The 54365-nt window shown below is 64.2% G+C and carries 59 protein-coding genes and 1 pseudogene (2 of these 60 only partly in view); 26 read left to right on the forward strand and 34 right to left on the reverse strand.

From position 1 onward, the window contains the following. Positions 1–25: the end of an aminotransferase class V-fold PLP-dependent enzyme gene (locus ACVMDN_RS22720; RefSeq protein WP_456814614.1), read on the forward strand. Its footprint begins 1127 nt before the window's first position; only the last 25 of its 1152 coding nucleotides appear in the window; its start codon lies beyond the left edge, outside the window; it ends in the stop codon at positions 23–25. On the opposite strand, the gene ACVMDN_RS22725 is transcribed toward ACVMDN_RS22720, so the two are convergent. From ACVMDN_RS22725 to ACVMDN_RS22745, 5 genes are all read right to left on the reverse strand, one after another. Further along, positions 22–1263, reverse strand: coding sequence for a YbfB/YjiJ family MFS transporter (locus ACVMDN_RS22725; RefSeq protein ID WP_253623694.1), 1242 nt, complete (start codon positions 1261–1263; stop codon positions 22–24). The two genes, ACVMDN_RS22720 and ACVMDN_RS22725, sit on opposite strands and share 4 nt — an antisense overlap. A gap of 121 nt (positions 1264–1384) precedes the next feature. Then, on the reverse strand, positions 1385–1636 hold the full coding sequence (locus tag ACVMDN_RS22730) for a tautomerase family protein (RefSeq protein WP_038385470.1): 252 nt from the start codon (positions 1634–1636) through the stop codon (positions 1385–1387). A 22-nt stretch (positions 1637–1658) separates the two neighbouring features. Continuing rightward, positions 1659–2369 carry an SDR family NAD(P)-dependent oxidoreductase gene (locus tag ACVMDN_RS22735; RefSeq protein WP_168854981.1) on the reverse strand — a complete coding sequence of 237 codons (711 nt, stop codon included), beginning with the start codon at positions 2367–2369 and terminating at the stop codon, positions 1659–1661. An 87-nt stretch (positions 2370–2456) separates the two neighbouring features. Next, positions 2457–3422 (reverse strand): LysR family transcriptional regulator, encoded by a 966-nt coding sequence (locus ACVMDN_RS22740; protein ID WP_057018326.1) that lies wholly within the window; start codon positions 3420–3422, stop codon positions 2457–2459. 25 nt (positions 3423–3447) lie between these two features. Continuing rightward, positions 3448–3684 (reverse strand): hypothetical protein, encoded by a 237-nt coding sequence (locus ACVMDN_RS22745; protein ID WP_057018325.1) that lies wholly within the window; start codon positions 3682–3684, stop codon positions 3448–3450. A gap of 300 nt (positions 3685–3984) precedes the next feature. Between ACVMDN_RS22745 and ACVMDN_RS22750 the strand changes: the two genes are divergently transcribed. Then, positions 3985–4794, forward strand: coding sequence for a glyoxalase superfamily protein (locus tag ACVMDN_RS22750; protein ID WP_375166475.1), 810 nt, complete (start codon positions 3985–3987; stop codon positions 4792–4794). Positions 4795–4806: 12 nt separating this feature from the next. Here the strand turns inward: ACVMDN_RS22750 and ACVMDN_RS22755 are convergent, their stop codons facing one another. Beyond that, entirely contained in the window at positions 4807–8634 is a 3828-nt protein-coding gene (locus tag ACVMDN_RS22755; RefSeq protein ID WP_253623692.1) for a tetratricopeptide repeat protein, read from the reverse strand. 186 nt (positions 8635–8820) lie between these two features. On the opposite strand from ACVMDN_RS22755, the gene ACVMDN_RS22760 reads away from it, so the two are divergent. After that, the gene (locus ACVMDN_RS22760; RefSeq protein ID WP_253589865.1) at positions 8821–9111 is read left to right on the forward strand and encodes a type II toxin-antitoxin system RelE/ParE family toxin; all 291 of its coding nucleotides are present in this window, start codon (positions 8821–8823) and stop codon (positions 9109–9111) included. Position 9112: 1 nt separating this feature from the next. After that, a complete protein-coding gene (locus ACVMDN_RS22765) occupies positions 9113–9403 on the forward strand; it encodes an addiction module antidote protein (protein ID WP_028339801.1) in 291 nt (96 codons plus the stop codon). Positions 9404–9502: 99 nt separating this feature from the next. Here ACVMDN_RS22765 and ACVMDN_RS22770 read toward each other — a convergent pair whose 3' ends face one another. Together ACVMDN_RS22770 and ACVMDN_RS22775 are read right to left on the reverse strand one after the other, a co-directional pair. Beyond that, entirely contained in the window at positions 9503–10345 is an 843-nt protein-coding gene (locus tag ACVMDN_RS22770; protein WP_253589864.1) for a c-type cytochrome, read from the reverse strand. Positions 10346–10727: 382 nt separating this feature from the next. Next, the gene (locus ACVMDN_RS22775) at positions 10728–11945 is read right to left on the reverse strand and encodes a glycosyltransferase family 87 protein (protein ID WP_253623691.1); all 1218 of its coding nucleotides are present in this window, start codon (positions 11943–11945) and stop codon (positions 10728–10730) included. A 569-nt stretch (positions 11946–12514) separates the two neighbouring features. On the opposite strand from ACVMDN_RS22775, the gene ACVMDN_RS22780 reads away from it, so the two are divergent. Next, positions 12515–13561 (forward strand): glycosyltransferase family 87 protein, encoded by a 1047-nt coding sequence (locus ACVMDN_RS22780; RefSeq protein WP_253623690.1) that lies wholly within the window; start codon positions 12515–12517, stop codon positions 13559–13561. Between the two features lie 40 nt (positions 13562–13601). Here ACVMDN_RS22780 and ACVMDN_RS22785 read toward each other — a convergent pair whose 3' ends face one another. Genes ACVMDN_RS22785 through fliL form a run of 4 tightly spaced genes read right to left on the reverse strand, consistent with a single transcriptional unit; the run spans position 13602 to position 16580 of the window. Next, positions 13602–14414: a MotE family protein gene (locus ACVMDN_RS22785; protein ID WP_253623689.1), complete on the reverse strand. Its 813-nt coding sequence runs from the start codon at positions 14412–14414 to the stop codon at positions 13602–13604. After that, entirely contained in the window at positions 14411–14875 is a 465-nt protein-coding gene (locus ACVMDN_RS22790; protein ID WP_253623688.1) for a DUF6468 domain-containing protein, read from the reverse strand. Before ACVMDN_RS22790 ends, ACVMDN_RS22785 begins: the two co-directional genes overlap by 4 nt. Continuing rightward, positions 14872–16074 carry a flagellar motor switch protein FliM gene (gene fliM, locus ACVMDN_RS22795; RefSeq protein WP_253623687.1) on the reverse strand — a complete coding sequence of 401 codons (1203 nt, stop codon included), beginning with the start codon at positions 16072–16074 and terminating at the stop codon, positions 14872–14874. The genes ACVMDN_RS22790 and fliM overlap by 4 nt, the downstream gene beginning before the upstream one ends. Before the next feature lie 17 nt (positions 16075–16091). Further along, entirely contained in the window at positions 16092–16580 is a 489-nt protein-coding gene (fliL, locus tag ACVMDN_RS22800; RefSeq protein WP_057018626.1) for a flagellar basal body-associated protein FliL, read from the reverse strand. Positions 16581–16962: 382 nt separating this feature from the next. Here fliL and flgF point away from each other — a divergent pair, with 382 nt between their 5' ends. The 7 genes from flgF to ACVMDN_RS22835 all read left to right on the forward strand — a co-directional run bounded on the left by flgF (position 16963) and on the right by ACVMDN_RS22835 (position 22070). Next, positions 16963–17727: a flagellar basal-body rod protein FlgF gene (gene flgF, locus ACVMDN_RS22805; RefSeq protein WP_057018627.1), complete on the forward strand. Its 765-nt coding sequence runs from the start codon at positions 16963–16965 to the stop codon at positions 17725–17727. Between the two features lie 16 nt (positions 17728–17743). Continuing rightward, positions 17744–18532, forward strand: coding sequence for a flagellar basal-body rod protein FlgG (gene flgG, locus ACVMDN_RS22810; RefSeq protein ID WP_076825657.1), 789 nt, complete (start codon positions 17744–17746; stop codon positions 18530–18532). 2 nt (positions 18533–18534) lie between these two features. Next, positions 18535–19590 carry a flagellar basal body P-ring formation chaperone FlgA gene (flgA, locus tag ACVMDN_RS22815; RefSeq protein WP_253623686.1) on the forward strand — a complete coding sequence of 352 codons (1056 nt, stop codon included), beginning with the start codon at positions 18535–18537 and terminating at the stop codon, positions 19588–19590. 5 nt (positions 19591–19595) lie between these two features. Further along, positions 19596–20348, forward strand: a complete 753-nt coding sequence (flgH, locus tag ACVMDN_RS22820; protein ID WP_028337175.1) for a flagellar basal body L-ring protein FlgH — start codon at positions 19596–19598, stop codon at positions 20346–20348. Between the two features lie 427 nt (positions 20349–20775). Continuing rightward, positions 20776–21108: a hypothetical protein gene (locus ACVMDN_RS22825; protein ID WP_371852101.1), complete on the forward strand. Its 333-nt coding sequence runs from the start codon at positions 20776–20778 to the stop codon at positions 21106–21108. Between the two features lie 96 nt (positions 21109–21204). Further along, complete coding sequence (locus ACVMDN_RS22830) at positions 21205–21498, forward strand: hypothetical protein (RefSeq protein WP_028337177.1); 294 nt, start codon at positions 21205–21207, stop codon at positions 21496–21498. Positions 21499–21749: 251 nt separating this feature from the next. After that, entirely contained in the window at positions 21750–22070 is a 321-nt protein-coding gene (locus tag ACVMDN_RS22835; protein WP_456834970.1) for a hypothetical protein, read from the forward strand. A 26-nt stretch (positions 22071–22096) separates the two neighbouring features. Here ACVMDN_RS22835 and ACVMDN_RS22840 read toward each other — a convergent pair whose 3' ends face one another. The 6 genes from ACVMDN_RS22840 to ACVMDN_RS22865 all read right to left on the reverse strand — a co-directional run bounded on the left by ACVMDN_RS22840 (position 22097) and on the right by ACVMDN_RS22865 (position 25945). Then, on the reverse strand, positions 22097–22594 hold the full coding sequence (locus ACVMDN_RS22840; protein ID WP_076825662.1) for a GNAT family N-acetyltransferase: 498 nt from the start codon (positions 22592–22594) through the stop codon (positions 22097–22099). Positions 22595–22628: 34 nt separating this feature from the next. After that, the gene (locus ACVMDN_RS22845; RefSeq protein WP_076825664.1) at positions 22629–23060 is read right to left on the reverse strand and encodes a DUF1801 domain-containing protein; all 432 of its coding nucleotides are present in this window, start codon (positions 23058–23060) and stop codon (positions 22629–22631) included. A 46-nt stretch (positions 23061–23106) separates the two neighbouring features. Beyond that, positions 23107–23340 (reverse strand): hypothetical protein, encoded by a 234-nt coding sequence (locus tag ACVMDN_RS22850; protein WP_076825666.1) that lies wholly within the window; start codon positions 23338–23340, stop codon positions 23107–23109. Between the two features lie 199 nt (positions 23341–23539). Beyond that, positions 23540–23971: an SRPBCC family protein gene (locus tag ACVMDN_RS22855; protein WP_057018633.1), complete on the reverse strand. Its 432-nt coding sequence runs from the start codon at positions 23969–23971 to the stop codon at positions 23540–23542. Then, complete coding sequence (locus ACVMDN_RS22860) at positions 23968–24291, reverse strand: ArsR/SmtB family transcription factor (protein ID WP_016846748.1); 324 nt, start codon at positions 24289–24291, stop codon at positions 23968–23970. Before ACVMDN_RS22860 ends, ACVMDN_RS22855 begins: the two co-directional genes overlap by 4 nt. A 568-nt stretch (positions 24292–24859) precedes the next feature. Further along, entirely contained in the window at positions 24860–25945 is a 1086-nt protein-coding gene (locus tag ACVMDN_RS22865; RefSeq protein WP_253587271.1) for an IS4 family transposase, read from the reverse strand. A 470-nt stretch (positions 25946–26415) separates the two neighbouring features. On the opposite strand from ACVMDN_RS22865, the gene ACVMDN_RS22870 reads away from it, so the two are divergent. After that, positions 26416–27168 carry a carbonic anhydrase gene (locus ACVMDN_RS22870; RefSeq protein WP_253623684.1) on the forward strand — a complete coding sequence of 251 codons (753 nt, stop codon included), beginning with the start codon at positions 26416–26418 and terminating at the stop codon, positions 27166–27168. A gap of 304 nt (positions 27169–27472) precedes the next feature. On the opposite strand, the gene ACVMDN_RS22875 is transcribed toward ACVMDN_RS22870, so the two are convergent. Further along, positions 27473–28258, reverse strand: a complete 786-nt coding sequence (locus ACVMDN_RS22875; protein WP_168854992.1) for a 2-keto-4-pentenoate hydratase — start codon at positions 28256–28258, stop codon at positions 27473–27475. Positions 28259–28366: 108 nt separating this feature from the next. After that, on the reverse strand, positions 28367–29395 hold the full coding sequence (locus ACVMDN_RS22880; protein ID WP_057016666.1) for an SDR family oxidoreductase: 1029 nt from the start codon (positions 29393–29395) through the stop codon (positions 28367–28369). Positions 29396–29510: 115 nt separating this feature from the next. Here ACVMDN_RS22880 and ACVMDN_RS22885 point away from each other — a divergent pair, with 115 nt between their 5' ends. Continuing rightward, positions 29511–29921, forward strand: coding sequence for a winged helix-turn-helix transcriptional regulator (locus ACVMDN_RS22885; protein ID WP_057016739.1), 411 nt, complete (start codon positions 29511–29513; stop codon positions 29919–29921). Between the two features lie 30 nt (positions 29922–29951). On the opposite strand, the gene ACVMDN_RS22890 is transcribed toward ACVMDN_RS22885, so the two are convergent. The 3 genes from ACVMDN_RS22890 to ACVMDN_RS22900 all read right to left on the reverse strand — a co-directional run bounded on the left by ACVMDN_RS22890 (position 29952) and on the right by ACVMDN_RS22900 (position 32184). Next, positions 29952–30758: a phytanoyl-CoA dioxygenase family protein gene (locus tag ACVMDN_RS22890; RefSeq protein ID WP_253623683.1), complete on the reverse strand. Its 807-nt coding sequence runs from the start codon at positions 30756–30758 to the stop codon at positions 29952–29954. A gap of 238 nt (positions 30759–30996) precedes the next feature. Beyond that, entirely contained in the window at positions 30997–31362 is a 366-nt protein-coding gene (gene dksA, locus ACVMDN_RS22895; RefSeq protein ID WP_170991616.1) for an RNA polymerase-binding protein DksA, read from the reverse strand. Between the two features lie 210 nt (positions 31363–31572). Then, positions 31573–32184, reverse strand: a complete 612-nt coding sequence (locus ACVMDN_RS22900; RefSeq protein WP_076825672.1) for an NAD(P)-dependent oxidoreductase — start codon at positions 32182–32184, stop codon at positions 31573–31575. A 104-nt stretch (positions 32185–32288) separates the two neighbouring features. Here ACVMDN_RS22900 and ACVMDN_RS22905 point away from each other — a divergent pair, with 104 nt between their 5' ends. Then, positions 32289–32675, forward strand: coding sequence for a winged helix-turn-helix transcriptional regulator (locus tag ACVMDN_RS22905; RefSeq protein ID WP_028337693.1), 387 nt, complete (start codon positions 32289–32291; stop codon positions 32673–32675). A gap of 51 nt (positions 32676–32726) precedes the next feature. Here the strand turns inward: ACVMDN_RS22905 and ACVMDN_RS22910 are convergent, their stop codons facing one another. Next, on the reverse strand, positions 32727–33140 hold the full coding sequence (locus tag ACVMDN_RS22910) for a flagellar assembly protein FliX (RefSeq protein WP_057016669.1): 414 nt from the start codon (positions 33138–33140) through the stop codon (positions 32727–32729). Positions 33141–33408: 268 nt separating this feature from the next. Here ACVMDN_RS22910 and ACVMDN_RS22915 point away from each other — a divergent pair, with 268 nt between their 5' ends. The 4 genes from ACVMDN_RS22915 (at position 33409) to ACVMDN_RS22930 (ending at position 35959) form a co-directional block, all read left to right on the forward strand. Next, positions 33409–34533 (forward strand): flagellar basal body P-ring protein FlgI, encoded by a 1125-nt coding sequence (locus ACVMDN_RS22915; protein ID WP_038385504.1) that lies wholly within the window; start codon positions 33409–33411, stop codon positions 34531–34533. Further along, on the forward strand, positions 34533–34889 hold the full coding sequence (gene flgJ, locus ACVMDN_RS22920; RefSeq protein WP_028337696.1) for a flagellar assembly peptidoglycan hydrolase FlgJ: 357 nt from the start codon (positions 34533–34535) through the stop codon (positions 34887–34889). Before ACVMDN_RS22915 ends, flgJ begins: the two co-directional genes overlap by 1 nt. A 19-nt stretch (positions 34890–34908) precedes the next feature. Next, the gene (locus ACVMDN_RS22925; protein ID WP_253623682.1) at positions 34909–35412 is read left to right on the forward strand and encodes a hypothetical protein; all 504 of its coding nucleotides are present in this window, start codon (positions 34909–34911) and stop codon (positions 35410–35412) included. A 160-nt stretch (positions 35413–35572) separates the two neighbouring features. Then, the gene (locus ACVMDN_RS22930) at positions 35573–35959 is read left to right on the forward strand and encodes a hypothetical protein (RefSeq protein ID WP_076825676.1); all 387 of its coding nucleotides are present in this window, start codon (positions 35573–35575) and stop codon (positions 35957–35959) included. Between the two features lie 18 nt (positions 35960–35977). Here the strand turns inward: ACVMDN_RS22930 and ACVMDN_RS22935 are convergent, their stop codons facing one another. The 3 genes from ACVMDN_RS22935 to ACVMDN_RS22945 all read right to left on the reverse strand — a co-directional run bounded on the left by ACVMDN_RS22935 (position 35978) and on the right by ACVMDN_RS22945 (position 38114). Continuing rightward, positions 35978–36343, reverse strand: coding sequence for a hypothetical protein (locus ACVMDN_RS22935; RefSeq protein WP_016846761.1), 366 nt, complete (start codon positions 36341–36343; stop codon positions 35978–35980). Positions 36344–36371: 28 nt separating this feature from the next. Next, complete coding sequence (gene flaF / locus ACVMDN_RS22940) at positions 36372–36737, reverse strand: flagellar biosynthesis regulator FlaF (protein ID WP_016846762.1); 366 nt, start codon at positions 36735–36737, stop codon at positions 36372–36374. 207 nt (positions 36738–36944) lie between these two features. Next, entirely contained in the window at positions 36945–38114 is a 1170-nt protein-coding gene (locus tag ACVMDN_RS22945) for a flagellin N-terminal helical domain-containing protein (protein ID WP_253623681.1), read from the reverse strand. On the opposite strand from ACVMDN_RS22945, the gene ACVMDN_RS22950 reads away from it, so the two are divergent. Continuing rightward, positions 38101–38253, forward strand: a complete 153-nt coding sequence (locus ACVMDN_RS22950; RefSeq protein WP_159109478.1) for a hypothetical protein — start codon at positions 38101–38103, stop codon at positions 38251–38253. The two genes, ACVMDN_RS22945 and ACVMDN_RS22950, sit on opposite strands and share 14 nt — an antisense overlap. Before the next feature lie 227 nt (positions 38254–38480). Beyond that, positions 38481–38912, forward strand: coding sequence for a flagellar biosynthesis repressor FlbT (gene flbT, locus ACVMDN_RS22955; protein WP_028337700.1), 432 nt, complete (start codon positions 38481–38483; stop codon positions 38910–38912). Positions 38913–39111: 199 nt separating this feature from the next. Here the strand turns inward: flbT and ltrA are convergent, their stop codons facing one another. From ltrA to ACVMDN_RS22985, 6 genes are all read right to left on the reverse strand, one after another. Then, on the reverse strand, positions 39112–40494 hold the full coding sequence (gene ltrA / locus ACVMDN_RS22960; RefSeq protein WP_456835857.1) for a group II intron reverse transcriptase/maturase: 1383 nt from the start codon (positions 40492–40494) through the stop codon (positions 39112–39114). Between the two features lie 1138 nt (positions 40495–41632). Further along, entirely contained in the window at positions 41633–43516 is a 1884-nt protein-coding gene (locus tag ACVMDN_RS22965) for a flagellar protein (protein ID WP_076825681.1), read from the reverse strand. Positions 43517–43523: 7 nt separating this feature from the next. Continuing rightward, on the reverse strand, positions 43524–45401 hold the full coding sequence (gene flgK, locus ACVMDN_RS22970) for a flagellar hook-associated protein FlgK (protein WP_168855002.1): 1878 nt from the start codon (positions 45399–45401) through the stop codon (positions 43524–43526). A 46-nt stretch (positions 45402–45447) separates the two neighbouring features. Next, positions 45448–47280 (reverse strand): flagellar hook-basal body complex protein, encoded by a 1833-nt coding sequence (locus ACVMDN_RS22975; protein WP_141340721.1) that lies wholly within the window; start codon positions 47278–47280, stop codon positions 45448–45450. Positions 47281–47463: 183 nt separating this feature from the next. Beyond that, positions 47464–47964 (reverse strand): peptide-methionine (R)-S-oxide reductase MsrB, encoded by a 501-nt coding sequence (gene msrB, locus ACVMDN_RS22980; protein WP_141340720.1) that lies wholly within the window; start codon positions 47962–47964, stop codon positions 47464–47466. Positions 47965–48040: 76 nt separating this feature from the next. Then, the gene (locus tag ACVMDN_RS22985) at positions 48041–49537 is read right to left on the reverse strand and encodes an NAD(P)/FAD-dependent oxidoreductase (RefSeq protein WP_253623680.1); all 1497 of its coding nucleotides are present in this window, start codon (positions 49535–49537) and stop codon (positions 48041–48043) included. Positions 49538–49632: 95 nt separating this feature from the next. Here ACVMDN_RS22985 and ACVMDN_RS22990 point away from each other — a divergent pair, with 95 nt between their 5' ends. Both ACVMDN_RS22990 and ACVMDN_RS22995 read left to right on the forward strand, forming a co-directional pair. After that, positions 49633–50175 carry a SixA phosphatase family protein gene (locus ACVMDN_RS22990; protein ID WP_253623679.1) on the forward strand — a complete coding sequence of 181 codons (543 nt, stop codon included), beginning with the start codon at positions 49633–49635 and terminating at the stop codon, positions 50173–50175. Between the two features lie 156 nt (positions 50176–50331). Then, positions 50332–50757: a universal stress protein gene (locus tag ACVMDN_RS22995; RefSeq protein WP_076825691.1), complete on the forward strand. Its 426-nt coding sequence runs from the start codon at positions 50332–50334 to the stop codon at positions 50755–50757. 366 nt (positions 50758–51123) lie between these two features. Here the strand turns inward: ACVMDN_RS22995 and ACVMDN_RS23000 are convergent. Continuing rightward, positions 51124–51427, reverse strand: a pseudogene (locus ACVMDN_RS23000) (transposase); the annotation flags it as partial. Between the two features lie 277 nt (positions 51428–51704). Here ACVMDN_RS23000 and ACVMDN_RS23005 point away from each other — a divergent pair. The 3 genes in view from ACVMDN_RS23005 to ACVMDN_RS23015 are tightly spaced (at most 56 nt apart) and all read left to right on the forward strand, a layout consistent with a single transcriptional unit that may run on beyond the window. Then, positions 51705–52589, forward strand: a complete 885-nt coding sequence (locus ACVMDN_RS23005; RefSeq protein ID WP_076825693.1) for a peptidyl-prolyl cis-trans isomerase — start codon at positions 51705–51707, stop codon at positions 52587–52589. A 56-nt stretch (positions 52590–52645) separates the two neighbouring features. Continuing rightward, a complete protein-coding gene (locus ACVMDN_RS23010) occupies positions 52646–53656 on the forward strand; it encodes a HupE/UreJ family protein (protein WP_076825829.1) in 1011 nt (336 codons plus the stop codon). Continuing rightward, positions 53653–54365, forward strand: the beginning of a protein-coding gene (locus ACVMDN_RS23015) for a DUF3604 domain-containing protein (protein WP_456834969.1). Its footprint extends 1216 nt past the window's final position; 713 of the gene's 1929 nt are visible here — the first part of the coding sequence; its start codon is at positions 53653–53655; the stop codon falls past the right edge of the window. Before ACVMDN_RS23010 ends, ACVMDN_RS23015 begins: the two co-directional genes overlap by 4 nt.

Genomic DNA, 54365 nt, shown 5'->3' on the forward strand with positions numbered 1-54365 from the left:
CTTGACCAAAGCGCTGCGCGGTTAGCCGGACTTGTGCCGCAGTCCGACGACGCCGAACAGTTCGATCGCCAGCGCGACGACCACTCCGGCCGCGCCGATCACGAACAACAGCGCATAGTCGCCGCCGCTGTGCGCGAACAGATACGACAGGCCATAGGCGCCCGCCGCCTGGAACAGCGCGAAGGTCGTGGTGGCCTGCGCCCAGGCTGAACGCTGGCTCGCCGCGGAATGCGGGATCAGCTCGTGGATGCGGCCGATCACCAGCGGCACGATGCCGGGCGTGAAGCCGCCGACGATCAGGCTCGACACGATCAGCGCGGCAGGCGATGTCGTCACGGCGGGCAGCGCAACCGCAACGGCCTCGATCAGGAACGCCGCGCGGAGCGCCGCGGCGAAGCCGGCGCGATCGGCGAGGTGTCCCGTGAGCAACGGTCCGACCACGGCGCCAATGCCGTACAGCACCCAGTAATGCGATCCCGCCGCGATGCCCTGCCCAAGCCCGCGGGCGACGAAATCGACCAGGAACACCATGTGCGGCACCAGCGCCAGCGCGTTGAGGCCGTATTCCAGGCAGAGCGCGATCACCAGCGGCGAGCGCAGGCCATGCGACGCGACGGGCTGTTCGACCACGCCACGTGCGGCGGGAGCTTCGGCGGGCCACGCCTTCCAGCTGACCAGTGTCAGCACCGCCGACAGGACGCCAAGGCCGTACCAGGCCTGCTTGACGCCCTGTTGCAGCAACAGCGGCACCAGTGTTCCGGACGCGGCGACGCCGAGGCCAACGCCGGCAAAGATCACGCCGCCGATCAGGCCGCGCTTGCTGGGCGCGGTATGCGGCAGGATTGCCGTTGCCGCCAGCACCATGATCACGCCGCCGCTGACGCCGGCGAGAAAGCGAAAACCGAAGAACCAGATGAAGGAGATCGGCACCGCGCAGGCAAAGCAGGTGATGGCGGCCAGCACCATCATGCCGCGCAGCGCCCACACCGAGCCGATGCGCGCGCCGAGATCGCGGGCGAGCAGCGCGCCGGCGAGATAGCCGGCAAGGTTGGCGGCACCGAGATAGACCGCTTCCGCCGGAGTGAACCACTTTGCGGCGATCAATGCCGGGATCAACGGCGTGTAGGCGAAGCGCGCCAGTCCGAGCCCGACCAGCGAGGCGCACAGCCCCGCGGCCGCGGACAGCCATAGCGGCTCGCCGGCATCGAGGCGCGGCTCGGCGTGATGGCGCCGGTGGTGATCGACATTGGCTGACATGGACATCGCAGTAGGCCCTCCGGCCGTTCATGAAAAATGATTAGTTGCGATCGCAGCAATCGCTCACAGCGATCACGGCTCACCTCTCCCGATTGGGAGAAATGCACATTCGGTTTGGGGGAAGCCTTCAGCGGGAAGATTTGGACGCCGCAGCTGCAGCGAGCTTCTTGCGATAGTCCAGCGCGGGCAGCCCGCCCCAGCCCCAATTATCGGTATCGACTTCTTCGATGATGACGAAGGTCGACTCCATCGGCTTGCCAAGCACGTCGCGCAGCAGCTCGCTGGCGCCCTTGATCAATGCAGCCTTCTGCTCCGGCGTGGTGGACGACGCCCCCGGCGCCGTCCCCTCACGCGTGACCTGGATGGTGACGATAGGCATGGCACTCTCCGGATCGTGCTCGTTAATGACCGGCGCTCTGGCCGCCGTCGACATGCAGGATCTCGCCGGTGACGAAGCCCGCGCCTTCCAGGAACAGCACGGCGTCGACGATATCCTTGGCTTCACCCATGCGTCCTACCGGATGCTGCTTGGCGAGGAAGTCGTGCGTCGCCGGCGCGTGCATCGGTGTCCTGATCACACCGGGAGAGACCGCGTTCACGCGGATGCCCTTGGCGGCATATTCGATGGCGAGCGACTTGGTCGCGGCGTTCAGGCCGCCCTTGGTCAGCGAGGCCAGCACCGAGGGCACGTTGCTATTGGCGTGATCGACGAGGCTGGTCGTGATCTGCACGATATGTCCGGAGCCCTGCTTCTCCATCTCCCTGGCGGCGCGCCGGGTGATGTAGAAGAAGCCGTTGAGATTGGTCGCGAGCACCTGCGCGTAGTCCTGGTCGGTGTAGTCGGTGAACGGCTTGGCAAGGAAGATGCCGGCATTGTTAACCAGCGTGTCGATGCGGCCGAAGCGCCCGAGCGCCTGCTTGACGATGCGGTCGGCAACTTCGGGATCGCCGATGTCGCCTGTGACGGTCAGAACGTCGCTGTCGGTCGACGGCTTGATGCTGCGGGAATTGGCGACGACGCGCCAGTTGCGGTCGCGATAGCCCTTGACGATGGCCTCGCCGAGGCCCTGCGACGCACCGGTGACGATGGCAACCTTCTGCTCTGCACCCATGTTCTCTCTCCATCTGCTGCTGAAGCGACCCAGCGCCGCTTCGATGGAGAGGAAGCTAGATACATCCGCTTTCCGCGCGAATGCCCGCTATTCGGCAGACACTCTTCCGCGGCGCGAACGAATGGCGCCAGCCCTGCTGGCCTCGCGCGACAGCCGCTCGAAATAGCCTTTCAGCCGCGGCGTCGCGAAATCGACGAAGGCGCGCACCTTGGGCACGTCGAAGCGACCCTGCGGCGCCAAAAGATGCACCGGCAGCGGCGGATGCTCGTCGCCGGCGAGCAGGATCTGCAACCGCCCGTCACGGATTTCCTCGGCGATGTGATACGAGAACAGCCGGGTGACGCCGTGTCCTTCGCTGGCGGAGGCCACCGCCGCGCGCACGGTGTTGACGACCAGCCGCGGCATGAACTGGACCGCGCGCGCGATCTTCGACTTCGCGGCCGGCGGGAAGCTCCAGGAGTCGAGCCCGAAATGCGTCATGGCGATGATCTGGTGCTTCGCCAGATCAGCCGGCTCGGCGATCAGCGGATGCTGCGCGAGATAGCCGGGCGATGCCGCGACCACGCGGCGTACCTCGCCGAGCTTGATCGCGATGAAACTGGAATCGGCGAGATGGGCGATGCGCAGCGCGACGTCGATCCCCTCGTCGATCAGATTGACGGTGCGGTCGAGCATCACGAGCCGCACCGACACCGCCGGGTAGTCCGTCATGAAGGCATCGAGCACCGGCCGCAGCACGTCCTCGCCGACCACGACGGGCGCGGTGACGGTCAGCGTGCCGCGCGGCACTGACCGCTCGCCGCCCGCCGAGATATCGGCTTCCTCGAGCTCGCCGAGGATACGACGGCATGCGGCCGCATAGCGCTGGCCGGCATCGCTCAGCTTCAGCGAGCGCGTCGTGCGATGTAGCAGCTCGGCGCCGACATGATGCTCAAGGAAAGCGATCGCCCGGCTGACCGCCGCCGGCGAGCGCCGCAGTTTCCGCCCGGCACCGGCGAGGCTGCCCTCGTCGACCGCCGCAACGAAGACCTTCATGGCGTCGATGCGGTCCATCGATCCCCCCGCTTCGCGGTCGCCGTTACTCCTTCACGTCATACTGCTTGCTGAGATGGTCGCCGATCTGCACCAGCATCGCGACGCATTCGGGATAGCCGGGCCTCGCCACCGTGGCGTCATCGGCGCTGGCGCGAAACTCCCAGCTGTCGCCGTCGCGCAGCACGGAGATGTCGATGCCGTCGGGGCAGTCGGCATGGGCCTTCAGCTCTGCCCGCGCCATCGCGATCAGTTCGGCTTCGGTCTTGATCGGCTTGCTCATGTAACGACGTCCTCCCGGCGCTGCGCAACGGACGCCATGGTTGCCGATTTGACGGCAGGATGTCGAGAGCACGCGTGCGATCACAACCAGTTGCAATTGACAAAATGCTCGTCCCCGGCGAACATTTGGCAGGGTCGATACCACCCGCCGCTTGCACCCCACCCGGGGACGGTGAAGGTATCAAGCCATGTTTCAGGCTTCCTTTGCCCGCACGAACGGGTCAGCAACGCAAGCCCCTGACGCTCTCCGTTCGTCGATGCAAAGGTTGATCCCATGCGCGACTTTCGTGATGCCAAGGCCATGGCGCAGACGCTGCGCGAAGCGCTCGGCGCCAAATCGATCCCCCTCACCCACAGCGACAGCCTGGAGCTGATCGCCAAACTGTTCGGCCAGCGCGACTGGAACACGCTGGCGGCACGGATACAGGCCGCCGGCGGATCCGCCGATGTGCCGGCTTCCGCTCCGCGATCGCCGCCGGACGTCGTGCGGCAAGAGATCGCAGTCGCTGCCGCGGTGCTCGACCGCTATGCCGGCTTCTACCAGCTCAGCGAGCAGGCCGTCCTCAGTGTGATGCGCGAGGATCACCACTTGGCTGTACAGCTCACCGGGCAGCGGGCCGTACCGTTCTTTGCGGAGAGCCAGACCGGGTTTTTCGCCAGGGAGGTCGACGCGCAGATCAGCTTTGTCATCGCGGCTGACGGTCAGGCGACGTCACTGATCCTGCATCAAAATGGCGACAAGCCGATGCCGCGCATTGACGCTGCAAGCGCGAAACAGATTGCGGATCGCACCGCAGAGCGTGTGAAGAAACAGTCGCCGGCTCCAGGAACCGAGGCCGCGCTCCGCCGCCTGATCGAGGGGGTCGCATCGGGACAGTCCGACTATGCGGACATGGCCCCCGCGCTCGCCGCGGCGACCCGCGAGCAATTGCCACACCTGCAGCCTTTCCTCGCCGACCTCGGCGCGATCGAAGCCACCCGCTTCCTCGGCGTCGGCGCGCAGGGCGAGGATGTCTACAGTGTGCGGCACGCCAACGGCGCCTCGCATTGGCGGATCGCGCTCGACGCCACCGGGATCATTTCGACCGCGTGGGTGTCTGCCGGGCCGTGAGACCCAGCGCGGCTACGGCGCCGCGCTGGCGCGGCGCTCGCCCTTGATCGCCGGCAGCGCGCTCACCGGCGCGACCTTCGGCTTGTCAGTCACCGATCCGGTCGCGACCGGATCGGGCAATGGCGCGCGGGCGGTGGCGTCGGGGAAGCGGGTCTTCATCTCGCGGATGAAGCCGTCGAGCGTGTCGACGCTGGCGGCCATTCGCGCGATCTGGGCGAATTCGGCGCTGGACGTCGCCACCGGCTTGCTGGCCGAGTCGAAGGCGAGCTTGTCGGCATCGCCGGACATCAGCGGCGCGTATTTCTCGCGGAACCGGGACAGCCCGATGGCGTCCTCGGCAAGCGCGTAGCCGACCACGGCGCGGATGATATCGGCCTTCTCGCCCGGATTGAGCGGGGTGAAGTCGCGCCAGCGGTCGCCATAATAGAGCTCGATCTGCTCGGACGCCTCGCGCCAGTGCCGCGACGCCCAATAGATGTCGGAGCGCAGCCGGATTGCCTCACGGCCGGTGATGTTCGAGATGATGTCGAGCGCGAGATCGTGCCGGCCAACGTCGCTCTGCGCGCGCGCCTCGAGCAGCAGCCGCTGCTGGCGCAGCTCGCCGGAGAGATCCGCGATCCGCGTCGAGCGCAGCGCGGCAATGGCGCGGTCGGGCTTGCGGTTCATCAGATAGACCATCGCAAGGCGCGCCGCGACCTGGGCGCGGGCCGCGCCTTCAAGCCGCTTGTCGACCTGGTATTGCAGGAGGTCGGCGGCCTGGTCGAGCAGATCGACGCCGACCAGGCGGTCGGCGAGACGGCGGATCATCTCGTCGCCGCGGCGGCCGATCGGCGTCAGTTCGCGATATTCGTAGAAGGTGCCGAGCGCATCGATCGGCGACATCTCGTCGCCCCTGGGGCCGAGGTAGAGCTGCACGAACAAGGCCGAGGCGCCATCCTGCGCCTGGCGCGATTCCGGCGCATTCGGCTGCAGCCGGGTCGCCGCACGCGTCACCGCGAAGGCGTCGGCATAGCGCGTCGTCTCGGCGTAGATCTTCGACAGCACATACAGCGTCTTCAGCTCGATATTGTCGCCGCGCCACAGCATCGACAGCAACTCGAGCTCCTTCAGCACATCGTCGCGGCCGATCTCGCCGCGCTTCTGCTTGAGCAGCGTCTCCAGCAACCTGCCTTCGGCGGCAGCCTGGCGATCGGCCGAATTGGCGGCGAAGCGATAGGCGTCGAGCGCATCCTTCTCCTGGCCGAGCGCCTCGGCCAGCCGGCCGCGCAGCACCGCAACCGCGGGCTTCAGTTCGCCGGGAACGCCGACTACGTCGAGATCGCTCTTGCGCCGCGCGGCGCCGGCATAGTCCTTGACCTCGAGCGAGGCCTTCATCGAGTCCATGGTGACGATGCGCTGCAAATCGGGCGGCAGCGTCGCCACCGCGAATTCGGCGTTCTTGAACTTCTCGCGCGCCTCGGCCCATTTGCCCTCGCGGGCGAAGGCGAGCCCCTTCCACAATTGGGAATCGTAGCCGTTGCCGATCACGGGATTGGCGAGATCCTTGAGGCCCTGCGCCGGGTGGCCGATCAGGATGCTGGCGACCGCGTGCACCATCACCACCGACGCCGTCTCGCTGCCGCGCTTGCTCTCGGACAGGATCAGATTGGCGACACCATGGGCTTCCTGGTACATGCCGCGCGCCATGTAGAAGTCGGCGAGATCGAGCCGCGCCTGCGGCAGCTGCTCGGCATTGGCCGACGCGGTCGCCGCAATCAGGCCGTCGAGCTGCTTGAGGAACGTGTCTGACTGGTTCTTGCGCCACTCGTCCGGATCGAACAACGGCTTCACCGCCGCGGTCGCGCGCTCGGCGGCGACGTCGGCCGATGACAGCGTCAGGCCGCCGGGCCGGCCCAGCATCACCTTGTCGGCGCCGACCTCGGCCTTGACGTCGTCCGCGTTCGGATGAACCACGACGCCGTGGATCGATTCCAGCAGCGAGAGCTCGACGAAATCCTGCCGCTTGATGATGCCGCGGGTCGGCGGCGGCGCGGTCACCACCCAAAGCGTATCGCCGGCATCGGGATCGACCAGTCTGTGCAGCTGGCCGGGATTGGCGAGCGGTACGCTGACATTGGCGAGCGAGGGCTCCGAGATGTTGCGCACCACAGTGAGCGGCAATGGCGGTTTCTGCACGCGGTCGGCAAAGGTCAGCGTCCAGCTCACGCCGCGCGAGCGGTCGTCGCTTTCGAGCGACGGCATCTGCGGCCGGTTGAGGCGGAAGCGCACCGCCTGGCCTTTCTCCAGCGCGATCCGGCTGACATCTGATATCAGCGAGCCGGCCTTGGCGCGGACCGGATCGACGTCGATTGCCTCAGCCGTGTCGAACACCATCCAAACCGTGTCGGCGCGGCGGAACAGCGCCGCCGGCGTCGCGCCGGGGAATGAGAACGTCACGCGCAAGCCGTCGCTGTCGCGCTGGGCCTCGACCGCGGGCTTGCCGCCGGCACGGGCCTCCGCAGCGGGCGGCGATGGCGCCGCAGCCGCCTCCGGCGCTTCCATCGCCGGCGCGGCGGCGACAGCAGGCACCGGTCGTGGTGCGTCGGTCACGGGCGCCGTGTTCTGTTCCGCCGCAGAGCCGGCACCACCGTCGTGCGGCGGGGTCGGCGCAGCAGCGTTCTCGGCGTTGGCCGCAGGTGCCGCCGCGATTTTCGGCAGCTCGGGATCGGACGGTTCCGATCGGGGCTGCTCCGTTTTGGCGGGCGCGGCCGCCGGTTGCTCGCTCGTGGCTTGCTCCGGCTTGAGCGGCTCGGAGCGCGGCGGTTCGGACTTGGCAGACTCGGACTTGGCAGGCTCGGACTTCGCCGTCTCGGATTTGGACTGTTCAGGCTTGATCTCGATCTTGGCCTGCTGGGCGATGCTTTCCGACGTCACCGGCGCGATCGCCGCGGCGCCTTTTGGTTTGGCGCGCGGCGTCGGCAACAATGAGCTCAGCGAGGGCTTTGCCGCCTGCTGCTCGTTCTGCTGGAAGGCGACGTCGACGATGTAGTTCTTCTCGTCGCGGAACGAATGCACGTCGACATCGCCCATCAGCGACACGTCGACTGCCGACGTGTCCGTGTCGGCGCGCGCGCTGATCGACGCGACATTCGGTGGGGCGGCGACCTTGGCATCGGCAAGGTCGAAGGTCAGGACCGAGTTGAAGGACAGTGTCAACTTCTGCTCGTTCAGCACCGAGGAGACACTGACCCCGTCGGGCACCTCGAACACGAAACGGACGAAGGTGGGTTGCACCAGCGCGCGAACCCGCACCGGCGGCTTCTTCTTGGCGGCGTCGGCGGCACGCTGCATGCGCAGCAGGCGCTCGGCGGCGCGGGCGCGCTCGGCAAGCTCGCGGATCACCTCCTGCGGCAGCGACGGCGGCGGGCCGGTCCAGCTGTCGGGCAGGAAGTCGATGAAGATGCGCTCGCCGGCGGTCATGGTGTTGATGGAGACGCGGCGCGCCAGCGACAGACGGATCGCCGAGCCGTCGGGATCGCGGCGCGCGGCGCCGACATAATCGGGCACCGCATCCTGCAGTTTCTCGACGGGGATATCGACCGGACGTTTGAAGCGGATCACGATGATCGAGCCGGCGGTCGTGACCTCCGATTCGACATCCTCCTTCAGCTTCAGCACCAGCCGGGCATAGCCGTTCGCGGCAGAGAATGTCGCCTCACCTGGCACCGCGTCTTCGGCCCGCGCCGCAGTCGGATAGGTAAGGGTTGTAAGCGCAAGGGCGGTGGCAAGCAGGCATAGGCGCGCGGTCCGCGCCCAGGCGCGGCCTAGCGACCATGTTCCAGCGGCAGCCGTTCGCGCCATCTCGAAACGTTTTCTCGGGACCCCAGCCATACCAAGCGCGAAGCGCCCTCGCCCACGCTTCCCGATCTTGGATCGGGCGGCGTTAAGGAGCTGTTAACGTCAACGGATTGTTTCGGACCGGCCCCTGCCACGGAATGACTGTGTACTATAGTTGACAACTCGACCGCGTTGTGTATGATAATACACATGATCCAGGTCGTTCAGACCGACGCTTTTGCGCACTGGCTCAACTCGCTAGCCGACATAAAAGCGGTCGCCCGGATCGGCGCACGCATCCGGCGTCTCGAACTCGGAAATCCAGGCGATGTGAAATCGGTGGGCGAAGGCGTGAGCGAGATGCGGATCGATTACGGCCCCGGCTACCGGGTATATTTCACGCGTCGAGGCAAAACCATCGTGCTCCTGCTCTGCGGTGGCGACAAGCGAACCCAAAGCAAGGACGTCAAGGCGGCCCAGAAGATGGTGAAGGAGATTTGAGATGCCGCTCAAGACCACCAAGTTCGACATCAAGGATCATCTGAAGACGCTAGAGCAGCAGATCGCCTATCTCGAAGCGGCGCTGGAAGAGGACGATCCCTCGTTCATCGCGACAGCTATCGGCGACATCGCCAGAGCTCGCGGCGTATCGCAGTTTTCGCGCGAAACTGGCTTGAGCCGCGAAGTAATCTACAAGTCATTCCGGCCCGGCGGCAATCCGACTATTGAAACCCTGAACAAGGCGACAAAAGCGCTCGGTTTGAAGCTGAAGCTTGTTCCGAGCGCCGCCTAGCTGCGCAGATAGCGGCGCGCGCTATCCTCGCAGAATTGGAGTCAGCCAGGGGCCCGCTGCGCGGCTGTGACCGGACAGGAATTGGCCTTGCAACGAGCCTTACTCCGCGCTGCCGGGTACCGTGCGCAAATACGCCACGATGGCATCGAGGTCATCTGAACTGATCCGGGCGTAGTAGTGGTATCCCATCGGTCGACCGAGACGGCTGCCGTCGCGGCTGACACCGTCGGTGATCGCACGCTTGATCTCGTCGTCACTCCATGCGCCGATCCCATTGGTCTTGTTCTGCGTGATGTTGCGTGAAACCGAGATACCCCACGGCCCGGAGAATTTGACGCCACCCGCGCCAAGACTGCTCTTGTATTCTCGTCCCCTCGGTCCAATCGGCGTATGGCACGCCATGCAATGCGCGATCGTGACGAGATAGAATCCCTTCTGCACCTTGTCGCTCATCATCGGTTCGGCGAATGGGTTCTCGCCGCCCGGCGGAACGTTCTCGACTTGAGGCACCTTGTAGATCGGATCGGGCACCTTGTTGTGGACCGGCGTGATCGTACGCAAATATGCGACGACCGCGTCGAGATCATTTTCCGTCAGGATGTGATAGAAGCTGGTCGGCATGATCATCGCGGTATGCACGCCCTTTGGGGTTTGCCCGGTCCGCAGCAGTTTCTTGATATCGGCGTCGCTCCAGCTTCCGATGCCTGTTTCCTTGTCTTGCGTGATGTTGGCGGCATGCACTGTGAACGGCGGCTCGTCCCAGTATCCCCCGCCCGAGAACGCCTTCTCCAAAACATCGCCGTTCGGTCCCTTGGGCGTGTGGCAATTGCCGCAAGCCAGAATGCCGTTGACAAGGTAATCGCCCCGCTTGACGAGTTCGGATTGGGCCCATGCCAGATTGGTGGTGGCGATGACGACAAGCATCATGAACAGGCTACGCATATCGGTTTCCTCGAAATTTCTTGGTGATGAAAAATTCAATTTCTGATCGGGCGCAGCTTCGCGCCCGGCACAAGAGCATTCAATCAATCAACTCAAGCGGCGGTCCATGCGATCGCAATCGCGGAAGGCTCCAAAACAGCGAAGTCACGCTGGCCTTCCTCACGCCAATGCTAGACCCGCATCAAGCACTTTGGCAATGTCCGCGATGGCTCGGTTGCAATGGCCTTGGCGCCGCCAGCGTTGTTCTTCGCCCTTACTCCCGCGCCAATGGCAACGCGACTGATTTATCGCGGCGGTGGATGCTCCGCCGGATCAAAGCCCAGCAGCCCAGCGCTGGACACTCCCCGCGATGTTACGGAGGTCCGCGTGAGGTGCTCCGAACTCAGACCGTCGCGACCTCTCGTTCGCCATGCGCCGCTTGCCGCGTCTGCATGCTCTCCCGGACCAGCAACCAGCAGAACAGGATGATCACCGGAGAACCAAAAGGCAGCGGCTTCACGACCGACAGCTGATAGAGGACAGGTAGGTAGAAGACCATCGGCGCGAGAAACGTCACGCCAAGCACCATTTTCGACCAGGCCGGAAAGCCGACCTTCAACCACTCGCGGAGCATCCAGGCCAGCGGCAGCGCCATGATGAGCATGTCGTAGAACAGGCAGAACGGCGTAATCAGAAGGCAGGTGAGCACGATGATCGAGCGTTCAGTCGCAGCACTGATCTTTTGACGCAATATCCAGACCAGCACACACGTCATGCCCAGCGCCACGAGGCCGTGAATGATAAAGGCCGTGTTGACGCCGGCGCCGAGCAGGCGCGCTGTCGCGTACGCGCTCTGCAGCAATGAAAACTCGACGTCGCCGTTCTCCAGAGCCTGACGGGCCGAGTGAGAGACGTCGAGGAAGTTGAGCCATGTATCGAGGCCGAACAGCAGCGCGGACAGCACGACGAGCGAAATCGACGACAGGCCTGCCCAGATCAGCGTGCGCCAGCGACCTGTGACGATCAGGGCGATCGGCACGGCCAGCGCCAAATGCGGCTTGATCACCATCAGCCCGAGGATCGCGCCCGCGAGCTTCGGCCTCCGGTCCATGATGTTGAGACCGCACCCAAGGATCGATGCCGTCAGAAAGGCGTTCTGCCCCGCCACGGCATTAAGATAGACCGGCGCATAGGCAAGGATCGCGACCAGGCACCAAGGCGTTCGCAAGATACGCCAGATCACCGCGGCGAACGACGCCGCCGTCATACCAATGAACACGAACAGCGAGGCGAAATACGGCGCGAGCGCGAGCGGCACGCACAAAAGCAGCATCGTCGGCGGATAGAAGAACGCCTCGTAGCCCTCTCGCAGGTATGGAGCTTCCGCGAGCAGATGCAATTCGGGCACATAAACCTCGGCGGGATGCCCGGCCAACACCTGGAGCGACGCGGCCCAGAAGGTCAAAAAGTCCGAGCCGAGCAGAAAGTTATTCGCGCCATAGCCGCCATCGCGGTAAAACAGCAAAAGCGACCTCGCAAGGGTCAGCACCAGCACAATTGCGATGCCACTCACGTATAATCGGGCGCGCGGCGCGGTGAGCCATGGCATGTCTTTCAGCATTGGCAATTCCCAAAACACCACCTTGAGACATAGCGACTTCAATTCCAGAATGACAAATCGGTTGCAACTTAACGCTACCGTTTAAGGCTACCATAACCGGCGTACACTTCTCGGCGTCGATAGGCGTTTGGCTTCGCGGAGACCTCGTCGAGCCCACACCATCGGAGGCGGCGAACATCCGCGTCTGCCAGCCGGCACATGGCGCTGCAGCGCCTACCGGACGGCGCCGGCTTCGGCCTTTGCACGAGAGGATTAACCTCGATCCACCGGGCATCCGCGGAACTTCCAGCGATTAACCCAACGCCGCAGGGAGATCGGCCACTCGCTTGCGCCACCGCCAGTTGCGGTATACAACCGCTTGCATTTCAAGCAATTCTTAGTTTCTGGCAGTTTCATGAACGGATTTGGAATGGTGCGCGCCCGTGCGGAGCGCAGCGGATACGACCGTGCATTGGCCATTGCCTGCCTCATTGTGTTGGTGCTTTACGCTGTACTGCGTGTTACCGAAAGTCGTTGACGGTACCGGCGCGACCGGGCTCGACTTTTCGTGCTTTTGGAGCGCGGGGAAAATGGCCCTCGATGGCCATGCCGCCACCGCCTACGATTGGCCGCGGTTGCGGCAAGCGATCATTCAAATACATCCCAGCTTGAACGACGCTCCGTTCCCCGTTTACGAAGTACCGATACCGTTTTTCTACCCGCCGTTTTTTCTCTTTGCGGCGGCACTGCTGGCACTATTGCCGTTTCCGACCGCGTTCTGGATCTGGAGCACCGCAAAGCTGCTGTGCTGGGCGCTCGTTGTTTCCGCCATCCGGCCGCGCTTCGCCGTACTGCTGCTGGCATTCGGCGTGCCGGCCGTCCTGTACGATTTCATCGTCGGCCAAAGCTCCTTGCTGGCGGCATCGCTGCTCGGCGCGATTCTGCTGACGCTGGACCGGCGTCCGATCGTCAGCGGCTTCCTGATCGCGCTGCTGATCTTCAAGCCGCAATATGGCGTCCTGCTTCCCCTCGTTTTGATAGCTACTGGACGCTGGACCGTCTTCATCACAGCCAGTTTGGTGACACCGGTGCTCTTGCTGCTTACCGGGCTTACCTTCGGCTGGGACACTTTTGAGGGGTTCCGTGAGGCCGCCGTCTTCGCAACGACGCAGTTCCATCTCACCGGCACGCTGGCTTGGTACAAACTGCAGAGCGTCTACGGCGTGCTTCGGTTTGCCGGTTTTGGCTATGGATCGGCTATGGCACTGCACGTCGCGGTCGCTGCGGCAGCCGCGACGTGGACGCTGATCATATGGCGCCGCAATGTCAGCTTCGCCGTCAAGGCCGCGTGCCTGCTCGTCGCGACCCTGCTCGTCTCTCCCTACTTCGCGATCTACGATACGGCGCTACTGGCTCTCGCGATCATCTTTCTCATGAACGCGCCCATGGCCGAACATGGCGCGCTTCTCTCGAATCGCTCCGAACTACGGATCGGGTTCGGCGTGCTTGTCCTGGCGGGGTTTACCTACCCGGTCGCGCTCGTGCCCGTCGGTCCGTTCATGTGCGCGACCCTCGTCGCGATGATATGGATGCGATGCAGGCAACCCGGTGTTAAGTCGGATCTGGCTTACGGCTGACCAGGCCACCGCCAATTGGCGGACTTTCCGATAGCTCCCATCAATTCGTCTTCGGCGTGAGCATCTTGCCTTCGATCTTGGGAAGATCGTCGGTCGAGGCCGACTTGTCGCCGCCGGCACGGCGGGCGAGTTCGACCGTGAGCCGTTCGGCGGCTTCCGGCTGCATCAGGCCGAGGATGTCGGACATCTTGCGCGGCTGGATCTGCGAGGCGATCTGGTAGAGCACATTCATTTCCAGGCGATCGAACACCTTCGCGGCGTCCTTCGGCTTCATGTTCTCGTACATGGTGACGATGCCCTTGAAGCGCGCGGCATCGGCTTCCGCCTTTGCCGCGGCATCGGCATTCGTCTTGGCATCATTGGCCTTGGCCTCCTCGACCTTGGCCTCGATGCGCTTCTCGGCGGCCTTCAGCAGGCTTTCGCGGATCTCGACCTCGCGCGCACGCGTCTCGAGCTCCTGGCGGCGCGCCTGCAGCCGCTCCAGGATCGCGCGCTCGGATGCCGACACTTGCGGCGGCGCATCCAGGTTGACGACGACGCCATCGGGCTTGGACGGCTCCGCGGCCGGTGCGGCCGGCTTCGGCGCCTCGTCCTTCTTGGCGTCCTTGTGCTCGACCGATCCCGTGATGTCGCCGGGATCGGCCTTGATCTTGCTGTCAACCACCGCCTTGCCGGCGCCGGGGAAGTTGAAATTCTGTTGCGCCCAAGATGGGCCAGCCGGGCCGGCCGGCGGCGTATCGTCGGCGAACACGTAACCGCCATCGAGCACGAGGCCGGCGACCTTCAGCATCATCAGGCCGAAGATCGCGACCAGCACCACGGGCATCACTCTGATGTCACGAAGCAACTTCATGCAGCGAGACCGCCGGCCCTCCTGCGCTCGGTGAAGGCTTCAGCCGCCGCGGCAACCGCGTGCGCGGCCGAGACCCTGGGCGCCGGCGCCACTGGCGCGGCTGCTTGCGCCGGTGCCTGCGCGGGCTCGGACGGCCGCGCGGCCATCGCGATCTTGGACAGGCGGCGCACCACGTGGTCACCCTCCGCCAGCTGGTTCTTCAGCAGCGCCGACATCTGCGTCGCCGCATCGAGCTGATTGCCGAGGTTCTCGTTGACGTCGCGCACCGCGTGCTTCAACCCGCCGATCGCCCGCTCGGCGATCTCGGTCGCGGTGATCAGTTCGGCGATCGTCGCCTTCAGCGAATGTTCGTCGGCCTTCAGCCGCTGCAGCCGCTTGTTGAGCAGCCAGCAATAGCCGATCGTCAGCATCAGCAGCACGGCTACCAGACTCTCGATTGCTAGTCCAAGCACATGACTCATGGTGCCTCCATCATCTTGGTCCGCTCGTCCGCCTTCTCGAACATCGCGAAGGTGGTTTGGGGTTTACGCAAATTCTTGGTGACGCGGATCGCGACACGGTCGCCGACCCGGCCCATGCGCCCTTCCGTCAGGGTGACGTTGCCGCAGCGCACCGAGACCAGCGTGTCGGAGCGGATATCCAGCGGAAGGGTGTCTCCGACCTTGAGCTTCATCAGCTCCTTCAGCGGAATGTCCGCTTCATAGAGCACCGCGTCGACCGAGATCTCGGCCTGCGCCACTTCGGTGGCGAAATGGCCTTCCCAGATCGGGTCGCGACCGAATTTTTCGCCCATGAACATCTGCAACAGCACGTTGCGGATCGGTTCGATGGTGGCGTAGGGCAGCAGCAATTCGACATTGCCGCCGCGGTCTTCCATGTCGATGCGCAGACGCACCAGGATCGCGGCATTGGCCGGGCGGCTGATCGCGGCAAAGCGCGGGTTGGTCTCGAGCCGGTCGATCGTGAAGGTCACCGGCGACAGCGGCCGGAACGCCTGCTCGGCATCCGACAGCACCACCTCGACCAGGCGCTTGACGAGGTTGGTCTCGATCGTGGTGTAGGGCCGGCCCTCGATGCGCAGCTGGGTCTGGCCGCGGCGGCCGCCGAGCAGCACGTCGATCATCGAATAGATCAGGCTGGAATCGACGGTAGCGAGCCCGAAGTTCTCCCACTCCTCCGCCTTGAACACCGAGAGCACCGCCGGCAGCGGGATCGAGTTCATGTAGTCGCCGAAGCGCACCGAGGTGATGCGGTCGAGCGAGACCTCGACGTTGTCGGAGGTGAAATTGCGCAAGCTGGTCGTCATCAACCGCACCAGGCGGTCGAACACGATTTCGAGCATCGGCAGACGCTCGTAGGACACCATCGCGGAATCGATGATGGCGCGGATGCCGGAATGGTCGTCGAGGCTAACGTCGCCGACCGTGAAGCCGAGGAGATTGTCGATCTCCTCCTGCGACAGCACGCGCTCGCCATTGGTGCTCTTGCTGCCGAAGTCGCGGCTGCCGTCCTCGACCATGGCGGCCCATTGCAGCGCCATGTTCTCGGTGAGCTCGTTCTTGGCGGCTTCCGCCGCGGCCGCCGCGGGATCCTCGGAATCGAGCGAGGCTTCCCACTGCGCCGCAATGGCGTCCTGGTCCATCTGGTCGTTGCCGGCCATGGCTTACATCCACCCCGTCACTGGATCACGACTTCCTTGAACAGCACCGCGTTGACCTGGTTGGGTGCCAGCGCGAGGTTGACGCGTTTGGTCAGTTCTTCCTTGAGGCGGAACAGGCCGGCCGAGCCGTTGAGGTCGCTCGGGCGCAGCTCGCGCATGTAGGTCTGGAACAGGTCGGTAACGCGCGGCAGCGCCGGCTTGATCGCCTCGACCTGCTTCTCTTCCTTGACCTCGAGCACGAGCTTCAGCTTGAGATATTGCACGCGCTCGCCGGGCGCACCGACCAGGTTGACCAGCATGTCCGGCACGTCGACGAAGCTCGGCGGCTTCGGCGGCGGCGCTTCGGCGTGCTGCTCCTCGCCGTGGCCGCGCATGAAGAAGAACCAGCCGCCGGCGCCCGCGCCGAGCACGACGAGGAAGCCGACGACGGCAATGATCAGCTTGAGCTTGCCCTTCTTCGGTGCGGCCGCGCCCTCGCCGCTGTCCGTCTTTTCCTCGTCCGCCATCGTCCGCTCGCTTCACTCTGAAGGATGCGAACGCGATTTGCACCAGCCTTGGCCTGAAGACGCGATACAAATGCCGCCGGCGCACACGCGCCCCAATGCCGGCAACACTGGGGTCATAATGGTTAACGGAAGCTTAGGATTTACCATCCACTAGGAAAAAACTGCCGGGCAAACATGGTCAACAAGACCTTTCTGCCGCCCCTTGCGCGCCACGGCCAAACACCTAAGCCGTTCAAATAACACGCCATTCCAAGTTGGCACGGCTTTCGCTGAGAGGACGGCGTAACCTGAGGGTTTGGGAGAACCCAATGGTTACCGACGGGTCCGGCGTGAAGGTTTGGGAGAACCTGCATTCGGATCGCCTCACAGGGGAGAACCACCGATGCAGAATACGCTTCTGGTCGGCCTATCGAAGCAGATGGTGCTGGAACGGCAGATGGATGTCGTCTCCAACAACATCGCGAACATGAACACCAACGGCTACAAGGCCGACCGGTCGCTGTTCCAGGAATATCTGTCCTCGAACGCGCATGAGGACAATTTCGCCTCCTCCGACCGCCGCGTCTCCTTCGTGCAGGACCGCGCGACCTTCCACGATTTCGCGCAGGGCCCGACCGAAGAGACCAAGAACCCGCTCGACGTCGCGATTGACGGCAATGCCTTTCTGGTGGTGCAGACGCCGGGCGGCGAGCGCTACACCCGCGAAGGCAGCCTGCAGATCAACAATCGCGGCCAGTTGGTCACCGCTTCGGGCTACCAGGTGCTCGGCACCGCCGGCCCGATCACCTTCCAGCAGACCGACCACGACGTCTCGATCGCCGCCGACGGCAACATCACCGTGCTCGAGGGCACCTCCCGTCTCGACTCGATCCGCGGCAAGCTGCGCCTCGTCTCGTTCGCGCAGGCCCAGCGCCTGCTGAAGGAAGGCTCCAACCTCTACGCGCCGGGCGAAGGCACGCAGGCTCTGCCGGACACCAAGGCCCAGATCCGCCAGGGCTTCATCGAGAAGTCGAACGTCAATTCCGTCGTCGAGATGAGCCGCATGATCGAGATCACGCGGACCTACACCCAAATCGCCTCGCTGCTGCAGCAGCAGAGCGACCTGCACAAATCGGCGATCGAGAAACTCGCCGACGTGCCGAACTGATCGGGGGGATTGACCGATGCGCGCACTTTATACAGCTGCGACCGGAATGGCGGCACAGGAACTCAGCGTTCAGGTGATCTCCAACAACATCGCGAACCTGCGCACCACCGGCTACAAGAAGCAGCGCGCCGCGTTCCAGGACCTGATCTACGATCATGTGCGCCGGGTCGGCGCGCAGGCCTCCGATCAGAACACCATCATACCGATGGGCATCGACCTCGGCGGCGGCGTCAAGACCGTCGGCACGCCGCGCATGATGACCCAGGGCACGCTGTCGCCGACCGGCAACGATCTCGACATCGCGATCCGCGGTGAAGGCTTCTTCAAGATCCTGATGCCGGACGGCACCTTCACCTACACCCGCGACGGCTCGTTCCAGATGGACAATCAGGGCCGCATCGTCAACGCGCAGGGCAATTTGCTGCAGCCGACGATCACGATCCCGCAGAACGCATCCGGCCTCACCATCAATGCGCAAGGCCAGGTCTCGGTGACGCTGCCGGGCCAGACCGCATCGACCAACATCGGCCAGATCGGCCTGACCCGATTCATCAACAAGGCCGGCCTGATGCCGATCGGCGACAATCTGTTCCAGGAAACGCCGGCCTCCGGCCAGCCGCAGGACGGCACCGCCAACACCGACGGCTATGGCGACATGCAGCAGAGCAACCTCGAACAGGCCAATGTCGAGGTGGTCTCGGAAATCTCGGACCTGATCGCCGCGCAGCGCGCCTATGAGATGAACTCGAAGGTGGTCTCCGCCGCCGACCAGATGATGCAGTCGACCTCCAACCTGTTCCGCTGAGGATGATGTCGATGATCGCCCGCTCACTCCTGATCGCAGCCACGCTCCTCGCCGTCACCGTGGCGCCGTCCGCCGCGCAAAGCCGTCGCGAGACGATCGCGGTGCCGACGCTGCGCGCCAGCATCACGGTCGCCGACGACATCGTGCGGGTCGGCGACCTCATCGACAACGCCGGCAGCGCCGGCAGCGTCGCGGTCTACCGCGCGCCGGACCTCGGCACGACAGGCACGCTGCCGGTCGCGCAAGTGCTCAACGTGTTGCGCTCGCACCAGGTGATCGGCGTCGATACCCGCGAGCTGAAGGAGATCACCGTCACCCGGCTGGCGCGCACCATCGACAGCAAGGAGATCGAGCAGCAGGTGTCGCGCGCGCTGGAGGGCCGCCACGGGCTCGGCAGGGCCGGCAACATCGCGCTGACCTTCGACCGCGATCCCGGCGACATCCGCCTCGAGGCCACCAATACCGGCGCGATGCAGCCGATCGCCGTGCGCTACGACCCGCGCTCGACGCGTTTCGACCTGACCTTCGAGATCGGCAACGACGCCGGCGCCGCGCCGTCGAAGCTGCGCTTCACCGGAACCGCGATCGAAACCATCGAGGCCGCCGTGCTGACGCGCAATGTCGAGCGCGGCGACGTGTTGAAGGCCTCCGACGTGATCGTCGAGCGCCGTCCGAAGGCCGAAATCGGCAACGACGCGGCGGTGCGCGACAGCGCCGTCGGCATGCAGGTCCGCCGCCAGCTCCGCCCCGGCCAGGCGCTGCGCGTCGCCGACCTCGCGAAGCCCGATCTCGTCACCCGCGACCAGAACGTCACGCTGATCTACCGCACCGCTGGCCTCTACCTGACGATCCGCGGCAAGGCGATGGATGGCGGCGCCGAGGGCGACACCGTCAGCGTGATGAATCTGCAGTCCAAGCGTGCCGTCTCCGGCGTCGTCACCGGCCGCGGCGAGGTCTCGATCTCGGTCGCGACCCCGCGCGCGGCGCCGACCGCCGACGCCACCGAATCCAATTCCGCTTCCGTCAAGCTGAGTTCAGTCGCACCAAACGCCGAGTAAAGTTCATGTCCCAGTACCGCATCAACCGCCTCGTCCTGACCGGTGCGCTGCTCGCGCTCGGAACGATCGCCAGCGGTTGCTCGTCGATCGACCGTCTCTCCCAGATCGGCGAGCAGCCGAAGCTGTCGTCGATCGACAATCCGACCACCCAGCCCGGCTACAAGCCGGTGCAGATGCCGATGCCGAAGCCCGAGGTCGCCTCCTACAGCCCGAACTCGCTGTGGCGCAGCGGCTCCCGCGCCTTCTTCAAGGATCAGCGCGCCGCGCGCGTCGGCGACATCCTGACCATCACGGTGAACTTCACCGACAAGGCCGCGATCGCCAACGAGACCCAGCGCAGCCGCACCAACTCCGAGGATTCGGGCGTCACCAACTTCCTGGGCTCGCAGACCATCACGCAGCCGAACAAGATCCTGCCCGGCCGCATCCTGACCGCCGACTCCACCGCCTCCAGCGACGGCAAGGGCTCGGTGAACCGCCAGGAAGCGTTGCAGACCAACGTCGCCGCGGTCGTCACCCAGGTGCTGCCGAACGGCAATCTCGTGGTCGAAGGCAAGCAGGAGATCCGCGTCAACTTCGAAATCCGCGAGTTGATCGTGGCCGGCATCGTGCGCCCGGAGGACATCCAGAGCGACAACACCATCGATTCCTCGAAGATCGCCCAGGCCCGCATCGCCTATGGCGGCCGCGGCCAGATCACCGACGTGCAACAGCCGCGCTACGGACAGCAGGTTCTCGACGTGCTGCTGCCCTTCTAACGGCATGATCCAAGAGTGGAAACCGGTTTTCGGAAACGGATCATGCCTGAGTAGGACCTTTACGAGCTCCCACATCTCGTCGCGAACCTAGGCGCGGCGCGGTGTACCAACACGGCCCTCGCTAGCTCCCCTGGCGAGGGTCGTGGCTTTTTGTGACCGGTGGCGTGCGCCGGCACGATCGCCGCGCACCAGTCCGATACCGCTTCACGAAAGTCGCGCCATCGCCTTGTCGGTTCGTTAACCCTCGCAGCAGCGCGCAGTAGAAGTCCCGGCGCTTGCAACGTAGGGAGACGACAACGCAGGGTTTTCTGTTTGTATGACGGTCATGCAAAGAGACGGACGATATGCGGCGTGGTTCCGGACGCCGCGGGGCGAAGGCACCGGAATAGTCCAGCTTGCAAATGGCAGGATCTCGGGCGGCGACGCCATGTTCATTTATGGCGGCACCTATCAACTCGATCAGGACCGCTTCACGGCGACGCTGACGACGCATCGCTATGCCGACGGCCCGTTCACCACCGTGTTCGGATGCGACGAGGTCGAGGCGCAGCTGACCGGCTCGTTCAACGGCAACCGGGCGGTGTGCTCGGGCACGGCCAAGCAGGCCCCCGGCGTGCTGTTCGAAGCCACGCTGTTTCTGCAGCAACAGGAGCCGGAGCCCGCCCCCGGCCCAAGGACCACGACTACGCGCGCGGATGTGGCGAGGCTGCCGAAGCTCCCCGGCCGGCGCACGACGGTCGTGAGCAGGCGTTTCAGCTAATCCGTCCGCAATCCCGATGGCGTCGCCACCCGGTCCGGCGTACGATCGCGCATGCGCGAAGCGCAGCCCGATCGATGCAGCCGGAAGGAGGAACGCATGTATGCCGCCATCCGTCACGCCAAGGCGAAGACCGGTAGCGCCGAGGAACTCGCGCGCCGGATCAAGGAAGGCGCAATCCCGATCATCAGCGACGTTGAAGGCTTCATGGCCTATTACGTGGTCTATGCCGGCGACGATACCGTCACCGCGATCAGCGTCTTCAACAACCATGCCGGCGCCGAAGAGGCCAACCGCCGCGCGCTGGCCTGGATCGATGACAATCTCGGCCCATTGCTGGTCGGCCAGGCCACCGCGGTTGCGGGTCCAGTGATCGTGCATACCAAGGCATAACGGCCGCAACCGGGTTGCGGGTCCGGTGATCGTGCATACCAAGGCATAACGGCCGCAACCGGGTTGCGGGTCCAGTGATCGTGCACACCATAGCCTGACGGCAGCGCCCGGCAAACTTCGCCCGGCAGAAGCTGCCGGCGGCGCGTCGTGCGCGCGTGGCGGCGTCGCGATCCCGTTGAAATCACGGCTGCAACGGATGGCACGCCATTTGCTCCACGATTGCAGCATTGCAATGGGGACTGCGCGCGCAGATGACGTCGATCTCGGCCCTTGGATCGGTCACCGCCAGCATGACGACTGGCACATTGAAGAAACCGCTGACCGCCGACGCCACCGGCGGCAGCTCGCTCGGCGACACCGTCGAGCAGAAATTTCTCAAATATGCGCAGATGAGCCCGATGGACCGGATGCGCGCGAACATCCCCAAAAGCATGGGCATGTCGGAAGAAGATCTCAAGAACATGACGCCGGATCAGCGCGCCACGGTCGAGCAGAAGATCAAGGAGCTGATCGAGCAGGCGTTCCAGAAGAACGCCGGCAAGGCCGGCCAGGCGGTCGACATCTCGGCCTAGCTTGCCTGCGCGGGAGCGCGACGCATTCACGCGTCGGGCCTGTCGCTCAGGACAATGAAGACCTTGCCGCCGAAGTCGTATCGCGCGACCTCGCGCATGCCGAGCCGCAGATGCGCCTTGAGCGAACGCGGGTTGTCTTCCCTGATGAACAGGATTGCCTCGCGGCCGGGGAACGTCGCCTGAAGCTTCGCGTACAACGCATCCAGCACGCCAAGGCCGCGCGCGTCCCGCGAGACGCACACCGGACCATAAACATACGCATCTGCCCGCCCCGGCCAGGCCTTCAGCATGGCCTGCACCGGCGGCGCCTCGCCATATCCCTTCTCCGATGTCAGGAGCGCGCCGAGCAGTCTGCCCTCATCGTCGGTCGCGACGACGATCGATTGCCCGCTTGCAATGCGCGTCTCGATCACGTCGCGCGGCCATTGCCCGAGCAGCATGCCACCGTGCTCCCCGTTGTTGGCCGTCAACAGCGCGGAGATGGCGTCCGCATCGGACAATGTGGCGAGCCTGGTCTTGATCATCGCGGATGGATCGCGAGCACCATGGCGGCGCAGCTCACGCCTTCTTCTTTGCGGTCGCGCGGGTACCCGCGGCCTTCTTTGCCGGCTTCTTCGCAGATTTCCTGGATTTGGCCTGGTTGAGTTCGATCGCAGCACGAATGAGCGTCTTCAGCGCAGGGGCGTTGATCTTGTCGCCCTCGAACAGATCGATCGCGCGCCGCGCATTGCCCTCGAAGCCGGTGTTGAACAGCTTGTCGGGGTCGGGCAGCTGCGCGCCATACATGAAGGTCAGCTTGACCTTGCCCTTGTGGGCGTTGCCGACCGCAATGATGCCGTCGCGCGACCACACCGGGCTGCCCATCCACTTCCACTCCTCGATGATCTCAGGATCGGCGGCGAGGATGCTCTTGCGCAGGCTGGCGAGCGTCTTGCCGCGCCAGTCGGTGAGGTCCTCGATCATCCGGTCGATACGTTCCGATGCCGTCATTGCTGTCTCTCGCGCCTCATCCGCCCCAAGTCGTCACGTCATGCAATCACACTTGGGACGCGGACGTCGATCCCCCATGCTGACGCCGCGGCGACAGATATGGCAACGCGAACAGATAAAGGCCGCTGAGCAGCATGAAGATCAGCGGGAACAGCGCTAGCAAGCCGATCCAGACCGCCTGCTGCTGCAGGACCATGGCGACGATGTTGATGATGACGGCGACCGTGAAGGCGATCGAGAGCCAGCGGTGCGATTGCCGGATCCAGTTGTTCCAGTTCAATGTGACCTCCTGTTGGTGAGTGAATGATCCAGCGTCATTGCGAGGAGCTTCCGACAAAATTGCAGAGCAATTTTGCGCTGAAGCGACGAAGCAATCCATCTATCCGTGTATGCGGCACGATGGATTGCTTCGCCGAGCCTGTCATCGGGCGGCGCTATGCGCCGACCCGTTGGCTCGCAATGACGAGAGAGAGAGGCCGTCAACCTTGCCGCGCCATCAGCTGATCGAGATTCTCGAGGAACTGCTTCCATCCGGCATGAGCGCCGCCATAGGCCTGCTTCTGATGCGGCTGGAAGCCGGACTGCTCGACGCGCAGATGGGTGCCGGTCGCCGTCGGCGTCAGCGTGAAGACCACAACGCTCTCGAGATTGTAGGCGGCATCCGCATGCACGAAATTCCAGGTGTAGGACAGCGTCCTGTGCGGCTCCACAGCGAGCACCTTGCAGTCCAGCACGCCGCCCCACTCGCCGCGCAGGTTGAAGCTGTGCCCGACCTCGGGCTTGAAGTCGTTCTTCATCAGCCACTCCTCCATCAGATGCGGTTGGGTCAGCGCGCGCCAGAGCTTTTCCGGCGGATGAGGAAATTCACGCTCGACGATCGCGGAACGCGTTTCAGCGGTGGTCTTGTTCATTGGTCCATCCTTTTGAGGAGATCTTCGAGGTGGTCGAACCGGTTCTGCCAGAAGCCCGCCATCTGGCTGGTCCAGTCGATCAGCGGCGCCAGCGCGCCGAGTTGCGCGCTGTAATGGGTCTGCCTGCCTTCATGGCGGTCGCGCACCAGCCCGGCCTGCTTCAGCACGCCGAGATGCTTCGACACCGCCGGCTGCGAGATCCTGGCGCGGGCCGTCAGCGCGCCGACGGTCTGCTCGCCCTCGCGGCACAGGCGCTCGAAGATGGCCCGGCGGGTCGGGTCTGCGAGGGTTCGAAACAGGATGTCGTGAGCGTCTGGCATTTGCGATCAATAACCCATTGGTTATGGATTAACATATAACTATCCAGCTATGGATAAGTCAACCGCAAACTTCGGCGGCTCGACAGCGGCCGCGCCACCTGAGGCTTTCCGGCTCGATGGCACAACAAGACCGCCCGCGCCTTTCATAACCCGCAGGTTATCCGGTGGCGGCGATCGGCCCGTCGGGCAAATCCGGGCGGAACGAAGAGCAAAGCTCGGGCAAATCATGTCGCGAGAACGCGGAAGTTTGACTCACAACGCGCGCAACACATTCAATGTCGTCCTGGCGAAAGCCAAGACCCATTACCCCAAATGAGCGTTGTTGCGCGATGCTGGGGCCACGATCTCGTTCATCATCAGGTGCGGTGGTGGGTCCTGGCATTCGCCCATAGGCGCTAAGATAGTTTGATCATAGTCTGATAGTGGCGCTTATGTCTGGGTGGCTCGCGTAGATGTCGCCGGAGAGCGTGACTGGCTCTGCAGAGTAGAGCGATTGCGGGCTGTGGAATGATCGCTTGCCGTAGCGAAGCGACGAGCTGGCGCAGCAGACGCCACGTCACTGGGTGGGTCAGGCGGCGTCGGCCAAGCGGGGAGAGTCTTCGAGTTCGTCGACGAGCGGCTCGAGCAATAGAATGATCAGCAGATGAGCGAGGATATGGGGTCTGGCGGACCGCTCGTCGGTTCCGGGAGGTCCCTTCAGGCCAATCAGGCTTTTCAGCCGCTTGAAGCCGAGCTCAATGCGCCATCGCAGCCGATAGAGGGCGAGGATATCTGCAGTCGTGAAGTCCTCTGGCCTGAGTGAGGTCACCAGGATCACCCAATCTGCGGCGTCAAGTGTTTGCCTGGAGAGCTGATGACCTCCCTTTTGTGCAGTCCGGCGCGCCTTGCGTCGCGCAGCCGCAGCAGCTTGCGCCGGCTTCTTCGCGGCAACCAGACGCACTGCGAGCGGCGGCGCACCTGACTTGCGCTTTATCCAAATCGGCCGATCGATCAGGCCACGCGCCGAGGCGTTGCGCAGTTCGGCAGTGAGGTCAACAAGATTACCTTCGGCATCGAGCCAGCGCGCGCTCTTCCAGCCGGCCCGGATCACGAAGTCTGCATCGGCATCGACGAGATGCGCCATGCGCTCCGGTTGCAGATAGGCGCGATCGGCAAGACGGATCTCACCGGCAACCGCCGGTATCCGATCCAGCGTCTCGCCCGCTCGCTGATCGGTCAGTTCGAAGTGACCAAAGCGCTCCTGCGGAAGATCGAACGCGCTATGGATACGCCACACTGCGTTCTTGTTCCTGCCGCTCGTCCCAGCCTTGGGGACCGTCGTGGCGTCAACAATACGGATCAGACGACCGCGGATCGCCTTCGGCGCCGCGTCGGCAAGCGCCTGCTCGACCAAGATTGCCAGCCAATCTCCGCACTGACGTAAGCGATACAACAGAGCCACGTTGGAGATATCGACAAGCCCAACCGACGTGGCCCATGCCGCCGTCAACCGCAGCCCTTTCTCACCAAGGCAATAAGCCAAGATCAGGCGCAGCAAGTCGACCGCATTGCTGATCTCCCGCGGACGGACAAACGCCTTCGTCTTGCGCGCGCTAATGTTCAGAGCCTCGGCTCCGCCAAGTCGGGCGACAACGCGCGCCCAATCTTTGTTCACAAGCGATTCGTGTGCCATTCCATCTTGGAATCACAAACGAATCCAAGGCGCAAATCCTATTTTAGCGCCTATGGGCATTCGCCAGGACGACGATCGTGTGCGTGGAATCCGCTCTGTTATCACCCGGCTCGCCGCCTCCGCTGAAGCTTCGGCGCGCCAAGGATGCGTGGCCTCGTCGAAGCCTTGGCGAAGACGGGACCGGGCGATCCAGTACGCCGCGGCCTCTCGGATCAAGCACAGCCGTCTCTGCAATACTGGATCACCCGCTTTCGCTTTAGCGGGTCATCACACCGCGCTGTTTGACATCTTGAATTGCGACTCGTCCTCACCGTCATCCCTGCCTAGTGCGCAATTGCACATGGGAGCAGGGACCGAGCATGAAACCGTGTCGTTGCGGTGGCACTGCGCATGATCTACAACCTTTGCACGGACGCGATTGCTATTCCCGGATAATTTTACGGAGATTTTTGATGTGCCAGCTTTGCGAAATCGCAGCTCCCACCCAGACCTCCCGGCGCCGCTTCCTCGCTGCCGCGGCCTGCACCGCCGCCAGCCTCGCCCTTGCCCCGCCGGTTTCCGCCAGGGAAACCAAATCGCCGCCGAAGCCGCAGAATGTGCTGGCGCCGGACGCGGCGCTGGAGCGGCTGGTGAAGGGCAATCTGCGCTATGTCGAAGGCGTCTCGCGGCGGCATGATTTCAAGCACGAGCGCGAGGCGCTGGCCGGCGGACAGAATCCGTTCGCCGGCATCCTGAGTTGCGCGGACTCCCGCATCGCACCGGAATACGCCTTCGACACCGGCCGCGGCGATCTGTTCGTCTGCCGCATCGCGGGCAATTTTGCCAGCGACGAGACCATCGCGAGCCTGGAATATGCATCGGCCGTGCTCGACGTGCCGCTGTTCATGGTGCTCGGCCACGACAGCTGCGGGGCGGTCGACGCCGCCATCAAGTCGCTGAAGGACAACACCACCCTGCCCGGTCATCTGCCCTCGCTGGTCAATGCGATCGCACCGGCGGTGAAGGCGACCGAAGGCAAGGGAGGCGACCGGCTCGCCAACGCCATCAGGCAGAACGTCATCGACAACGTCGCGAAGCTGAAATCGGCAACGCCGATCCTCAGCGCCGCGGTCGGTCAGGGCAAGCTCAGGGTGGTCGGCGCGGTCTACCGGCTGACCGACGGCAAGGTCGAACTGGTCACGGACGCCAAGCGCCCGGCGACTTGAAAGTCAGGTGAATTCAGTAAAGTCAGGTCAAGGTCGCGCAACACACTCGGTGTCGTCCCTGCTTTCGCACTAGGGCATTTACACATCTCTTCGAGGCTAGAAAACCGACTCATCATCAAGGGGTTAGCTACTAGGCGAGAGCCGAAATCGGCGGGCGCAACCCTAGTGCAGATGAGTAAGCTCTCTGCGGTTTTCGGCCAACTCTTTGAGAAGACTCCGGAAAGACTGCGGAGGATATGTATATACGCTAGTGCTTTCGCAGGGACGACGTCCTTATGTGGAGGCAGGCTCGCACAACGTCACCTCACGTAAAGGCCGCTTCCACCTTGCCGAGGCCGTCGAGCTCCATCACGACCGTGTTGCCCGCGTTCAGCCACACCGTCTTGACCAGGCTGCCGGTCAGTACGATCTGGCCGGCATGCAAGCCACGGCCTTCAGTGGCGAGATGATTGGCGAGCCAGGCGAGCGCGTTGTGGGGATGCCCGAGCACGTCGGCGCCGGTGCCGCGGCCTTCTTCCTTGCCGTTGACGATCGCGCGTCCCGCGACCGCGCGCAAATCGGGCACGGTGATGCGCGGCACCTCCTCCCCGAGCACGCAACCGGCGGCGAAGAAGTCGTCGGCAATCAGCGTCGGCGCGCCCAATGTCTCCCATTTGACGTAGCGGTCGTCGACGATCTCGATCGCGGGATAGTAGGCATCGATCGCTTCCGCGACCCATTCGGCGGTGAACGGCGCCTCGCTGGGAGCGAGATTGCGGGCGAGCCGCACCGCGATCTCGCACTCGACGCCGACATGGACGAACTCGGCCGCCGGCAGCCGCACGCCGCTGTCATGCACGACCTTCTCGAACACGCCACCGACGCAGGGGTGCGGGATGTTGATATATTCCTGCATCACCGCGCTGGTGCAGCCGATCTTGTAGCCGACGAGGCTGCCGACGTGTGGCTGCATCAGAGCGTGCAACGCGTACTGCACCTGATAGCCTTCGGCCTCGTCGCGCGGCACCACGTCCTTCGGAAGCGCCTTGAGCGGCGCCCGGCTGCGGCGCGCGCTGGCGATCGCCTTTGCGGCCGCGAGGACCCGATCCATCTGCGCAGCCTCCCTGGTGTTCTCGGCGGCGCGGTGGCGCCTCCGTCTGCTCGCTGCAATTCAGCACTCGCCGACGCGTCTGGCAAGCACGCTGCACGGGAGCTGCCGTCAGGCCTTGACGAGGCCGAGCCGGATCAGGCTCTCGGCGGTCGCGACGATCATCTCCTCATTGCCGCGCGGGCGCCAGCCGAGCAGGTGCTGCGCCTTGGCGCTGGTCGCGCGGCGCACCTTGCCGAGCAGCGGCAGCGCGGCACGGGCCATCGGGTTGCGCCGTGCGGCGAGCCGCATCATCCAGTCCGGCGCCTGGAACCGCGGCACGCGCCGCGCCTTGCTGCCGAGTTTTGCGCGCAGCACTCGGGCGACCCCGAGGATCGACATGGTCTCGCCGGCGACCGCCAGGAAGCGCTCACCGCTGGCCTCGGGCGACATCATGGCGCGCAGATGCAGGTCGGCGACATCGCGGACGTCGACGAGGCCGAAATGGATCCGCGGCACCGCCGGCATCGCGCCGTCGAGCAGCGCCTTGATGATGCCGATCGACTCGGAGAAATCGGCACCGAGCGCCGGGCCGAACACCGCGGTGGGGTTGACCACGGCAAGCTCGAGGCCATTGCCTTGGCGCGCCACGAAATCCCAGGCGGCGCGCTCGGCCAGCGTCTTGGATTTCGGATAGGCCTGCACGCCCTCGCCATCGAGATTGGACCATACGGTCTCGTTGAACGGCGCCGCCTGCGGCGGATGGCCGTAACCGATTGCCGCGAACGACGACGTCACGACCACGCGCTTGACGCCGGCGTCGCGCGCGGCGCGCAACACCCGCAGCGTGCCTTCCCGCGCCGGGACGATCAGCTCATTCTCGTCCTCGGGCACATAGGCGCCGAGCGGTGATGCGACATGCAGCACGTAGTCGCACCCGGTGGCCGCCTCGCGCCAGCCATCGTCGCGCAGCAGGTCGGCGGTGACGAAGCCGACCTGGTCGGGCGCCAGCGCGCCACCCTCGCGCAGCATCGCGATCACGTCGTTGCTGCGACCCGGATTGCGCACCGTCGTTCGCACCGCGTGCCCGTCGGCGAGCAGCTGCAGAATCGTATGCACGCCGATGAATCCCGATCCGCCTGTGACCAAAACCGTGCTCATGTCCCTGCCCTCTTCATGGTTCGGCGGATGGGCCCAACATTGCACTGCCCGCCCTGCACAGGCCGCATCTGGTCACTATCTGATCTTGGACAATAGGATGAAATTCGAGACCGGTATGGAAAACAATACCAGCGATATGTGTGACGGCGGTGAATGCGAGAGCTGCCCCACCGACCCCAATGTGCTGATCGAATTCAAGCACGCGATCCATGCGCTCGGGGGGAAATGGAAGCTCGAGATCCTGTTCACGCTGATGAATGGCGGTGTGCGGTTCGGCGCGCTGCGCCGCGCGCTCGCGCCGATCACCCAGCACATGCTGACTGCGCAGCTGCGCGAGCTCGAGCGCGACGGCCTGGTGGCGCGCAGGGTGCTCGCCGAGAAGCCGCTGCAGGTCGAATACGAGCTGACGGATTCGGCCTGGAGCCTGACGCCGGCTTTCCGCGAATTGCTGGCATGGTCGAAGACGTTCGGCCCGCGCCGTCAGGCGGAGGCAAGCGAGGCGATACTCGGAGCCGGGTTGGCCTGAATATCGCCTCGCCTTCAGATCGGCGTCCGATCACTCCATGCCAAGCGCCTTTCGGATCGCGATCTCGACCGGCGAATACGCGCCGTCCGCACGTTCCAGCCGGTACGGTTCGCCGGCAGCGAGCGACGGCTGGGCCATGAAGCGCGGTGTCGTGCCCCGATGCTTCTGCGCGGCATGCACCAGCAACGGATGGCACAGATAGACCGTGCCGGCCTCCCCGGTCGCGAGCGCGACCTCGCAGTCGGCGCCGACATCGTCGAGCACCATGCGTGCGCGCCCGGCCTCGCCCGCCGGCGCGAGGTGGCGCGCCATCGGCCAATGCGAGCCGACCCTGATCCGGGTCGGCGCGTCGTCCTCGCCGACGTCGGAGAACAGGAACAGCATCAGCAGCGCCCGGCCGCGCGAGACGACATTGGCCCGCCAGGCGGAGAAGTCGCTGCGCTCGTTCGGGTCGCAATCCTCGCCGGGGAAGCTGACGTCGATGTGCCAGCCAGCATCGCCGGGATCGTCCGGATGCGGGAAGCGCACCGGAAAGGTTCCGATGTCGTCGCGCGGACGCCAGCGGCCGGGACCGGCGATCTGATCGAACGCCCGGTGCAGTAGCGGCGTGTTGATCGCTTCGCGAAACGGCGTACCGCCGTACCCCGGCAACCGGATCACCGGTTGGGTCCAAGTCAAAGGGTCGTGCTCGCTGCATGGCAGGTCGCGCCACATGATGGCGCGTCCCCGGTCGGCGAGTTCCCGGGGAAAGGCGCTGTCGATCCGGACAAAGCCCTGCTGGATGAATTGCTCGATCTGCGCGCCGTCAAGCGCACGCGCGTCGTTTCGATGGGTCATGATTGTCTCTCAAACTGTCGCCAGCCATCGATGCTCCGCGATGCGCGGAACCTGACCGGCTCATTCGGTTTCACTGGAATCCCAGGAGCGAAAGCTCGTGGGGCCGCTCAGCGCTTCCAGGAGGAAGCGGGATCAGCCCAGCAAAAACACCGAAGCGATGCTGAGAGTGCGTGTCATCATGGCGGCGCGAACGTACAACCGGTACGCGCCGGCAGCAATCCGTGGCGATCCGTCGCCACTATTCGTCGCGATAGACCTTCTCGCGCTTCTCGTGGCGTTCCTGCGCCTCCACCGACAGCGTTGCGATCGGGCGGGCTTCGAGCCGCTTCAGCGAGATCGGTTCACCGGTCTCTTCGCAATAGCCGTAGGTGTTGTCTTCGATGCGCTGGAGCGCCGCGTCGATCTTGGAGATCAGCTTGCGCTGACGGTCGCGGGCACGAAGTTCGATCGCGCGGTCGGTTTCCGAGGACGCTCGGTCCGCGAGGTCGGGATGATTGACGTTCTCTTCCTGCAACGTCTGCAACGTGACCTTCGATTCGCGGAGGATTTCATCCTTCCAGGCCAGCAGCTTGGCGCGGAAATAATCGCGCTGCCGCTCATTCATGAAAGGCTCTTTTTCAGTCGGCCGGTAGTTCTTCAGCTTTTCCAAAGGCAGCCATGTCCCTGTCAGGCGGAGGGAACACAACTCCTCCGCGCGGCGCCTTATATAGCCACGTCATGTGACAGACAATATCTGCCACCGCGAAAGGCGGGCCGCCCCCAAGGCCTTGCACAGGCAAACTTATCCGCCCTGCCCGGGGACGGCCCTGCCCTCTCAATAGCCGACCGTGAAACGGCGGCGGATATGGGCCGGGCGCTCGATTTCGTCGGCGAGTGCAACTGCGAAATCCTCGAAGGAGATCGAGCTTTTGCCGTCGGCGGCGGTCAGGAGCTGGTCGGTTCCGAGGCGGAACTTGCCGGTCCGCTCGCCGGCCACGAACAGCGCCGAGGGCGACAAGAAGGTCCAGTTCAGGTCCTTCTCCTGGCGCAGCAGGTCGAGGAATTCAGCCCCCTTGGAGGCCTCGGCCTTGTATTGGGGCGGAAAGTTGGGGGTGGTCACCAGGCGGACGCCCGGCGCCACCTCAAGGCTGCCGGCGCCGCCGACCACGAGATAGCGGCCGACCCCGGATGCCTTGGCCGCCCCGATCAGCTTGGCGGGGTCGCTGGCCAGGAAATGGATCGAACTGACCGCGGCATCGTGGCCGGCCCACAGCGCGGCCAAGGCGGCCTGGTCGTTCGCGTCACCCTTGCGGGCGGTGACATTGGGCAGGCTGGCGATCTTCTCCGGGTTGCGGGCGATGGCGGTGACGGCGTGGCCGCGGCGGGCGAGTTCCGCGGTGATGCGCGAGCCGGCCTGGCCGGACGCGCCGGCGATGGCGATCTTCATCTCAAGTCTCCGATTGATGGTTTCCAATGGTGACTAGATAGCGAAAAGGATGTAGGTGTGAAGAAGGCACTCTCGCCTCACCTGATCACGCCGGAGTAACCGCGATGAAAGCCACGAGCCTCAAGCCGGACGCCTATGCCGCCAATTGCCCGACGCGCCAGATCCTCGACCGGGTCGGCGACAAATGGGCGGTGCTGATCCTGCTGCTGCTGCGCAGCGAGCCGATGCGCTTCAACCAGCTCCGACGCGCGATCGAAGGCATCTCGCAGAAGATGCTGTCGCAGGTGCTGAAAAGCCTGGAGCGCGACGGGCTGCTGCGCCGCCGGGCGATCGCAACGGTGCCGGTGACGGTGGAGTATTCAATCACGCCGCTCGGATCGACGCTCGCCGAAGCCGTCGATCCGCTGCGCGACTGGGCCGAACGGAATCTGAAGGACGTGCTGGCCGCGCAGCGCCGCTACGACGCGCAGCGCAAGGCGCTGGCGGCCTGAGGCACCTGCAGGCACCAGCGGCGTCGGACAGGTGAGTTGATCGGGAGGAGCCTAGTATTGCCCGGCCTTGGCGAGCTCGACCTCGACGCGCAGTTCGATCTCGCCGAGCACGGCATCGAGGCCGGGGTCGCCGGAGGATTCCTTCAGGCTCGCCGCGGCGTCGCGCAGCCGGTTCACCGTGGAGGAATCGAAATTGCCGGACAGCAGGCCGAGCTTGAGCGCATCGAGCACGTCGAGCGCGCCCTTGCCGCGGGCCACCGAGCGCTTGCGGCGTTCGGTCGGGTCCTCGACGCCCTGCAGCGCGAGCAGCGCATCGAGGCTGGCGGCGGCCTTCGGCGCCGCGGTGGAGCGGACCTCCTCCTGCGCGGTCGTCGCATCCGGCAGCGAGAAGCCGCTCGACGAGGTGCGCCGCGTGGCGCTGGTGGACGTGCCAAGCGTGGTGCCGTTCGGTCCGTAGATGCGCATCGTCGTGATGATCCCGCAGGCCTGAATGGGCCGAGCATCGCTGTTTTATGGTTAACGGCGCGTAAACGACCCGGCAATTTCTGCCGCCGCGCGGCAGTTTCGCGCTCCCTGGCGAACCGGAGCAAAATGACGACCCGACAATTTCGATAAATATATCAACACATTGCCCAAGCGAAGCAGAGTGGCACGCAGCTCGCATGGTTAATGGCGGATCGCCGTCATGGGAGTGTCGCGCGATCCGCGAGTTCAGTTCGAGGGGAGCATCGGGATGCCCGGCATCCGCATCGCAAATCTGTTCGGAGTGGCCTGCGCCGCGCTGCTGGCGCTGGCGGCTTCCGTCATGCCGGCGGCCGCGACGTCGCGGATCAAGGATCTCGCCAATATCGAGGGCGTGCGCCAGAACCAGCTGATCGGCTACGGCCTCGTGGTCGGCCTCAACGGCACCGGCGATACGCTCAACAACATCCCCTTCACCAAGCAATCGCTGCAGGCGATGCTCGAGCGCATGGGCGTCAACATCCGCGGCGCCACCATCCGCACCGGCAACGTCGCCGCCGTGATGGTGACCGGCAATCTGCCGGCGTTCGGCACCCAGGGCACGCGCATGGACGTCACCGTCTCGGCGCTCGGCGATGCCAAGAACCTGCAGGGCGGCACCCTGCTCGTCACCCCCCTGCTCGGCGCCGACGGCAATGTCTATGCGGTGGCGCAGGGATCGGTGGCGGTCGCCGGCTTCGCGGCCGAAGGTGCCGCCGCCAGCGTCGTGCGCGGCGTGCCGACCGTCGGCCGGATCGCCAACGGCGCCATCATCGAGCGCGAAATCGAATTCGCGCTCAACCGCCTGCCCAATGTGCGCCTCGCGCTGCGCAACGCCGACTTCACCACCGCCAAGCGGATCGCCGCTGCGGTCAATGACTATCTCGGCGTCAAGACCGCCGAGCCGATCGATCCCTCCACGGTGCAGCTTGCGATCCCGACGGAGTTCAAGGGCAACGTCGTCGCCTTCCTGACCGAGATCGAGCAGCTGCAGGTCGATCCCGATCTGGTGGCCAAGATCGTGATCGACGAGCGCTCCGGCATCATCGTGATGGGCCGCGACGTTCGCGTCGCCACCGTCGCGGTCGCGCAGGGCAATCTCACCGTCTCGATCTCCGAGAGTCCGCAGGTCAGCCAGCCCAATCCGCTGTCGCGCGGCCGGACAGTCGTGACGCCGCGCACCAGCGTCGGCGTCAGCGAGGACGGCAAGAAGTTCGCAGTGGTCAAGGACGGCGTCTCGCTGCAGCAGCTGGTCGACGGCCTCAATGGCCTCGGCATCGGACCGCGCGACCTCATCAGCATCCTGCAGGCGATCAAGGCCGCCGGCGCGATCGAAGCCGACATCGAGGTGATGTGATGGCGAGCCTGATCAACAGCACCACCGGCAGCATGCCGAACAAGGCGTTGATGCCGATGTTCAACGGCCGCCCCGATCCCGTGCTGCAGGACGCGCTGAAGAAGGTGACGCCGCAGCAGGCCGCCAAGGCGAAGGCGACCGCGACCGATTTCGAATCGATGTTCCTGAATTCGATGTTCTCGCAGATGACGACCGGCCTGAAGGGCGATGGCCCGTACGGCGACACCGTCGGCACCGGCGCGTGGCGGTCGATGCTGACCGACGAATACTCGAAGAATTTCGCCAAGGCCGGCGGCGTCGGCATTTCCAACGAAGTGTTCCGCTCGCTGATCCTGCAGCAGGCGAACAAGAGCTAGGGTTTCAAGGAGCAGCGCGATGAACCAGCGTCCACAGCAGCCGCGGCCAGTAGCATCCGCCTCCGCCGCGCGGTCCGCGACGTCGACGCCGCCGGACGTCGCGCGTCTCGCCAACGAGCTGACCGAGGTGATGAGCGGCCTGCTTGCCGTGATCGAGCAGGAGACCGAGTTCGTCCGCGCCGGCAAGATCCGCGAGAGCATGCGGCTCGAGCCGCAGAAGTCCGAGCTGTCGCGGCGCTACATGCTCGCGGTGGAGCATCTGAAATCGATGCAGAAGATGCTGTCGCAGACCGATCCCGAGTTGCTCGCGACACTGCGCCGTCATCACGAGACGTTCCGCGCCATGCTGCAGGTCAATTTGACCGTGCTTGCAACGGCGCACGCCGTCTCCGAAGGCATCGTGCGCGGCGTCAATGCCGAGGTGCAGCGCCGCAACATTCCGAACACCTATACCGCAAGCGGACAGCGCGCCACGCCGGGCCCCCGCAACATGACGCCGATCGCGATCAGCCGCACACTCTGACGCCTACGCCTACAATTTAGCTCAATTCGACGCCGCCCCGGCAGCGCGGCATTCAGCGTGTTTTCTAACAGCCTGTTGAGAGGTTCCCCGTAGAGTTGCGGACCGTGAGGGGTTGGGATTTGACTCAAGCAAACTAGTGCCTGTGCACTACGAGGCTGCCATGAGTACAGATTTCAACATCAAGCCGGTGGGGGCACCGGTCGCGGCGCCGATGGTCTCTCCCACGAGCGATACGGCGCAGAAGGCGGTCAAGACTGAACTGCCGGCGAGCCAGAGCGTCACCGCTCCGGAGCCGAGCGTGCGCGTCACCATCGATCCCGACGCCGTCAACGCATCGATTTCAAATCAGGCTCCGTCGGTCAGCGACCAGGTCATCATCGACCGCGACGCGCGCGCCGTGGTCTATCAGGTGGTCGACAATCGCACGAATTTGGTGGTGAGGCAGTTTCCGGAAGAAGCCGTATTGCGCCGCCGCGCCTATTTCCACGCGCTCGATCTCAGCAAGGACGCGCCGACGCGGGTGCGCGCCACCGATCGTCGCGCCTAGGCGCGGAGCAAGGACCGCTCAGGTCTTCTGCGTGGCGTAGGCCTTGTCGAGATAGGTCGCTCCAGTAGCCGGATCGGTGACGACATTGGCGATCAACGCCGTCCCCTGCTGCACCAGCGCGAACTTGGTATCGCCGATCCGGAACCCGCCATCCTTGATCAGCACGTCCTGATACTTGCTGGTGCCGTCGCTCTGGTAGTGGACCTTGGCGCGAAAGCCGTCGACGTTCGACACCGAGATGTTGAACGACTTGTTGTTGGCGTACTTGCCGCTCCAGCTGCCCTCATAGAGGTTCGGATCGACGGCCACATAGGGCGTCTTCGACGGGACCGTCAGGCCGGCGGCCTTGTAGTTGGCCGACAGGATGCTCAACACGTCGGCCATGCCGAGGGCTCCGTCAGGAATCGATCGATCAGCCGCGACCCGAGAGGCCGGCGGCGATATTGCAGTTGATATCGATCAGCGACTTCAGTTTCGCCGGATCCGGATTCATCTGGATGTCGACGGTCTGCTTCATCACGAACACGCCGATATTGGCGATGTTCTGGCGAATCTCGAGCGGCTGCGGATTGTCGTCGCCCTGTGCGGCGCTGAGAAAGATCGACCACAGCCGGCGGTTGAACAGCAACGCGTGATCGAGCGCCTTGTCGGGACCATTCCAGTTCGTCTGGACTTCCTGCAGCTGCCGCGCGGCCTTCAACAGCGCCTGCGCTTCGATTTCACGTGGGGACGCCGTCGTCGTGGAGGTACGAGCGTAGGCCTGGGCTGCATTCGACATTCAATGACCTCGATGGGATGCGGATTTCTCGAGCCGCGAAGACGCAATTCTAGCGCCCGATATTTATGCATCCGGCGCCTTTAAATATGGTTAGCAGGCGTTACGAAATGCGTCGTTCTGACGGCATGGACAGACACCGTAATATCCCGGAGACAAAAGAAAACGGCGGGGTTTCCCCCGCCGTTCTCGAAGCACTTGCCGGCGCGTTTAGCGGAGCAGCTGCAGCACGCTCTGCTGGCTCTGGTTGGCGAGCGCCAGCGCGGAGACCGCGATCGACTGGCGGGTCGACAGCGCCTGGCTGTTGGCCGCTTCCTCGTTGGTGTCGGCCAGCGTCAGGTTGGACGAACCGGTCTGCAGCACGTTGATCAGGTTCTTCGAGAAGTCCTGACGGATCTGCACGATCGACAGGTTCGAACCCAGCGTCGAGGCTTCGCTGCGCAACGCGGAGCTCGCCGAGCTCAGCGACGAGATGACGCTGTTCGCCGAGTTGTTGTCGAGGAAGTCGGTGCCGGCGGTCAGCGCCTTCAGTCCGAGGCCGCTGGCATTGAAGGTGACGCCGGTGATGCTGAGCGTCGACTTGCCGGTCTCGTTGAAGGTCAGCTTCAGGCTGTCGCCGTTCAACAGGTTGATGCCGTTGAACGAGGCGTCCTGCGCCGTGGTCGTGATCTGCGCGATGGTGTTGTTGTACTGCGTCACCAGAGCGGCACGCGCCGACTGCGAGGCCTGGTCGGCGACCGGGGCCGTGCCGGCCGCGCTGAACGTCGCGGTGCCGCCGCCGGTGTTGGTGAAGGTCACCGCACCGATCGTCGAGGACGCCGCGTCATTGGTCGTGGTGATGACAAGCTTGTTGGAGCTGTCGAGGCTCGCCGTCAGGTTGCTGGCCGCCAGCGACGTGTTCAGCTGCGCCAGCGACGTGCTGGCCCCGAAGGTGAAGCTGAAGGCGGGTTGGCCGGCCGAAGCCGCGATCGTCAGCACGTCACCGCTCTTGATCGTGGTGCCGTCGACGAGGTTGGCAGACGTGCCGCCGAGCGCCGCGGTCGAGGTGACCTGCGACCTGGTGGTGTAGCCGGTCGGGCTCTGCAGCACCTGGTTGGCGATCGACTTCGCGGTATCGACCAGCTTCTGCAGCGAGGTGATGCCGGTGTTGGCGGCCTGCAGCACCTGCACGCCGTTGCCGATGCCATCGAGCAGGTTGTTGATGTCGCTGGCGCGGTTGTCGAGCGATTGCGCGGTGAAGAAGTTGGTCGGGTTGTCGAGCGCCGTGTTGACCTTCTTGCCGGTGGCAAGGCGGTTCTGCGTCGTGGAGAGCAGATCGGCGGTGGACTGGAGGGAGAGGAGGTTCTGGCGAACGGAGGAGGAGAGAATGATATCGGACATTTTCATACCTTTCTGGTGTGAAACTGAGGAAAAAGCCGCTCCAATCCTTTCTGATCGGGCGGATGGCCGATCCTGCGGTCTGGCCGCGAAGGAAAAAGAAATCTCCGGCACGGTATTTGAGACAAAGGCCGAAGAATAAAATTATCGCCATTGGGCGAGGTTCGCCCCGAAAACTACTGAGACGACTGACAATTCCGGCTAGATAACGACGCTAGCGCCCGCCCCTCGTTCACCAAGCATTAACCATCATGGGAAAGGATCGCTGTCGCATCGGCCCCTGCCCGCAACGGCGGCTGCTAAGCAGTGCCGAACCACTTCGCTCCGCCAGCGAAGACATCGCGCGACTGCAGGCAAAGGAGAACGGTCATGGCCCTGAAGGTCGAACTCAAACCGAACGAACGCATCATCGTCGGCAATTGCGTGATCACCAACACCGACCAGCGCGCCCGCCTGCTGATCGACGGCGACCGCATCCCGATCCTGCGCGAGAAGGATATCCTGACGCCCGAGACCGCGGATACGCCCGCGAAGCTGATCTATCTCGCCGTGCAGCTGATGTATCTGTCGCCGGACCCGATGGCGCACCACCCGACCTATTTCAGTCTGGTGCGCGACATCATCACCGCGATGCCGAGCGCGTGGCCCTTCATCGAAAGCGTCAACAACTTCATCCTCAACGGCGACCTCTATCACGCGCTGAAGGAATCCAAGAAGCTGATCGCACACGAAGAGAAGCTGCTGGAAACCGCGCGCGACCAGCAGAACGCCGAACGGGACGACACACGCAAGAGCGCGTAGAGCTTCTTGTTTTGACGCGTTTCTTCGCGCGAACCGGCGTCCACGTCGCTTGAAAACGCTCTAGCCCCACTCGCCTGAATCGGGATAGGGGGGAGCCTCGCAGCCCCTCCCACCGGGTCACCGGAGGCGGTCGCCCGCCCCCGGTTCCCACAGAACGTGGCGTGCGGATTTCCCGCACCGACGCTCTTCGACAGTTGGTTCACAGCACTGCAAGCGCTTGCAGCTCCCGATAAGGGAGGCGCAGCTTAGGCTTCAGCAACGGTGTCCGTTCTTTGATTTGGTTGAAGGCGTCCCAAGTGAGGCGTCGGCCTGCCCAGCTGCGGCTGCGCAGCATTCCGCGCCAGTAACGCTCCACGGCCCGATAGACTTTTACGAGGCTCCGGAGATTTCCGGCGACGCCGTAATAGCCATAGTGGCCGCGCAGGACGAGGTTGATTTCATCGGCCTGGTCACTGATCTTGTAATGCCGTATTTGCCGCATCAGCTCCTGCAGAGACATAAGGCTGCGCTTTAGCCGAGATTTCTCGGTGCGCATCCCAACCTTGAAGTTGCCTTTTTGGTTTCGCGTGCAATAGAGCGTCAGCCCCAGAAAGTAGATTGTTTCCGGGCGGTTTCTACCGCGTTTGCCCGCATGTCTTTGCGCGAACCGACCAAACTCGACCAACTTGGTCTTGGTCGGCTCTAGAGTGAGGCCGAACTTCCCCAACCGAAGACGCAAGGCCTCCTGTACGCGGGTGGCGTCCGATCGATATTGGAAGCAGATCACAAAGTCGTCGATATAGCGCACCAGTCGGGCTTCGCCCCGCAACCGACCCTTCACCACGCGTTCGAACCAGAGGTCGAGAACGTAATGAAGGTAGAGGTTGCTCAAAAGCACACTGATCGATCCGCCTTGTGGCGTTCCTTGTTCGCTCGGGTGCACCGCTCCGTCTTCCAGGATGCCCGCTTTCAACCAGCGCCGGATCAAGCTGATCAGGCGCGGATCACCGACTCGATGTTCGACAAACCGGAGGACCCGATCATGATCGAGACTCCCGAAGAAGTTCTTCAAATCCGCCTCCAACACCCAGCTGATCATGCCGCCGGCGATCACCTCATTGAGGGTCGCCAAGGCATGATGGGCGCTGAGCTTCGGCCTGCCGCCGAACGAGCAGGGTAAGAAGTCCTGCTCGTAAATAGCGGCCAGCACCTCAGCCGTGCTGCGCTGGAGCGCCCGGTCGGCGACAGTTGGAACCCCGAGGGGGCGCTTCTCCGTCTTACCGGGCTTGGGGATATAGACCCGCCGAATGTTCGGCGCCCGATATCCCTGGCGATGGATGGATTGGAGCATTGGCCCTATCCAGTCCTCGAAGCTCTCCTTCGCCGCCTCCACCGTCTGTCCGTCCACCCCGGCGGCGGAGCGCTTCGGAATCTGTAATAGATTCTTTTGCACTCGGTCGCGCGTGATGTGATGGGCCAACGAGGTGAAGCGAAGATTTGTCTCGCGCCGAGCTTTCACTGCTATTTGTTCAAGTTTCGTTTCCATGGTCAGCTGATCTTCTCTTTGCATAGAAGGCCGTAACTCCCGTTGAATGGAGCCCATGTCGCCCAAGAACAATTCAACTACCGCTGACCGCTTCCCCATGTGGCCGGCTCTCCCGTCCTCGGAGTACTATCGGTCAGTCTGACTTCCACCCGGTCGTCAGACCCTTCTCACCTCAGCGGCTTGGCAGGTCTTACAAGCTTGCGCTTGAACCGGATGGATCTCCCTTGTTCACGCTGCTTCCTTTGATTGCATGCTGGCGGTACGAACCCCGGGAGCACCTCTGACCGCTCGCGTTGTCGCGGCCTGCGGTTCCGCCTTCCCCTTTGAGAGACAGGGTCGGCTACTCCGATCACGTTCGATTTCGGGGCTATTTTCCCGTTCACTTCATTCCGGCCTACAACCTCCCTGTCTACGCTTCGCAACGGCCGTTACCGGACGCCACGCAAGACTCGGTTCGCGGCTGCTCGCTAGGCTTTGCCGCGGCCGTCATCTCAGACGGCAGACTTCAACGCGCTTGCAAGGCGCAACTCCCACACCACCGTACATACGGGTCCGTATACGGCGGTTCGCTGGATTAAGCGGCAAGAGTTGTTCTGTTGCCGCCGTAGTTTGGGTGTCAGCAATCGTCGCGCCAGCTTCGACTCCTCTGATCAGCGTCAGTCAGGGTTTCACCCCTTCCCGCCGTTCCGAGGCCAGTTGCCCGGAATTCAGTCGCATGGCCGATGCGATATCGCTGCATCTACTCGTCACTTCCAGCGTTCAGGCCTTCGGCGAAACTCGTTCCGCCTACTATGCCCTCTGCTGACTTCTGCACTGCGGTCAGATCGCCTTACGACGACCTCAGTCTCGTTGCCGAGACGCAGCGCAGATCTCCCGAGGTAAGATCGACCGCCTTCGCCGCACGCCCGCCGGATTTACCACCCCGGCCCTTGATGACCGTGGACTTCGCGATCACGTGCTCGCTCGTCCGGCCGGGTAGGCCTCGTTATCCGGTTTTTGTCCATCGGGCCGCGGCTTTGCTCCACGCTTCCTTCAGACCCCACCTCGCGATGACGCCCTTGCGCTTCGCTAATCCTTCACCGTCATCAGGCTGGATAGAGGACTTCCACCTCCAAGCTGCCGGTCATGCTCGGCACACACGAAAAAGGCCTCCGCGCGGAGGCCTTTTTGCTGGCTGGAGTTCAGGGGCGCGTGATCAGCTGATCGGCAGATATTTCAGCAGCGTCGTCTGATACAGCATCGACGTGGTCTGGTACGACGCCTGCAAGCTGGTTTGCAGCGCCAGGATCTTGGTCGCGACCTCGTCCTGATTGACGCCCTCGACCGAGTCGAGCATCGTTTCCGCCATCCCCTTCAGCTGGGTCTGCCGATCGGTGGCCGCCTTGGTCGCGGTCTGGGCACCGGCGAATTCGGCCTGCACGTCCTGGATCTGCTGCTGACCGTTTTGCGGGGCGAGGTTGCCGCTGACGCGCTGCGCGAGCGCCGTCACCTGCGCGCTCGCATTCGGGTTGCTGGCATTGGTGGTGACGGCTGCATACACCGCGACGTTCTGCAGCAAATAGCGGAAGGCCTGCTCGTTGGCGCGCGCGCCATACTGCACGGTGATCGACTGATCGACCTGCGCGACCGCGGTGCCGCGCGCCGACCCCGGGCCGTTCTCGCCGGTGTACCAGTAGACGGTGTTGCCGGGCGTGCCCGCGACCAGGTTGGTGGCGGTGTCGAACGGCGGTCCCCCTACCCTGAGCGGCGCCGGCGCTGCGGTGGTGTTGCTGGCGATGCCGAGTGCGCCGAGTGCGGCGGTATTGGAGCTCGAGATCGACAGGCTCTCGCCGTCGGCGCCGTGCAGGGTGATCGCGCCGTTGTTGATGGTCGACGGGTTCTTGGTGCCGCTGATCTGGTCGATCTTGGCCATCAGCGTCTGCACGCTGTCGGTGACGTTGACCTGGTTGCCAGTGGCGCCCGAGGCCACGAAGGTGATCGGCGTGCCGTTCACCGTGATGGTATCGCCGGCGGCAAAGCTCGTCGACAGCGAGTCGGTGCCCGTCGCCCCCGAAAGCGCCGTGGCGCCGCTGATCGGCGCCGGCGGCGTGTTCTGGTTGTTGACCGCGGCGCCCGAGACGGTCGCGACCGGATTGAAGAAATTGTTCGACGCTGCGACCGCGGACGCCGCGACCAGCGACGTGTCGCTCAACGTCTTGATCGACGAGGTCAGCGTCGATTGCAGGTTGGCCGTCGTCGCCGCGGTGTCGGTGCCGATCAGGAACGAACCGGCGGGCGGCGGGTTCGTCGTGGTCGCCGTGAGTTCGATCGCTTCGGTGGTGCCGTCGGGCAGCGTGAAGTTGAACTTGATCTTGTCGCCGTCCTTCGGATTGACGGCGCCGAGATCGACCGACGCGGTCTTCGGCGTGCCGGTCGGCTGCGTCACCGTCGCGCCCCCCGTCAACGACGACTGCACCGACAAGAGCTTCAGGCCGAACGGCGAGCCGTCCTCGGCGATACTCGTGACCGTCGTGGTCGCCGGCGGCGACGAGACGCTCAGGCGTCCCATCATGCCGGCGCCCTGATCGGCCTGCTTGCGCTCATTGATGAGCTGCGTCAGGCCGGCCTGGGTTGCCGTGCCCTTGAGCATGGTATCGGCGGACACCGTGGCCGGCGTATCCATCGCGCGACCGGAGAATAGATAGCGGTCGCCCGACTGGCTGTTCAGCATCGCGACCGCGTTGGCGAAGGCCGCCTGCGCCGTGATCTGGCCCGAGGTCTGGCCGCTGTCGTTGAGCGTCAGCGTCGCCGTCGTCGCGGCGTTCTTCACCTGGGTCCCGACGTCGGACAGGCCCTGCAGGGTGAGGTTCGCGACACTCAGGCGCGTGTTGAGGTTGGTGGCGGTATCGGAGAATGCGTTGATGCCGCTGATCTGCGTGCGCAGGCTGAGCGCGAAACCGCGATCGAGCCCCTGCCCCGCATAGGTCGTCGATACCTTGCCGGTCGCAAGCTGCGTGGTCAGGTCATTGAGCTGATTCCGCAGGTTGAGGATCGTGGTGCCGATATAGGAAGTTCTGCCGCTTACGCCGTCGATCGACATGTTACCCTCACGTGAGCTGCAGCAGCGCGTCGTACATCTGCTTGATCGACGACATCACGCGCGCATTGGCGGAATAGGCGTTCTGCAGCGAAAGCAGATGCGCCATCTCCTCGTCCATGTTGACGCCGGAGGTCGAGTCCATCTTGGTCTGCAGCGTGTTCAGCACGACGTCCTGGCCGTCAGCCAGTTGCTTGGCGGCGGTCGCCGACTCGCCCTGCTGGCTGATGAACTGCTTGGCAAAATTGAGCAGCGTGCCGGTGAACGGCGCGCCTGACGTGCCAAGGCCGGTCTGCGGCGAATAGCTGTACGAGGCGTTCGACAGCTGGTTCAGAACGAGGTTGGCGCGCGTGGTGTCGCCGGCCGGCGTCTGCGGATTGGTCGAGTACACCACCATGCGCGAGGGATCGCCGATCAGGCCGGTGTTGACGCTGATGCGCGCGGCAAGGCCGGTGGTCTGCGAGCCGTTCGCGGTGATCGCGCCGGTATAGAGTCCGCCATTGTCGGTGAACAGTGGAAGGTGCGGATCGCCCGAGGTCAGCGACGAAACCGTCGACGTGACCGACGCCGCGGTCACATCGGCCTTGTTGACGGCGCCGTCGTCGAGCACGCGCAGCGTCGACCCGGACGGATTGGAGAATTGCAGGCCGGTTCCGCCGAGTGCGCCGTTGAGCTGCGACAGCACCGAGCTCATGCCGCCCGAGAAATCGATGCCCAGCACCTCGTCGTTCGGATCGACGGTCGCGGTATTGCTCAGCGGCAGCACGTTCGGATCGTCGACGCGAATGATCGACAGATTATGCGTGAGGCCAGTGGTGTTGTCCTTGTAGGAGACGTGGATGGTGTTGCCGTTCTGCAGCCCCGAGAGGTCGAGGTCGAAGCCGGACTGCGCCCCCGCCGTCGCCGCGGTGCCCGCGGTCGTCTTGTCCGACAACGCGCTCGACATCGCGGCCGCGAACTGATCGATCTGTGTCTGGGCCTGCGCCAGCGTGTTGTCGCGCAACTCGAGATAGGCGGCGATCTTGCCGGAGCGAATCGAGTTGGTCGACACCATGTCATAGGTGCCGCCATGCGGGAACGTGATGGTGATGGTGCCGACCGTGCTCTTGGTCGGGTCGGTATTGTACAACGTGTTGGGCGTCATCGTGCCCTGGGCGTTGAAGCTGAGCGTCGCGGCCTCGGTGCCGACCAGCTGCACGCCGGAATTGGTGAACACGCTCACCTGGTTCTGGCTGTTGGTGACGGTGCGGATGTCCATCAGCTGCGAGAGCTGCGTGACGTAGCGGTCGCGCTGATCGAGCAATGCCGCGGTCGAGGCATCGGTCGTGCCGCCATTGGCCGCCAGCTGGACATTGAGGCGGGCAATCTGCTGCAACGCATTGTTGGCGCTGTTGATGGAGTCGCTGATGCCGGCCTCGGCGTTGGCGCGCAGCGTCTGGATTCCCTGCGAGGTCGCGTTGAGCTGCTGCGCCATCGATTGCGCGGCATTGATCACGCCGATGCGGGCCGACTGCGATTCCGGGCTGGTCGACAGCCCCTGCAGCGCGGTCAGGAACTTGTTGTAGGCGTCCTCGATCGTGCCGGTGGAGTCGGGATTGCCGTACACGCCCTGCAAATTGGCCAGAAAATCCGAGCGGACGTCGGCATAGGCCGCGCCCGACGTCTCGGTGCGAAGCTGGGTCTGCAGGAATTCGTCGAGCTGGCGGTTGACGCCGGTGATGAGGACGCTCGATCCGTACTGGCCGGTGGTGCCGGTGACCTGGTTGAGCGTCTTCCTGACGTAGCCGGGCGTCTCCGCGTTGGCGACGTTCGACGACACGAGCGAGAGCGAGGCCTGCGTGGCGCGCAGGCCCGACATCGCGGTGGAAAGGGCTTGGCTCAAACCCATGATGTGTACTCGCCTTTACTTCTTCACACGTGCAGCAACGATGCGATCAGCGCACCACGTTCAGGAGATCCTGCACCATCGAATTGGTTGTGGTGATCACCTTGGTGTTCGCCGAATAGGCCTGCTGGGTCACGATCAGCTTGGTGAATTCGTCGGCGATATCGGTGTTCGAGCTCTCGAGCGAGGAGCCGACGATGGTGCCGGCCTTGCCGAACAGCGCCGCGCCGGACTCGTCGGTTGCCTCGAACGCACCGCCGTCGATGCGCTTGAGGAAGTTGGTGCCGTTGAAGGTCGCCACCGAGATTTCGGCGAGGTCGATGTTGCGGCCGTTGGTGTAGTTGCCGACGATGCGGCCGTTGGTCGAGACGCTGACCGACTGCAGCTGGCCGGCGGGGAAACCGTCCTGCTGGATCTGGTTCACCTGAACGTTGCCGTTAGCGTCGGCGAACTGGGTCACGCCACCGGAGCCGAAATTGATCACGGGGCTGCCGAGCGACACGCCGTTGACGACGGCATTGGTGAGCGCCACCGAGGAGATCGCCGGCGACATCTGGCCGTTCGAGGCGAAGGTGAAGTTGACGTTGACGTTCTGCCAGGAGACCTGCGTGCCGGTCGCATTGGGATTGACCTGATAGAACAGGTTCCAGGTGTCGGTATGTCCGCTGCCCAGCGAGGAGCTGTCGGTCTTGGCCCAGCGGAATTGCAGGTTCACCGGCGCGCCCGACACGTCGTAGGCCGTGACGGCGCCGCCCGAGACGGATTCGTTCAGGAAGGTCGAGTTGTCGTTGCCGACAACCTGGCCGGTGCCGACCGTGCCGCCGCCGCCGCGAACCGCAACCGCCGACCCGGTGAAGCCGAGCGCCGCAAAGGCGGTCGCGTTCGAGCTCGTCACGTTGAGATCGGCCAATTTGCCGGAGTGCAGGGTGATCTTGCCGCCGCTGATCGTCGATGGCGTCGTGGTACCGGTAATCGCGTCGATCTTCGCGAGCAGCGTTCCGATGCTATCGGTGACGTTGAGCTGGTTGCCGGTCGCCCCCGACGCCACAAAGGTGATGACGGTGCCGTTGACCGTGATCGTGTCGGCGGGCACGACGGGCGGGCCCGCAGAGCCGGCGCTGAAGTTGGTATTGATCGAATCGGTGCCGGCTGCGCCCGAAAGCAGGGTCGCGGCGGTAATGGCCACCGACGGCGTCGCCTTGTTGTTTTGCGCGGTGCCGGTGATCGCGGAATCGGTATACGGCGCAGCCGGCGTGCCCAGCACCAACGGATTGTTTCCACTGCTGAACGCGCCCGGCCGGATCAGCTCGGAACCGGGAACCGAAGTGTCGTGCGCGGTGGTCAAGGGATAGGACGCGAGGTTGGCGCGATAGTCGATCTTGGTGGTCTGCTGCGCCGGCAGGAAGTCGTTCTTGAATTGCAGCACCTGCGGCGATGAGCCCGCCGGGTTGCCGGTGGTCGGGTCGATCGGCACGCCCTCGAGATAGTAGCCGGCGCCGTTGACGAGATAGCCGTCCTTGTTGAGCTGGAAATCGCCGCGGCGGGTGTAGCGGTCGACACCATCGAACACCGGGGCACCGTCGGTGAAGCTGCCGGGCTTCTGCACCGCGAAGAAACCGTTGCCGTTGATCGCCATGAAGGTCGCGACCGATGCCGACTGGACGTCGCCCTGCACCGAGTTGGTCGAACGGGACTGCGCGGTGACGCCGCCGGCAAGTTGCGCGGTCAGCGCGGTCTGCGGGACGAGGTCGAGGAACGAGGTATCGATGCGCTTGAAGGCGGTGGTCTGCGAGTTGGCGATGTTGCCGGAGATGTTTTCGAGCGCGTACGACCCTGCGCGCAAGCCACCGACAGCCGTCGTGAGAGCGCCGAAGATACCCATGACATGTTCTCCAATTCGATTCCCGGCGGCTGGCAATCACAGGAATGGCCGCATCGGCGGAGCATGTCGCAAAGGTCGTGCCACGAAACAAAACGTAACAAAATCATCCGCTTGAAAAAAATGCCCCGGTCGTTCGACCGGGGCACATTTGCCGGGAGCGGCAACAATTGCCGGGAAGGAATGTCAGGTCGCCGATGGCGCCGCCGGGTGAAACACCAGCGCGAAACCGTCCATGCAGTAGCGCAGCCCGGTCGGTTTCGGGCCGTCGTCGAAGACGTGGCCGAGATGGCCGCCGCAGCGGCGGCAATGCACCTCGGTGCGCACCATGCCGAAGGTGCGGTCCGACGTCGTGCCGACCGCATTGTCCAGCGGCTTCCAGAAGCTCGGCCAGCCGGTGCCGCTCTCATACTTGGTCTCGGACGAGAACAGCGGCAGGTCGCAGCCGGCGCAGGCGAAGGTGCCCTTGCGGTGCTCCTTGAGCAGCGGGCTCGATCCCGGCCGCTCGGTGCCCTGGTTGCGCAGGATCTCGTATTGCTGCGGCGTCAGCTGGGCGCGCCATTCGGCGTCGGTCTTCTCGATCTCGAATTTCTCGGCGGCCTGCGCCGGCGAGGCGCGCAGCCAGCGGAAGGCGGCGAAGCCGAACAGGCCGGCGACGGAAGCAAGCAGGATGCGGCGATCGATCATCAATCATCTCCGGTGCGGACGGCTCAGGGGGCGTGCCCCGAGGTTCGTCAACAGATACGAATCCCGCCGGCGGACGTTACATCCGCCCGTCGGAGATCCGCTCACTTTCTTGCGAGGCATCCGGATACGCCGCCTCGCCGTCCTCGATCTGCCTGGGCGCGGGCGGATGCGCCGGCCGCACAGCCGACGGGGGTGGACGGCGGAGTGCGGGTCCCCGGGTTCCCGCCCTGAGATTGGCCTCGGCGAGCCGCGCCTCGCGCAGGCGTTCCTTCGCACGTGCACCCTCGCGGTAGCGCGCCAGAACACCTGCCACGGACGAGGCCCCCCTCGCCCACAGGCTGACGAAATGACCGGCGACGCGGCCGGTGGTACCGCCGGCCCAGACCAGCTCGAACGGCGAAAACAGCCGCCAGCGGTCGTCGCCCCACAGGATGCTGCGCGCGATCAGCTGCCCGGCGAGCGCCGAGGTGTTGAGTCCCTGCCGGCCGAAGCCGCTCGCCACCCACAGGCCCCGGCGCAACTGGCCGATCTGCGGCATGCCGTGCACGGTGACGCCGACCGCGCCGCCGAACATCTCCGCGACCGGAACCTTGCCGAGTTGCGGAAACACCGTGGCGACGCGACGCTGCACTGCGGCGCCGAGGCGCTCCGGCCGTGCGTTCCAGGTGGTTTCGGGGCTGGCCCACAACAGCCGATCGCCATCGACGACACGGAAATGGTCGATGCCGTCGCTGTCGACGACCGAGCCGGGAAAGGCGATGGACTCCGCCAGCCGCTCCCCGAGCGGCTCGGTCAACGCCGCGTAGCGCCACACCGGCAGCAGCGTATCGGACAGCCGCTTCAACGGCGCACCGAGATGGATATTGCCGGCGAGGACAATATGGTTGGCCCGCAACCGCGCCGTCGGCGTCACGATGCGCTTGCGGATGCCCGAAAAATCGATGCTGACGACCGGCGTCTCCTCGAAGATCCGCACGCCTGCCCGCATCGCCAGCGCGGCGAGGCCGTGCACATATTTGCGGCCATCGATCTGGAACGCCTTCGGATAATAGATGCCGTGGAAATAGCGGCCGGTCCTGAGCACGCTGCGCACGCGATCGACCTGCCAGCCCTCGACCTCGGTCGCGAAATCCTCGCCGAGCGTCTGCAGACGGCCGATCAGCGCCTCGCCGACATCGACATTGGAGACTTCCAGCGCGCCGTCGCTCGGCTTGATGCCCGGGATCAAATCTTCGGTAGCGGTGGCGCGGACATAGTCGGCGCCCTCCTTCGACAGCGCCCACAGTTCGCGGGCATCGTCGAGGCCGACGCGCTCGATCACATCTGATATCGGCAGGCCGAATCCCGGCATCACGGTACCGAGATGATGACCGGAGGCGTTCCAGCCGATCTGGCGGCCCTCGAGCACCGCAACGCTCGCACCGAGCCGCGCCGCCTCACGCGCCACGGTCAGGCCGGCCAGCCCGGCCCCGACCACGCAAATGTCGACGTCGAGGTCGAACGCCAGACGGTCGCGGAACGGCGAGGCCGCCTGATCGGGGCCGTCCGCCGCACTTGTGGAACTCTCGCTCATGGCGTTTCTTACGGACCGCTGCGGCGCTTGTCACCTTGTCCAGGGCATGAGCCTGTAGAATTAATTCGACCTGACCGAATCGAGAATGGAAGTCCATGCGCCGTTTGCTGCTGCTGCGTCACGCCAAAACCGAACACGACGCGCCTTCGGGGCACGACCAAGACCGCCGTCTCGACGAGCGCGGCCACCGCGACGCAGCGGAGATCGGCAGCTGGATCGCCCGTCATCCACCCCTGCCCAATCTGGCGCTGGTCTCGCCGGCTGTCCGCACCAGGCAGACCTGGGAGATCGTGCGCGAGGTGCTGAAGGGCGCCGGGTCTGCGGCGAAAGTCGAATTCGTGCCGGACCTCTACGGCGCCGATCCGGCGCAATTGCTGACCGCGATCCGGATGGCTTCGGTCACCGATCCGAAGCGGCTGATGCTGATCGGCCATAACCCCGGCATGCACGAGCTCGCGCTGACCTTGACCGGCAGCGGCGACGAGGCCGCAAAGCGCGCGCTCGGCGACAATCTGCCGACCTCGGGGCTCGCCGTCTTCGACTTCGCGACCGACGACTGGAACGACGTCTCGTTCCGGCGCGGCAAGCTCGTCCTATTCGTCAGCCCTAAACTGTTGAAGCAGGCCTCGCGCAGCTGACGCAAGCGGACAGCGCCGCGCCGCCATGCTATATTGACCTCTGCGCGACAGGGGGACCGGTTCGCGTCGATACCAGACCGACTTCAAGAAAAAGAAGGCGCGCGTCCCGGCACAGGGACCAAACGGCTCCAGACCAATCGCGGACAGGAGGCGCAGATGTACAAGTCCATTCTCGTTCCGATCGACCTCGCCGATACCGACCTGGCGAAGCCGGCGATCGCAACCGCCGCGACGCTGTCACAGACATGGAACGGGGCGGTGCGTCTGCTCAACGTGCTGCCGATGACGCCGGTGATGCTCGCCGAATATGTGCCGGCGGATTTCGACAGCCAGCAACGCGAAACGTCGGAAGAGGCGCTTGCGATCGTCGCGCGCGAATCCGGCATCGCGCCCTCCCGCATCTCGGGCGTGGTCCGCCAGGGCGGCATCTATCACGAGATCCTCGAAGAGGCCGCGACCATGAAGGCCGACCTGATCGTGATGACCTCGCACCGGCCGGCGATGCGCACCTACTTCCTCGGCTCGAATGCCGGGCACGTGGTGCGCTACGCCAAATGCTCGGTGCTGGTGGTGCGGCACTAGAGCAGAATGAGTTATGGGGCCGTCGCAGGCGGCGCTGCCAAAATATCGAAAACAACCCCATGCAAAGTAGCCGGCGGCGGCCGGCGCTCGGCCAGGGCGACTTGACACGTCGGGCAACTCAGGAACATTCTTCTAATATTCCGAAATTGCGCCCGGGCATGGTCAGCCCTCCCAGAGCCGACCACCCATGAATCATTGAAAAATTGATTCGGGAATCCTATAAAACGCGGCAAAATCAACAATCTGCCAAAGTAGTGGGCGCGGACTCATTAAGGCGCAGCCATAGCCTGATTGACGCGAGTTGAACGAAGGCAAGATAGTTAGCGGCAAGCCTGTCGTACCGCGTCGCCACGCTACGACATTGTTTGATTCTTGATGCACGCGGACAATGGAGGTGTCGATCATCTGGACAGCGGCATCATGGGCGGCGGCAATCGCTTCTATGATGCGGCCCCAGACACCAGCCCGCCGCCAGCGGACGAACCGGTTGTAGCAAGTGGTGTATGGGTCAAACGCCTCCGGCAGATCACGTCAGGGTGCTCCCTGATCGGAGCACCCAGAAGATGCCATTGAGGACACGTCGATCGTTCACTCGAGGAACGCCACGCGGCTTGTTCGGTAGCATCGGCCTTATGGCAGTCCATTCATAGTCGGCGAGTTCGTAGCGCATGATTCGAGCGAACAGTTTGAGAGTTTGAATCACGGGAGTCCGGCCAAACGCAACGCTCCTGGCTCAGCCCCCGTTCGGCGCTTACGGGCAGAGGCGGACATCAACCTACCGACAATCGCTGATGAATCCGTCGAGAATAGCCCGATGCGGACATTGCCCGCTTTCGCCTGTGTTCCGCGACACGCCGGCGCGACGCCGGGCGATTGATCTGGATCAAGATGTGGGCGTGAAGGCGACCTTTACCTGACGCGATACGCTGGTCGCTACAGAGTCTACCATGAAGCTGTTGAAAGAGCCTTTGCTTCATTTCTTGATCGCAGGCGCTGCCTTGTTCGGCGCTTATGCCTGGATGAATCGCGCGCCGGAAGATCCGAACGCGGGCCAAACCCCGTCCCTCCAGGTCGGCGCTGGCGATATCGAGTGGCTGGCACAAAACTGGACCACTCAGTGGCGGCGTCAGCCAACACCGGAAGAGCTGCGCGGGCTGGTCACGGACTACACCGATGAACTGCTGCTCGCACGCGAGGCGCGCTCCCTGGGACTCGAAGATAACGACGTGATCGTCCGGCGACGCCTGGCGCAGAAACTGACCTTTCTTGTTGAGGATACCGCACGCCGGGCCGAACCATCGGATACCGAATTGCAGCAGTTCTACGCCGGGCATGCCCAGCTCTTCCGCAGCGATGCACGCATCTCGTTCACGCAGGTCTATTTCAGCCCGCAGCAACGCGCCAACGCGCAGTCGGACGCCACCTCAACATTGCAGCGGCTACGCGACGACGGCGCGCTCTCGACGGCAGCCTTGGGCGACCGCTTGTTGCTCGAAGCTGATTTCCGCGACGAGACCGAGCAGTCTGTGTCCGCGGCTTTCGGCGGCGCCTTTGCACGGGCGGTGTTCTCGCTTGAGCCCGGTGTCTGGAGCGGCCCGATCGAATCAGGGTACGGCCAGCACCTGGTGCGCGTTTCGACCCGGCAAGAAGGCCAATTACGTCCATTTGCCGATCTGCGCGAGCAGGTCGTCGAGGCGTGGAGAAGCGAGGAGGAGAGAACGGCGAAGGAACTGTATCTCGCGGGACTGCGCAAGAAATACCGTCTTGTCGTCGATGACGCCTTAAAGCCGCTGATGGTGCCGATCGCGGCCGCCTCCTCGAGGCAGCCGTGACAGCGCGCCGCTCACGCAAGCTTCGCTCCTGGGCGCACCACTCCGTCAAGCTCGCCATGATCGCGATTTTTGCGGCTTGGGGCCTTGCGTGGCTGACGCCCTGTTCGGCCCATGAGGTTCGTCCCTCCTATCTTGAAGTGCGCGAAGAGCGGCCCGGTGAATTCGACGTCCTGTTCAAGACGCCGATGCGCGGGCAGCTTCGCTTGGCGCTCACGGCGACTTTCTCCGGCAGCGCAGAAGACCTCACGCCCATGACGAGGCGTGCTGCCGTCGATGCCGCCGTGCAAACGTGGCGCTTTCGCGCGCTCGTTCCGTTGCGTGGACAGACGGTGCGCATCGATGGACTGCAAAACACCATGACAGACGCCCTGGTGCGCATGGTCTTCCTTGACGGAACCAACTGGGTGCGGCGGCTCACTCCGCAAGAGCCGGCAGCAATGATACCCCTGCAGCAGACCGGTTGGTCGGTCGCCGGCGTCTATCTCAGGCTGGGTGTTGAGCACATCCTGTTCGGTATCGACCACCTGTTGTTCGTGCTGGCGCTGCTGATCCTCACCCGCGGGACCTGGCTGCTGGTGAAGACGGTAACCGCATTCACGGTCGCGCACAGCATCACGCTGGCACTGGCGACGCTCGGCTATGTGCATGTGCCGGCTGCTCCGGTCGAGGCGGTGATTGCCTTGAGCATCGTGTTTGTGGCCGGTGAGATCGTGCATTTGCAGCAGGGGCGTGAAGGCCTGGCGGCAAGAGCGCCGTGGTTGGTCGCGTTCACTTTTGGCCTGTTGCACGGATTCGGCTTTGCCGGCGCGCTGCGCGAGGTAGGGCTGCCGGAAGGACACGTGCCGCTGGCGCTCCTGTTCTTCAACATCGGGGTGGAGATCGGCCAGCTGCTGTTCATCGCAGCGACGGTGTGCCTCTCCTTTTGGTTTCTGCGTTTTCACAGATCGAGAATCCGCTGGGCAAGCGTCGCGACGTCTTATGCCATCGGGAGTCTTGCCATGTTTTGGGTAATCGAGCGTATCGCTGCATTTGACGTGGCTCATCGATTTTGGGGAGGAAACACATGAAACGAACGGTGTTGCAGATCGTTACCGGGTTGAGTGCCGCCTGTTTCATCTCGCCAACATTCGCCCAGGACGTTGGCGCGCCGGAAAAGGATCAGCTCGAACAATCCCTGCAGAAGCCCGCCTATTCGCCTTACGTGAATCGCGAGTTTCCCACGCGACCGTTCTTTGGCGACACGCACCTGCATACTTCGTTTTCGATGGATGCCGGCGCATTCGGCGCCCGGCTCGACCCGAAGGACGCCTATCGCTTTGCCCGCGGCGAACAAGTCACTTCGAACACGGGCCAGCCGGTGAAGCTTTCCCGGCCGCTTGATTGGCTTGCGGTGACAGATCATTCCGACAACATGGGCTTCTTCCCGGACCTGTTCGCGGGTAAGCCTGATCTTCTCGCCGACCCGACCGGTCGCAAATGGTACGACATGATCAAGTCTGGCCAGGGCGCCGAGGCCGCGATCGATATCATCGTTCAGTTTTCGCACGGTACGTTTCCGAAGGACCTGATGTACTTCCCGGGAACGCGTGCCTATCGGGGCGCGTGGCAGAAGACCATCGAGGCTGCTGAACAGTTCAACGATCCCGGCCGCTTTACCACCTTCATCGCCTACGAATGGACCTCGAATACCGGCGGCAACAACCTCCATCGCAACGTGATCTACCGCGACAACGGTGACAAGGCGAGCCAGGTCGAGCCGTTCACCGTGTATCCGCC

The organism is Bradyrhizobium sp. USDA 4510, from assembly GCF_054059095.1.

What these genes read in the sequence shown, in the direction of transcription:
- ACVMDN_RS22725 (WP_253623694.1), bottom strand. Translation starts at nt 1,263, where the DNA reads ATGTCCATGTCAGCCAATGTCGATCACCACCGGCGCCATCACGCCGAG.
- ACVMDN_RS22730 (WP_038385470.1), bottom strand. Translation starts at nt 1,636, where the DNA reads ATGCCTATCGTCACCATCCAGGTCACGCGTGAGGGGACGGCGCCGGGG.
- ACVMDN_RS22735 (WP_168854981.1), bottom strand. Translation starts at nt 2,369, where the DNA reads ATGGGTGCAGAGCAGAAGGTTGCCATCGTCACCGGTGCGTCGCAGGGC.
- ACVMDN_RS22740 (WP_057018326.1), bottom strand. Translation starts at nt 3,422, where the DNA reads ATGGACCGCATCGACGCCATGAAGGTCTTCGTTGCGGCGGTCGACGAG.
- ACVMDN_RS22745 (WP_057018325.1), bottom strand. Translation starts at nt 3,684, where the DNA reads ATGAGCAAGCCGATCAAGACCGAAGCCGAACTGATCGCGATGGCGCGG.
- ACVMDN_RS22750 (WP_375166475.1), top strand. Translation starts at nt 3,985, where the DNA reads ATGGCGCAGACGCTGCGCGAAGCGCTCGGCGCCAAATCGATCCCCCTC.
- ACVMDN_RS22755 (WP_253623692.1), bottom strand. Translation starts at nt 8,634, where the DNA reads ATGGCGCGAACGGCTGCCGCTGGAACATGGTCGCTAGGCCGCGCCTGG.
- ACVMDN_RS22760 (WP_253589865.1), top strand. Translation starts at nt 8,821, where the DNA reads ATGATCCAGGTCGTTCAGACCGACGCTTTTGCGCACTGGCTCAACTCG.
- ACVMDN_RS22765 (WP_028339801.1), top strand. Translation starts at nt 9,113, where the DNA reads ATGCCGCTCAAGACCACCAAGTTCGACATCAAGGATCATCTGAAGACG.
- ACVMDN_RS22770 (WP_253589864.1), bottom strand. Translation starts at nt 10,345, where the DNA reads ATGCGTAGCCTGTTCATGATGCTTGTCGTCATCGCCACCACCAATCTG.
- ACVMDN_RS22775 (WP_253623691.1), bottom strand. Translation starts at nt 11,945, where the DNA reads ATGCTGAAAGACATGCCATGGCTCACCGCGCCGCGCGCCCGATTATAC.
- ACVMDN_RS22780 (WP_253623690.1), top strand. Translation starts at nt 12,515, where the DNA reads ATGGCCCTCGATGGCCATGCCGCCACCGCCTACGATTGGCCGCGGTTG.
- ACVMDN_RS22785 (WP_253623689.1), bottom strand. Translation starts at nt 14,414, where the DNA reads ATGAAGTTGCTTCGTGACATCAGAGTGATGCCCGTGGTGCTGGTCGCG.
- ACVMDN_RS22790 (WP_253623688.1), bottom strand. Translation starts at nt 14,875, where the DNA reads ATGAGTCATGTGCTTGGACTAGCAATCGAGAGTCTGGTAGCCGTGCTG.
- fliM (WP_253623687.1), bottom strand. Translation starts at nt 16,074, where the DNA reads ATGGCCGGCAACGACCAGATGGACCAGGACGCCATTGCGGCGCAGTGG.
- fliL (WP_057018626.1), bottom strand. Translation starts at nt 16,580, where the DNA reads ATGGCGGACGAGGAAAAGACGGACAGCGGCGAGGGCGCGGCCGCACCG.
- flgF (WP_057018627.1), top strand. Translation starts at nt 16,963, where the DNA reads ATGCAGAATACGCTTCTGGTCGGCCTATCGAAGCAGATGGTGCTGGAA.
- flgG (WP_076825657.1), top strand. Translation starts at nt 17,744, where the DNA reads ATGCGCGCACTTTATACAGCTGCGACCGGAATGGCGGCACAGGAACTC.
- flgA (WP_253623686.1), top strand. Translation starts at nt 18,535, where the DNA reads ATGATGTCGATGATCGCCCGCTCACTCCTGATCGCAGCCACGCTCCTC.
- flgH (WP_028337175.1), top strand. Translation starts at nt 19,596, where the DNA reads ATGTCCCAGTACCGCATCAACCGCCTCGTCCTGACCGGTGCGCTGCTC.
- ACVMDN_RS22825 (WP_371852101.1), top strand. Translation starts at nt 20,776, where the DNA reads ATGTTCATTTATGGCGGCACCTATCAACTCGATCAGGACCGCTTCACG.
- ACVMDN_RS22830 (WP_028337177.1), top strand. Translation starts at nt 21,205, where the DNA reads ATGTATGCCGCCATCCGTCACGCCAAGGCGAAGACCGGTAGCGCCGAG.
- ACVMDN_RS22835 (WP_456834970.1), top strand. Translation starts at nt 21,750, where the DNA reads ATGACGTCGATCTCGGCCCTTGGATCGGTCACCGCCAGCATGACGACT.
- ACVMDN_RS22840 (WP_076825662.1), bottom strand. Translation starts at nt 22,594, where the DNA reads ATGATCAAGACCAGGCTCGCCACATTGTCCGATGCGGACGCCATCTCC.
- ACVMDN_RS22845 (WP_076825664.1), bottom strand. Translation starts at nt 23,060, where the DNA reads ATGACGGCATCGGAACGTATCGACCGGATGATCGAGGACCTCACCGAC.
- ACVMDN_RS22855 (WP_057018633.1), bottom strand. Translation starts at nt 23,971, where the DNA reads ATGAACAAGACCACCGCTGAAACGCGTTCCGCGATCGTCGAGCGTGAA.
- ACVMDN_RS22860 (WP_016846748.1), bottom strand. Translation starts at nt 24,291, where the DNA reads ATGCCAGACGCTCACGACATCCTGTTTCGAACCCTCGCAGACCCGACC.
- ACVMDN_RS22870 (WP_253623684.1), top strand. Translation starts at nt 26,416, where the DNA reads ATGTGCCAGCTTTGCGAAATCGCAGCTCCCACCCAGACCTCCCGGCGC.
- ACVMDN_RS22875 (WP_168854992.1), bottom strand. Translation starts at nt 28,258, where the DNA reads ATGGATCGGGTCCTCGCGGCCGCAAAGGCGATCGCCAGCGCGCGCCGC.
- ACVMDN_RS22880 (WP_057016666.1), bottom strand. Translation starts at nt 29,395, where the DNA reads ATGAGCACGGTTTTGGTCACAGGCGGATCGGGATTCATCGGCGTGCAT.
- ACVMDN_RS22885 (WP_057016739.1), top strand. Translation starts at nt 29,511, where the DNA reads ATGGAAAACAATACCAGCGATATGTGTGACGGCGGTGAATGCGAGAGC.
- ACVMDN_RS22890 (WP_253623683.1), bottom strand. Translation starts at nt 30,758, where the DNA reads ATGACCCATCGAAACGACGCGCGTGCGCTTGACGGCGCGCAGATCGAG.
- dksA (WP_170991616.1), bottom strand. Translation starts at nt 31,362, where the DNA reads ATGAATGAGCGGCAGCGCGATTATTTCCGCGCCAAGCTGCTGGCCTGG.
- ACVMDN_RS22900 (WP_076825672.1), bottom strand. Translation starts at nt 32,184, where the DNA reads ATGAAGATCGCCATCGCCGGCGCGTCCGGCCAGGCCGGCTCGCGCATC.
- ACVMDN_RS22905 (WP_028337693.1), top strand. Translation starts at nt 32,289, where the DNA reads ATGAAAGCCACGAGCCTCAAGCCGGACGCCTATGCCGCCAATTGCCCG.
- ACVMDN_RS22910 (WP_057016669.1), bottom strand. Translation starts at nt 33,140, where the DNA reads ATGCGCATCTACGGACCGAACGGCACCACGCTTGGCACGTCCACCAGC.
- ACVMDN_RS22915 (WP_038385504.1), top strand. Translation starts at nt 33,409, where the DNA reads ATGCCCGGCATCCGCATCGCAAATCTGTTCGGAGTGGCCTGCGCCGCG.
- flgJ (WP_028337696.1), top strand. Translation starts at nt 34,533, where the DNA reads ATGGCGAGCCTGATCAACAGCACCACCGGCAGCATGCCGAACAAGGCG.
- ACVMDN_RS22925 (WP_253623682.1), top strand. Translation starts at nt 34,909, where the DNA reads ATGAACCAGCGTCCACAGCAGCCGCGGCCAGTAGCATCCGCCTCCGCC.
- ACVMDN_RS22930 (WP_076825676.1), top strand. Translation starts at nt 35,573, where the DNA reads ATGAGTACAGATTTCAACATCAAGCCGGTGGGGGCACCGGTCGCGGCG.
- ACVMDN_RS22935 (WP_016846761.1), bottom strand. Translation starts at nt 36,343, where the DNA reads ATGGCCGACGTGTTGAGCATCCTGTCGGCCAACTACAAGGCCGCCGGC.
- flaF (WP_016846762.1), bottom strand. Translation starts at nt 36,737, where the DNA reads ATGTCGAATGCAGCCCAGGCCTACGCTCGTACCTCCACGACGACGGCG.
- ACVMDN_RS22950 (WP_159109478.1), top strand. Translation starts at nt 38,101, where the DNA reads ATGATATCGGACATTTTCATACCTTTCTGGTGTGAAACTGAGGAAAAA.
- ACVMDN_RS22945 (WP_253623681.1), bottom strand. Translation starts at nt 38,114, where the DNA reads ATGTCCGATATCATTCTCTCCTCCTCCGTTCGCCAGAACCTCCTCTCC.
- flbT (WP_028337700.1), top strand. Translation starts at nt 38,481, where the DNA reads ATGGCCCTGAAGGTCGAACTCAAACCGAACGAACGCATCATCGTCGGC.
- ltrA (WP_456835857.1), bottom strand. Translation starts at nt 40,494, where the DNA reads ATGGGCTCCATTCAACGGGAGTTACGGCCTTCTATGCAAAGAGAAGAT.
- ACVMDN_RS22965 (WP_076825681.1), bottom strand. Translation starts at nt 43,516, where the DNA reads ATGTCGATCGACGGCGTAAGCGGCAGAACTTCCTATATCGGCACCACG.
- flgK (WP_168855002.1), bottom strand. Translation starts at nt 45,401, where the DNA reads ATGGGTTTGAGCCAAGCCCTTTCCACCGCGATGTCGGGCCTGCGCGCC.
- ACVMDN_RS22975 (WP_141340721.1), bottom strand. Translation starts at nt 47,280, where the DNA reads ATGGGTATCTTCGGCGCTCTCACGACGGCTGTCGGTGGCTTGCGCGCA.
- msrB (WP_141340720.1), bottom strand. Translation starts at nt 47,964, where the DNA reads ATGATCGATCGCCGCATCCTGCTTGCTTCCGTCGCCGGCCTGTTCGGC.
- ACVMDN_RS22985 (WP_253623680.1), bottom strand. Translation starts at nt 49,537, where the DNA reads ATGAGCGAGAGTTCCACAAGTGCGGCGGACGGCCCCGATCAGGCGGCC.
- ACVMDN_RS22990 (WP_253623679.1), top strand. Translation starts at nt 49,633, where the DNA reads ATGCGCCGTTTGCTGCTGCTGCGTCACGCCAAAACCGAACACGACGCG.
- ACVMDN_RS22995 (WP_076825691.1), top strand. Translation starts at nt 50,332, where the DNA reads ATGTACAAGTCCATTCTCGTTCCGATCGACCTCGCCGATACCGACCTG.
- ACVMDN_RS23005 (WP_076825693.1), top strand. Translation starts at nt 51,705, where the DNA reads ATGAAGCTGTTGAAAGAGCCTTTGCTTCATTTCTTGATCGCAGGCGCT.
- ACVMDN_RS23010 (WP_076825829.1), top strand. Translation starts at nt 52,646, where the DNA reads ATGATCGCGATTTTTGCGGCTTGGGGCCTTGCGTGGCTGACGCCCTGT.